We start from the raw sequence: 45,757 nt of genomic DNA, 5'->3' as shown, positions 1-45,757 counted from the left end.
ACGCTTGAAATCTTCACTGAAATTTGGCTTCCCCATAACGGCCTCCTTGCCTCAAAATTAGGGAAGAAAGCGTCTACAATACTAGGGGCTATTCAACAATTGGCCACGCGGGCGCACGTTCAGCTAATGAAATTGCCGCGAAAGAAAAACTTGATAGTGCGCTCAGTGAATTAGATGAGGCGCGCAAAGATCGTTCCCATGCTGTCTTTAAAGCAGAAAGGCTTCAGGAAGCAGTAAAAGATGCTGAGCTAAATGCCTCGCGCGAGAAATACAGGCATGAGAACCACATCAAGAGTTTGAGGTCACTTATTGCGCCTGAGGCACTTGATAAACATGACCGAATTCAGCGTGAAAAGGCCGCTACGGGTCCAAGAACTTTCTACAGCTGAGCAACACTCCCATAGCGCCTCAAAAACGCTCCTTTTTGGAACAGCCACAGACCACCTCGTTTGGCTCTCTCATGATGGCGAACATCTGTGCGCCCTGCAGCATCGTTCCATATGGACACATACCGGGCATTTCCTACCCAATGCATCGATCCCCCAAAGGAACACCCGACGGTAAGAAACTTCACCGTCGGTGTCCAGTTGCATGGAATGGCACCCTAGCGTTCACGCCGCCTTTGCCGTTTCAAGCTGGCTCAATAGGGCATCGGGTTGGCTTTATGCACCGTGTTCAACTCGCTTAACACCTCGTCTGACAGCGCAACATCCACCGATCCCAGTGCCAGATCAAGCTGTTCCATCGTGGTTGCCCCAAAGATCGCGGTGCCCATAAAGGGCCGCGTTCGGCACCAAGCCAGCGCCATGTGCACAGGGTTCAGCCCGTGTTTTTCCGCGACCGCCAGATATTCAGCCACAATCGGCAGCGTGCGCGGTGTCATTCGCCCGCCAAGGTCTTTGACATAGCTGCGCCGCGATTTTTCTGGCGTCACGTCGCCCTGATATTTCCCGCTTAGCAAGCCTGCTGCTAGCGGCGAAAATGACAGCAGATCCACCTTTTCATGATGGGCCATTTCCGCCATATCCGTGTCAAACATCCGGCACATCAGGGAATATTCGTTCTGCACGGATACCACCCGCGGCAGCCCCATATCATCGGCCATCCGCACCCAACGCGTGCAGCCCCAAGCACTTTCGTTCGACAGGCCAAAGTGTCTGATTTTACCGGATTTTACCAATTCTCCGATGGTTTCCAGAACCTCTGCCATATGGCGTTCCACCTCGGCGCTGTCTTGGCCTGTGGGATCATATTCCCAGTTCTGGCGGAACATATACGACCCGCGATTGGGCCAGTGTAGTTGGTAAATATCCACGTAATCCGTCTGCATGCTGGATAAAGATTTTTCCAGCGCCGTGTGGATCGTTTCACGGCTGATCGGCGCCCCGTCGCGCACGTTTTTATAACCGCTGCCAGACACTTTGGCGGCCAGCACAAAATCCCCGCGCCGCGCCTTGTTTTTGCCAATCCAGCTGCCGATCACCCGTTCTGTGTCGCCTTGGGTTTCTTTGGACAGCGGGTTGGTGGGGTACATTTCGGCGGTGTCGATGATGTTGACGCCCCGCTCAAGCGCACGGTCGATCTGGGCGTGACCCTCGGCTTCGGTATTTTGCGTGCCCCATGTCATTGAGCCAAGGGCAAGTTCGCTGATTTTAAGGTCGGTGGTGCTAAGCTGGCGATAGCGCATAAGCTGCTGTCCTGTCGGTTATGTAAAGTTACGCGAAACATGGGCGGTTTTCCCCTGCTGTCAACGGCGAAATCGCCAGAAAGAGCTTGAGAACAAATCAGGAACACGCTAGCATCGCCTCATGACCACATTGTCCCGACGCCCCCATAAACCCGAAACGGCCCATCAGATCGCGGCGGATATCAGCCTGCCGTTCAACCGCGCCCATGAATTGTGCGGCCCCGCGCGGCGCACGCTGGCCCTGATGATCGCCAGCGCCACGGATGCCCCGATCCTGTGGATCAAACCCCAGTGGCATCCAGACGGGCTGAACCCGCAGGGGATTTTGCGATTCATTGATCCGGGTCGCCTGACCTTTGTGCGCCCCAGACGGGCCGAAGACATCTTGTGGTGCATGGAGGAATCCCTGCGCGCGGGCTGCATCCCGCTGGTGATTGCGGAATGTGATGCCCCCCCGCCCCTGACCCCGATCCGCCGCCTGCACCTTGCGGCTGAAACGGGGGCGGACATGGGCAAGATCAAAATCCTCCCCCTGTTGCTAACCCCCGAGGATGGCGGCGCACAGGGGGTTGAAACCCGCTGGCACATGGCCCCCCGTCATGCAGGGGAGGAAAGCCGCTGGCTGTTGCAACGCCGCCGCGCCCGCATGGCCCCGCCTGCTGCATGGGCACTGGGCTGGCACAAGAAACAGGCGCAGGTCCACGCCGACCCAGCGCCTAACACCGTACCAAGCACCGGACCAAGCACCGCAGCGAACACCACAGTGAACATCGCCGCCCAATAGTCGCAGCTTGCAGGTCCGCCTTGACAGCGCAGACCCAGCGGGCAAGGTCGCATCATGAACATCCGTCCCGCCACACCTGCCGACGCCGCGCAAATCTGCGCCATCTGGAACCCGATCATCCGCGACACAGTGATTACCTTTACCACCCTTGAAAAGTCCCGCGACATGATTGTGCAGATGCTAGAGACCCACCGCGAAAACGGATGGCCGTTTTTGGTGGCCGTTCTGGATCAGACCATCCTCGGGTTTGCTTGTTACGGACCGTTTCGCAGTGGGCCGGGTTATGCGCAGACCATGGAACATTCGATCAATCTGGCGCCACAAGCACGGGGGCACGGCACCGGAACAACCCTGATGCAAGCCCTTGAAACCCATGCGAAAACCGCACAGGTTCATTCATTAATCGCAGGGGTCAGCGCCGCCAATCCTGCCGCAATCACCTTTCACATCAAACGCGGTTTCACCCGAATTGCCACATTGCCGCAGGTTGGACGTAAATTCGACCAATGGCTTGATCTGGTTTTGTTACAAAAACTGCTGTAACCAGCCCCCAAGCGCACACAAAAGGACGGCCCATGTCAATCTGGACCCGAATTGCCGAGGCTTTGTCGGCATTGACCAAAGGCGAAAGCCTTGCCCATGTTTTCGAGCGGCTAAAAACCCCGCCAGAACGGTCGGTTGCCTTTACCATTGCCGTGATCGCGCTTGGCGCAAAGATGGCCAAGGCCGACGGGCTGGTCACCAAAGACGAGGTCGCCGCCTTTCGTCAGGTGTTTCAAATCCACAAACGGGACGAGTTGCAGGCCGCCCGTGTCTATAACCTCGCCCGTCAGGATGTTGCAGGGTATGAAGTTTATGCAGGCACCATCGCCAAAATGTTCCGCCACGACAGCGCCACGCTGGAAAACCTGATCGAGGGGCTGTTTTACATCGCAATGGCTGACGGGCAGTACCACCCGTCGGAAAACGACTTCATCCATTCCGTGGCCACTATTTTTGGCATAAGCGAACGCAGCTTTCACAGTCTGCGCGCCCAATTTGTGCCCGATGCCACACCGGATGCCTATGACGTGCTGGGCGTCACCCCCGACACCCCGTTTGAAGACATCCGCAAAGCCTGGCGCGCAAAAATCCGCGACACCCATCCCGATCGCCTGTTGGCCCGCGGCCTGCCCGAAGAGGCTATAAGCCTTGCCACCAAACACATGATCGCCGTTAATCTGGCCTGGGAAACCCTGTCGGAAAAACACGCGCCAGACTAAACAGACTGAAACGGACACAAAAATGCGCATTGCCACATATAACGTCGAATGGTTTGCCAGCCTGTTTGATCAGCACAACGCACTGATCAACGACGCCAGTTGGTCAGGACGCTACAATGTGACCAAGGCCGAACAGCTCGCCGCACTGGGCATCGTGTTCCAGACCCTTGATGCCGACGGGATCATGGTGATCGAGGCACCGGATTCCGGTGGCACCCAATCCAGCAAACTGGCCCTTGAAGCCTTTGCCGCCCATTTCAACCTACGCCAGAACACCGCGATCACCGGCTTTGAAAACGATACACAGCAGGAAATATCCTTTCTCTATGATCCCCGCAAAATAGACGTACACCACGACCCGCAAGGGTTGGAAAGCAGCCCCGACGGATCACCAAAAGCCCCCCGTTTCGACGGTGTTTTCAAAATTGATCTGGACGTAGACAACCAACCCGACACGGTGATTTTCTCTAAACCGCCGCTGGAACTGGCGTTTCAGCCCAAAGGCGGCCCGCCGTTTCGCATCATCGGGGTGCATACCAAATCTAAAGCCCCCCACGGCGCGCGCAATCACACCCAAGAGGTGCGCATTTCCATCGACAACCGGCGCAAACAACTGGCCCAGTGCATCTGGCTACGCCAACGGATCGACGACCATCTGGCCGCAGGCGATGACTTGCTGGTGATGGGGGATTTCAACGATGGGCCGGGGCTTGATGAATACGAGCGTCTGTTTGGCCAATCGGGAATAGAGGTGGTCTTGGGCGTCAACAAGCCGCCCGAGCAAACCCTGTTTGACCCCCATGCCAACAGGAAACTGACCCCACGCACCGCAACCCCGACCACGGCGCGATTTTACAATCACACCACCAAAACCTACTTGAATGCGCTGTTGGATTACATCATGATTTCCCCTGAATTGCGCCGTAAAACCAACCCGCAGTGGAAAATATGGCACCCGTTCGACCACCCCCAGTGTTTTGCCGATAAACCTTTTTGCGACGCGCTTCTGACTGCCTCGGATCATTTTCCCGTGACGATTGATCTGGATTTTTCAATGAAGGGCTGAAATCCCTTACAAGGAAGACTATATTGGACCTTATGAAACACATCGTCCCCCTTGCCCCCCTTCTGATCGCGCTGACCTTGGCCGCACCTGTCGCGGCGCAGGACGCGCCACAGGACAACACGCAAAACAACACCATGTCCGACTTCAAAAAACGGTTTGGAAAACTGTCAGACAATGCGCAGACCTTGCTGGAAGGCTGGAAGGATGAAATCGGCCCCAAGCTGGACGAAATCGGCCCCGCATTGGGGGATTTGATTGATCGTCTTGGCGATATGTCCGCCTTTCACGCGCCTGAAGTGCTGGAAAACGGTGACATTCTGATCCGCCGCAAACAGCCCCTTCCACCCGAGCCTGCACCTGTGCCCGAGCGAACGCCAGATCCAGAGGCGATCCAGCCCGACAAACCGATCATTGATCTGTAACCGCCCCCTGAAACCTGCCCTTTCCCTTTCGTGCCCGACGTCCTAAGTCTTGGCATCAAAACCTACACCGGAGCCTTATTCATGTTCAGACCCACCGCCCCCGACCTGCCCCGCGACCACCGCGATTCCACATCAGGCGCTTCATTGGGGGATTTGCCGGAATGGGATCTGTCCCATCTTTATCCTGCGCAAGACAGCCCTGAATTGCTGCGGGATATGGACTGGCTGAAAGGCGAATGTTCTGGCTTTGCAGCGGATTACGAAGGCAAACTGGCAGGGCTATCCGCCGCTGAAATGTTGAACTGCATCACGCGTTATGAAAAGATCCAGTCGATTTCTGGTCGCATCATGTCTTATGCGGGCCTACGGTATTACCAGATCACCACCGATCCCGAACGCGCCAAATTCATCAGCGATATGCAGGGGCAGATCACTGACTTTTCAACCCCTCTGGTGTTCTTTTCATTGGAAATGAACCGGATTGAAGATGCTGTTCTGGATGGTATGCTGGACGCCAACACCGATCTGGCGCGCTATAAACCTGTGCTGGACCGCATGCGGGCGATGAAGCCCTATCAACTGTCCGACGAGCTGGAAAAATTCCTGCATGATCAATCTGTTATCGGCGCAACTGCATGGAATCGCCTGTTTGACGAGACCTGCGCCGCGCTGGAATTTGACGTGGACGGTGAATTTCTTAGCCTTGAATCCACCGCCAACCTGCTGTCCGATCCGGACCGCGACACCCGTAAAACAGCGGCTGAGGCTTTTGCCACAACGCTGGGCGAAAACATCACCTTGTTTGCACGGATCACCAACACGCTGGCCAAAGAAAAAGAGATCGAAGACCGCTGGCGCAAGCTGCCAACCCCGCAATCGGGCCGCCATCTGGCCAATGATGTGGAACCCGAAGTGGTGCAGGCCCTGCGCGATGCGGTTGTGGCCGCCTACCCCAAACTCTCGCACCGCTATTACGCGCTGAAAGCCAAATGGATGGGGCTGGAAAAAATGGAAGTGTGGGACCGCAACGCCCCGCTTCCCGGCAGTGACGAAGCGACGATCCACTGGGATGATGCGCGCAAAACCGTATCCGAAGCCTATGCTGACTTCTCGCCTAAAATGGCCGAGATTGCCGAGCCGTTTTTCACCCAAGGTTGGATAGATGCTGCTGTAAAACCGGGTAAGGCGCCGGGCGCTTTTGCCCATCCCACGGTGACCGATGTGCACCCCTATGTGATGCTAAACTATCTTGGCAAACAGCGCGATGTGATGACACTGGCCCATGAACTGGGTCACGGAGTGCATCAGGTTCTGGCAGCGGATCAGGGGGAAATGTTATCCTCTACGCCGCTGACACTGGCCGAAACGGCATCTGTCTTTGGCGAAATGCTCACCTTCCGCAAACTGCTGGATTCAGCCCCCGACAAAGCCGCCCGCAAACGTCTGCTGGCGGGCAAGGTCGAGGATATGATCAACACCGTCGTGCGCCAGATCGCGTTTTACGACTTTGAATGCAAACTGCACGCCGCCCGCGCCCAAGGCGAGCTGACACCGGATCAAATCAACGAAATCTGGATGTCCGTGCAGGGCGAAAGCCTTGGCCCTGTGTTCAATTTCATGGACGGCTATGAAACCTTCTGGTCCTATATCCCCCACTTCATCCACTCGCCCTTCTACGTCTATGCCTATGCCTTTGGCGACGGGTTGGTGAATGCGCTTTACGCGGTTTACGAAGAAGGCAATCCGGATTTCCAAGACAAATACTTTGAAATGCTGCGGGCTGGCGGATCAAAACACCACTCGGAACTCCTCGCGCCTTTCGGGCTTGATGCAAGTGACCCGAAGTTCTGGGATAAAGGCCTGTCGTTGATCAGCTCGATGATTGACGAACTGGAAGCCATGGAAGACTAAAAATTCCAAGCGCAGCGCTATCACTCTCGGCGCTGCGCCTCCCCCCCTTGAATCACCAAAAGCTAGTGGCCGCTTTTCCAAGTGACAGCCCCGAAATATTTGAAGTTTTCGGTATAGCTACTTCATTATTTGCATATCTTTACTATCCAAACGGGTCAATTCGCCACAATCTCGCCGCAATCCGCCCGATTTTATCCATAATCCAGTAACAATTCAGCCTTTAAAGCGGGGTTGTTTCCCGTTGGGATAGGCAACTGCGACCGAAATGTCGCGTCTACCTTCACAAATAAGGTCATTTCACGGCATCGTGATTTCGCAAAAAATTCTCTGCTAGATTTACCGCAATTCGGCTGTTGTCACTTATCAGATCAGGGTCGAAGCAAACAATTTTGTGAACATTAGGACGAGGAATACACAAATGGCGAATACGATCAACGGTACGGCTGGCGACGATATTATCACAGGCACATCGGCAGATGACGTAGTTTTCGGGCTGGAAGGCGTCGACTACATTGAGGGTGATGACGGCAGCGACGAAATTTACGGTGGTGATGACAACGATCTTCTTTACGGCGGCGATGCCGTAGATTCCCTTTATGGTGGTGCAAATTCCGATATTCTTGATGGTGGCGCTAAAGCTGACATTTTGGACGGCGGGGACGGCAACGACTTTTTGTACGGCGGGCTTGGTGCCGACTCTTTGAGCGGTGATGTAGGGTCGGATTATCTGGAAGGCGGCGTTGGCGATGACGTGCTGGACGGCGGCAACGGCGAAGACACCTTTTTGGACGGTGAGGGAGATGACATTTCCTACGGCGGTGCTGGCAATGACGTATTCCTGGGTAGTGACGGCAACGACAGCTACGAAGGTGGCGATGATGACGACGTGTTTTATTTCGGCGCAGGCGCAGACGCATATGATGGCGGCAACGGCTATGATATCGTCGACTATTCAAGCGCAGAAGGTCGTGTGGTTCTAAGCCTCTTCGCCAGCTCGGGCACATCAACAGGGGCCGGCGCGGGCGACACTTTTAAAGGCATCGAAGCCGTGATCGCCACAGATTTTGCCGATGACATCATCGGGTCCAAAGGCAACGACACCTTTTATGGCGGCAACGGCCGCGATAAAATCGCAGGGATCGACGGCGACGATTTGATCTATGGCGGTGCTGGCAATGACGGCCTGTCGGGCGATCTGGGCAATGACGTCATCTACGGTGGCGGCGGTCGCGACAATATCCAGGACAACTGGGGGAATGACTCATACTACGGTGGCTTCGGCAACGACCAGATCCGCCTATATCGCGGCGAAAATGTTGCCGAAGGTGGTGGTGGTCGTGATAAATTCGACATTCTGGCCGGCTCACACACAGCCACTGGCGACGAAGGGAAAGACCAGTTTATTTTCCACAGCGACAACTACGACATCACAATCACTGACTTTACCCACGGTGATGACAAGATGAAGTTCTACGACGTGTTTGGCCGGTTCTCTGAAGTGAAAGATGCCATGACACAAATTGGCGACGATGTTCAAATCGAGCTGGATGATGCATTGGTTCTGGTTCAGGACACATTGATCGAAGACTTCACATTCCGTGATTTCAAGTTCTTCGGGTAAACCGAATTCTTACAATACTTTGTCGGGCGGCTTAGATCGCCCGACAGCCCTCCCCGAACTTGATCGACAAGCCGCAGTCCGCGGCATTTTTTATGCCGTTTTCCAATTGCGCCATCCGACGCGATTGGAAAAAGGGAAATAAATTACGTCCAGCAGGTCTTTAAAATTCCCACGATCTTCTTGTTCACACATCCCATAAAGGCGAAATGCTTTTTCAAGCACCGCCCAGAGATGGCTGAAATCGGATACAGAATTGTTAAATAACGGATCAATACGTCAGGGGCAGCGTTAAGCCACCCCTTTCATCATCCCCTTTTCAATGGCCAGATCGCGCATTTTTTCTTGCAGCTTTTCGAAAGCCCGCACTTCAATCTGACGAATCCGTTCACGGCTAACGTCATATTCGCTGCTCAGGTCTTCCAAAGTGGTCGGACGGTCCTGCAATTTACGCTGCATCAGGATGTCTTTTTCACGATCGTTCAGCACATCCATCGCCTCTACCATCAAGGCACGGCGGGCTTTCAGCTCATCGCTTTCGGCATAAGTATGGGCCTGATCCGCAGTTTCATCCTGCAACCAGTCCTGCCATTCCGCAGCCCCTTCGCCATCATCGCCCCCAACACGCGCATTCAACGAGGCATCGCCCCCCGACATGCGGCGATTCATGGAAATCACCTCATCCTCGGTCACGTTCAGATCATTTGCGATGCGCTGCACGTTTTCGGGGCGTAAATCGCCCTCTTCCAACGCGCCAATGCGGTTTTTGGCTTTGCGCAGATTGAAGAACAATTTCTTTTGCGCACTTGTGGTGCCCATTTTCACCAGCGACCAACTGCGCAGGATGTATTCCTGAATACTGGCGCGAATCCACCACATGGCGTAGGTCGCCAAACGAAACCCTTTGTCAGGCTCGAACCGTTTCACTGCCTGCATCAAGCCCACATTCGCCTCGGAAATCACCTCGGACGTGGGCAGGCCATAACCGCGATAGCCCATGGCGATTTTAGCAGCCAAACGCAGATGGCTTGTCACCAGTTTATGGGCGGCTTCTGTATCTTCGTGGTCGATCCAGGCTTTGCCCAGCATATATTCTTCATCCGGTTCCAGCATCGGAAACTTGCGGATGTCCTGCATATAACGGTTCAATCCCTGCTCAGGACTGGGGGCTGGAAGATTGGTATAGCTCATGAACACAGCTCCTTTTCGACCCAATTCGCTAATAATTAGTTAGGAATTCAGTCAAGATTTTTCAAGATAACGCAGAGCCGAATAAAAAGTTCCGTACCATTTGAATAAAATCAACGGACAGACGATTCACTTCATATTGCGCAATGCCGCATCCAACGCCTTCAAATCATTCGGCAAATCGGCTTCAAACTCAACATATTCCTCGGTCACGGGATGCACAAACCCCAGTTTTGCCGCATGCAAGGCCTGGCGCGGAAAGGCGCTGATATAATCCGCATCCTCAGGATCAAGCCCTGCCGTCTTCACACGGCGACGGGTTCCGTAAACAGGATCGCCGATCAACCCATGCCCGATATGGGACATATGAACCCTGATCTGATGGGTCCGGCCAGTTTCCAGCCAGCATTCCACTTTGGCCGCACGATCGGCGAAATTCTCAAGCACTTGCACGCGGGTGATCGCATGTTTGCCTGAATTCGACGCCACCGCCATTCGTTTGCGGTCCGTCTTGTGACGTTCGATATTGGTGGCAACCCGTAAAACGGCCCCCGTTTCAAACCCTACCCCCGGTAAACCCAACAACCGCGGGTCGGCGGCTGAAGGCGCGCCAATAGAATAAGCCACATAGCGGCGGTTGATCGAATGATCGGCAAATTGCGCCGCCAACCCCTGATGGGCCGCATCGGTCTTGGCCACCACCAACACTCCGCTGGTATCCTTATCAATACGATGAACAATTCCGGGCCGTTTTGCACCACCAATGCCTGACAGGCTGTCAGCGCAATGAAACAACAAAGCGTTCACCAAAGTCCCATCCTCGGACCCGGGGGCAGGATGCACCACCATACCTGCGGGCTTGTTCACCACGATCAACTCGGCATCTTCATACAGCACTTCAATGGGAATATCCTGCGCCACGGCTTCCAAAGTTGTGGCAACCGGAATATCCACCCGCCATTCTTCGCCTTCAACCCCTTGGGTTTTAAGCACCACCACCGGATCGCCACCGGCAACCCGCGTTACAGCGCCTGCTTCAATCAATTTCCCAATACGCGAGCGGCTCAGGCTTACGCCCTCTGGCACAACTGCGGCCAGTGCCTTATCAAGGCGCGCAGGCGGCGTTTCGCCAAGGATCAAAACAAGGGTTTGAATAGTGTCAGACATGGATCACAACGATTCCCAAATTGCGGAACCAGCAAACCTGCGGTTCCTGCGACGGTTGGTTACGATCTTGACCGCAACCATGATCTTCGGGCTTCTAGCCATCTTCACCTTGCTTGTCATGCGTTTCTCGACAGACAACAGCACGCCCCTCCCCGACAGATTGACGCTGCCAGACGGCACAACCGCCACCGCCTTCACGCAAGGGGACGACTGGTACGCCATTGTCACCACCGACAATACCATACTGATCTTTGATCGCACCACAGGCAACCTGCGCCAAACCATGCAAATCGAACCGCGCCCATGAGCCTCTTTTTGGTCCAAATATCCAAATCGCGCACCTTGCCGCACGCCCCTTTCGACAGCATATTAAAGCCATGAGCCTGCCAGACGGATTTATCGAAGAATTACGCACCCGCCTGTCCATCGCACAGGTCGCGGGCCGCAAAGTCACATGGGACACTCGCAAATCCAACATCGGCAAGGGCGATTATTGGGCACCCTGCCCGTTCCACCAAGAAAAATCCGCGTCTTTTCATGTAGATGACCGTAAAGGCTTTTACTATTGCTTTGGCTGCCATGCCAAAGGCGACGCTTTGACTTTTGTGCGCGAAACCGAAAATGTCGGCTTTATGGAAGCGGTCGAAATTCTCGCCCGCGAGGCAGGCATGCCGGTGCCTAAACAAGACCCCGTGGCGCAGAAAAAGGCAGACAGACGCACAATTCTTGCGGACATCATGGAACAAGCGCTGCAATTCTATCGGATGCAGTTGAAAACCAATCTGGCCACAACCGCACGGGAATACCTTGAAAAACGCGGCATGCCCCTGGATATTCAGGACCGGTTTGAAATCGGCTATGCTGCGGATACACGTGCTGCCCTGTTTCAACATCTGACAGGCAAAGGCATTTCTGCCGCTGATCTGGATGAAGCTGGCCTTTGCGTCAAACCGGATGACGGCGGTTCGCCGTTTGACCGTTTCCGTGGCCGCATCATTTTTCCGATCCGTGACGCACGCGGCCGCTGCATCGCCTTTGGCGGCCGCGCGATGGACCCGAATGCACGGGCCAAATACCTTAACAGCCCCGAAACGCCCCTGTTTGACAAAGGTCGCAGCCTTTACAACCACGGCCCCGCCCGCGAAGCCGCAGGAAAGACCCAAAGCCTGATCGTGGCCGAGGGCTATATGGACGTGATCGCGCTGGCACAGGCAGGGTTCAATCACGCCGTTGCCCCTCTTGGCACCGCAATCACCGAAAACCAACTGCATCTGATGTGGCGGATCGCGCCCGAACCGATCATCGCCCTTGATGGGGACACCGCTGGCATCCGCGCTGCCCGCCGCCTGATTGATCTGGCCCTGCCCCTAATGGAGGCAGGAAAATCCCTGCGTTTTGTGGTGCTGCCCGAAGGCCAGGACCCCGATGACCTGCTGAAATCTTCTGGACCGCAAGCCATGCAAGACCTGCTGGACGCCGCCCAACCTATGGTCACACTGCTGTGGGAACGGGAAGTAGAGGGTAAGGTTTTTGACAGCCCCGAACGCCGCGCTGCCCTTGATACCAGCCTGCGCGCCGCCCTTTCCACCATCAAAGACCCGTCCCTGCGCACCCACTACACCGCTGCGATCAAAGAATTGCGCGCCGAATTATTCGCCCCGAAAAACCGCCGCGATGCGCCATGGCAGCCGGGCAAAGGCGCATGGGGCAAGAAAACACCCCAAGCTGCGACCAGCGGCACCAAACTTTCAATTCTCGGGCAAACCGCTGTTTCTGATACCTTTCGTCTGCGTGAAGCCCTGATCCTCGCCGCCGCCATCAGAAACCCAAAGGCTGCGCTGGTTCGTGAAACCGCGCTTGAAAAATCCCCCATCGCGGCCCCCGACTTGATTAAAATTCAATCGGCCCTCTTGGCGTCGCTGCATTTGGACCTATCTGGAGAGGATGCGTCGGGGCGGCTTATTTCAGCAATGACAGACAGGCTCGGGTTTAACCCGATGGACCATCTTTTGACGCTGGCCCCCGTGCGCATACACCCGCACCTGAAACCCGATGCGGATCCGGATTTGATTGCACTGACCCTAAGCGAAGAACTGGTAAAACATGCCGCCAACAAAGGTGCCGAGGCAGAGCTGCGCGAAGCAGAGCGAGACATGGAAGGTCTGGCGGACGAAGGACTGACATGGCGCATTCAACAAGCGTCCGAGGCACGGGCCGAGGCGACAAAGGCCAGTGTGAATCCGGGTGGTGAAGGCTCGGAAGATCGGGAAAATTTGTCACAACAGCTACAAAAACTGATCGATGATCAGATTTGGGTAAAGAAAAAGCGGTAGAACCATTGCGAATCAGCGATTCGTTCTATTGATTCGAAACAAGCTACGTGATTCGCCGTATTCGGTTGAACACACTGCCGAAATAGGCCAAAGGCCAACGGCACATGGAGATTTTGGAGGCTAACATGGCAGCGAAAGACAACGACTCGGCAAAAACCGACGATCCTGAAAACGCAGGCCCGATGAACGACATGAGCCAAGCCGCGGTCAAAAAGATGATCTCGGGGGCCCGCGCACGCGGGTACATCACCTACGACGAACTGAATCAGGTGCTGCCACCCGATCAGGTGTCCTCTGAACAAATCGAAGACGTGATGTCGATGTTGTCCGAAATGGGCATCAACATCATCGAAGAAGAAGAACTGGAAGACGACAGCTCCAAAGAAGTGGCCGTTGTCGAAAACAGCGCCAAACAACTGGCGCTGGCGGAAACTGGCAAAGACACGCTGGATCGCACCGACGATCCTGTACGCATGTATCTGCGCGAAATGGGCAGTGTTGAACTGCTGTCGCGCGAAGGCGAAATCGCGATTGCCAAGCGGATCGAAGCTGGCCGCAACACGATGATTGCCGGTCTGTGCGAAAGCCCGCTGACCTTTCAGGCGATCACTATCTGGCGCGAGGAACTTCTTGAAGAAGACATTCTGCTGCGCGATGTGATTGATCTGGAAACCACATTCGGCAATTCCATGGAAGAAGACGGCGTGGAAAGTGTTGTCGCGGGGCTGAAACCCGTGGGCGGCGCCCCTGTTGCCGCTGCACCGGCTGCCGAAAAGCAGCAAGAGGTCGATGCCGACGGCAATCCGATCCGTGTGGATGATGACGACGACGAGGATGAAGACGAAGCGGCCAACATGTCGCTCGCCGCGATGGAAGAAGCGCTAAAGCCGCAAGTTCTGGAAACACTCGAAAAAATCGCCCACGACTACGAAGCCCTTGCTGCCATGCAGGATATTCGGATTTCGGCCACACTGAACGAAGACGAAAGCTATTCCGCCAAAGAAGAGAAAGCATATCAAAAGCTGCGTGCCTCTCTGGTGGAACAAGTGAATGCGATGCACCTGCACAACAACCGGATCGAAGCCTTGATCGACCAGTTGTACGGCATCAACCGCAAGATCATGTCGCTGGACAGTGGCATGGTGAAACTGGCCGACCAATCCCGCATCAACCGCCGCGAATTCATCGAAGCCTACCGTGGCCAGGAACTTGATCCTATGTGGCTGGACAACATCGCAGAACGGGATGGGCGCGGCTGGAGCCAATTCATCGACCGTTTCCGCGACAAAGCCGAAGAAATCCGCTCTGAAATGGCCCAAGTCGGCCAATATGTCGGCGTCGACATCACCGAATTCCGCCGCATTGTGAACCAAGTGCAAAAAGGCGAAAAAGAAGCCCGTCTTGCCAAGAAGGAAATGGTCGAGGCGAACCTGCGTCTGGTTATTTCCATCGCCAAAAAATACACCAACCGTGGCCTGCAATTCCTTGATCTGATTCAGGAAGGCAACATCGGCCTGATGAAGGCGGTGGATAAATTCGAATACCGTCGCGGCTATAAATTCTCGACCTATGCGACCTGGTGGATCCGTCAGGCGATCACCCGCTCTATCGCTGATCAGGCCCGCACGATCCGTATTCCTGTGCATATGATCGAAACGATCAACAAACTGGTGCGCACCGGTCGTCAGATGTTGCACGAAATTGGCCGCGAACCGACCCCCGAGGAATTGGCAGAGAAACTGCAAATGCCTTTGGAAAAAGTTCGCAAAGTGATGAAAATCGCGAAAGAGCCGATCAGCCTTGAAACCCCGATCGGGGATGAGGAAGACAGCCAGCTTGGCGATTTCATCGAAGACAAAAACGCGATCCTGCCACTGGATTCCGCGATCCAAGGCAACCTGAAGGAAACAACGACGCGCGTTCTGGCTTCGCTGACTCCTCGGGAAGAACGGGTTCTGCGCATGCGTTTTGGGATTGGTATGAACACCGATCACACACTTGAAGAAGTCGGCCAACAGTTCAGCGTAACCCGCGAACGCATCCGTCAAATCGAGGCGAAAGCACTACGTAAGCTGAAACACCCAAGCCGCAGCCGCAAACTGCGGAGTTTCCTGGATCAATAGGCTGCGTGTCGAACAGCCTATTGGACAAAAAGGCAGCCTGAAATGGATTCAGGCTGCCGTTAACAACTCCCCGTCTCTCATACAGCCTAAAAATTTACCTCAAATCAATTGGCTGTCCCCACTCCTTTCGGACTCCTACGCAGAATACAGGGATGGCGCCTTTCTGGACGTGCTGGGCTTAAGCGCATTAAAACCATCTCTTGCAGATTTCTGGCCGAAACAGGGCCCCCAGTGGGATGCTTTAGGCCAAACCAAAGACGGTCCGGTTCTTGTTGAGGCAAAAGCCCATCTCAGAGAGTTCCAAAGCCCAGCGACAGCGGCATCCAAAGCCTCTCGAAGTAAAATCAATGCAGCAATGGCTCACACACAAAGAGCACTTGGCGCAGCCCCCAGCGCCGATTGGTGCGATGTGTTTTATCAGTATACCAACCGTATTGCGCATTTGAATTGGCTACATGAGAACAGTGTAAAAGCGCATTTGGTTTTTGTGTCTTTTATCGGAGACACCGAAATGAAAGGTCCGGCTTGCCCAGAAACATGGCGAACCGCCTTTCAACTCGCAAACTATGTGCTTGGCATACGCCAAAAGCATCCGCTTCACCGGCATATCCACCATGTAATGCCGGATATTTCCGACCTTAAGGCTTGGTAAGAATTCAAATTAATTCCCGCTACTCTACCGACAAATCCCTTCAATTTTCACGTCTTCCCATCCCACAATGACCTCCCTCACAGGCAGCTTTTCTAGTGGAAAATACCTCTCCAGCATCTTGCGTAAACGCATCGTTCTGGGTGCTTTGGGATCAAGCGTTGCACAACACAGATACTCTTCAACAATCCTTCCTTGCTGTTCATAGCCATAGGACAGGAAATCCCCGCCCGTATCTGGATCAATCAAATAGGGATCCGCTTTTGACTGATGTTCGCGTGCGGCTTTGATCGGGTGATAGCCCGTGATTTTGCGGTTCTGCCACTGCCAGGCATGGGTCAGTTCATGGGCCAGAAACATTGCCTGATAAAGATGTAACCTTTCCGGATATTGCGGCGTGTAGTTTTCCAAATAGTAATCCGGATTTACAAATATTCGGTTAAACAGCGCCACAGCGGATGGCGCCCCCGTCACGATCTCTGTCTTCGGAGGGGGATAGACCCGTTCGGTACAGGCAATACGCGGGCGCTTGGGGGCCTTTAACGTATAAGACCGCACCGGCGCATTATCGATCAGACGAACCTTGGTTACATCCAACCCTGCACCGTGAAATTTGGACGCAAAAGCCACCTCGCTGTCGGTCATCGGGCGGCCACAAGCGGTCAGGCATAAAAAGAGCAGAAGCATTCGCATCAGAACACGATGCGGGCGAAAGGTCTGAAAATCAACGGGATTCAACGCCATTGGTTGTTGATTTTGATTTGCAGTCGTTCGGCTAACCTCGCTTTAACCATTTCACGGGTAAAAGACGTCAGGAGGATATTTTTTGCGCTGCTTACGCCTTACATTTTTGTTGTGGGTCTGCCTGACTTGGGCGGCTATCGCCCAACCGCAAGAGCATAACAACCTGTGGGTCATGTGGGAACGTGTGGTTAACGGCCAGCGCCAATCCCAGTTCCGCAGTCACTTGTTGCTGGACGTCCCGCCAGCAGAAGCACAAACGTTTTTCAATAACTTAACCCCCTCTGCGCAGACCTACGGTGCCGCAAATGTAAGGCATGAAACCTCTCCTTTGTGCCTGTCACAGCCGCCCCCTGCGGAATTGACGTCAATTGACACGACGCCGCTTACCCTTGCGGATAAAGTGGCGACCTTAGGCGGGTTAAACGGCGTATTCGTCGATTTTCGCGCAGTGCGCGGCCCCCGAACGTTTACGGGAAATTTCGGGGAAACCGTCCATTCCTTTGTGGTGAACCAACTGCAACAAGCTGGCATCCCCTTGCTAACAAAAGAAGAGATTGAGGCCACACCGGGCCAGCCAACATTGACACTGCGCTATTCTGTGGAGGTTGTGGGCTGCAAACCTTGGTCTATCTCTTTGGGTCTGACACAGCTTGTTGTTTTAACCCGCGACACGTCATTAATGCTTAACACCACCACATGGAGTGGAAGCGCACGCCAAAGCGAATCCGACATCGAATACGGCGCGATGGAAGCCCTGAGAGATGTCGTCGCCTCATTCACGGAAGACTATGCCAAAGCAAATTCAATTATCGGCGGTAACGCTGTGACACAAATCGAACCGGCAAATTGATGCTGTTTTACCTGATCTTATCTACCCGTCATGTATTCTACATCGTGTTACTTCTGCTGCCTTCCCTCTCATTGCATTTGGATTAACTGATAATACCAGGGCGCAACCCCATCATCTCCATAATCAAAAGATAGGCGATTCCAATCACATACCACAGACGCGCCCTCTTAGTATGTTCATCTGTAATCGCAAATCCAAGGATCAGATTCATCGACAGAAACACATTTTCATTCCGCGTCGAATAAATAATCAACACAAACAGCAACACGGCATAGTGGGTCCAAATACCAAGCCGCTTTCGGAACAAGATAAACAGCTCAATCAATGTCTGCGACGCAAGTGCGGCATAGGTTAAGACAACCGCCAGCAGCTGAACCCAAAAAGGGATCGTCAATGCAACCGTGGCGCCGCCCCCTGGTCGTTGGGCCAACAACATTTTTTGCGCATCAAGGTTCTGCTTAACCACTTCTGGCCAATCTGAATAAAACAACGAAATCAGCGTCTTGAACATATATCCGTTCGCCAGATACCCCCCCAACAAAGCCCCGCTCATGTAATGGGTAGACACACCTTTCTGGATCAAGGCCAAGCCCATTAAGATACTGATTAACAACACGGCAGCCCGCGACATAACCGCAGGCGCGGTGTCACCAGATGCACAGGCAATCATTAAGGCAAGGCCAATAAATGTGATCATAAATCCATGGTTCGCGACCACATAATAATTCATTCCCACATTCAAGGCCAAGCCTAGCACAATCCAAAACAGTAAAACCGCACGCTGGCGCATCTCGGCAGCGGTCATCAGCAGTATCAATAGAAACGGCATAAAAAATCGGGCTATAAATGGAATGTATTCTTTTGATGTGAAGAAAACGAATACAATTGCCGAAAACAAAATAAGTAACGTGCGGATGTATTCGTCACTCACAAACCGTGTGATGGGAGAAATGAGAGTGCGGTTTCGAAATGTGGCCATCATTCCGCCCTCACGCCAGAATATTTGAACACGCTTTCACGCGTCACCGTATTACTTTCAAGATCGAACCGATTTTCATAAACTTCAAGTGTCAGGCGATCCGGCTTGAACACTGAATCGCTTTCAGGAGTAACTTGCCCGATCAGCGCCTCTGGCCAGCGCACGCGGGACAGTTGGTTAATCAGTCGGGCAGCCTGCACATCACGGGGATAGAACCGAAACCGTTCGGCATTTTTCGTCAGTGCAGCCAGATAAGCGCCCCCACTGACACGCGCAGCTTCACGCCATTCTACAAATGCAGGTGTCTCGGGCCACAGTTGAACGAAGGCCGTCCCGTCCTTGCCTTCCAAATGAAGCCAAACTGCGCGATCCTCCGCATGGGGTTCGGTATACATGCCAAAGCCACCACCCTTCCACGCCAACAGAGGTGTGGTTTTATGCAGATAAACCTGAAAAGGCACATTAACGGCCACCAAGACCGCCAAAATAGTCACAAACAGATTTGCCCGCAGACCAATCCAGTCCAGCGATTTTCTCAGCATTTCATTCCCCAGCAAAACAATCGGATTTAGATTATCAATTTCCCGTCTCATCCGTCAACCAAAGCAACACAAGATGCCGAATAGCACACAGTATCTAGGGTTTAGCGATTTCTTCTACCCAAATGCTGTAAGATTGGTATAGTTGAGAAAAATAAGAACAAAATTTGAGGTACAGGCCCATGAGATGCCCATTTTGTGGTAACACAGACACCCAAGTGAAAGACAGCCGACCGGCAGAAGACCATGTCGCCATTCGTCGGCGGCGGTTCTGCCCTTCCTGTGGCGGACGGTTTACAACCTATGAACGTGTGCAGTTGCGTGATCTGGTCGTCGTTAAAAAGAACGGTAAAAGAGAAGACTTTGACCGCGACAAGCTGGAACGCTCGATCCGTATGGCCATGCAAAAACGCCCGATTGATCCCGAACGGGTGGATCAAATGATTTCAGGCATCGTTCGTCGGCTGGAAAGCATGGGTGAAAGCGATGTTGCCTCGGACAAAATCGGCGAGATCGTGATGGATACGTTGGCACGGATTGACACAGTGGCCTATGTTCGTTTTGCCAGTGTTTACAAGAACTTCCAAGCCGCCGACGACTTCGAAGATTTCGTACATGAACTGCGCCCGCCAACCGCGGGTGAAGAGGAAAAGTGACACTAACAGCAGTGGATGAAAGGTGGATGCGTTTGGCCCTGACCTTGGGCAAACGCGGATTGGGCAATGTTTGGCCCAATCCCGCGGTGGGCTGTGTGCTTGTCAAAAACGGGCGTGTAGTTGGCCGTGGCTGGACCCAACCAGGGGGCCGTCCACACGCCGAAGTCCACGCCCTGTCCCATGCAGGAAAGGCCGCGAAAGGCGCTACGGCCTATGTCACGCTAGAACCTTGCGCCCATCAAGGACAAACAGGCCCCTGCGCCAACGCACTGATCACAGCAGGTATAACCCGCGTGGTCAGCGCCACGCAGGATCCTGACACCCGAGTATCGGGAAAAGGTTACGAAATCCTGAAATCCGCAGGCATTTTCCTGACACAAGACATCCTAAAAACCCAAGCTGATGCCGCACATGCTGGATTTTTCAGCCGCATTCAGAAAAACCGCCCCTTTGTCACCCTGAAACTTGCCAGCAGTCTGGACGGGCGGATTGCTACAAAAACGGGTGACAGCCGCTGGATTACTGGCCCGATGTCCCGACGCGCCGTACACCTGATGCGCGCGCAACATGATGCCATACTTGTGGGGCGCAATACGGTCGCGCAAGACGATCCAGACCTGACTGTGCGCGACATGGGTTTATCCCACCGCTCCCCTATCCGCGTGGTGCTGGACAGTGGTTTGAACCTGCCGGCCACGGGTCGGTTGGCCAACAGTGCAACGCAAATTCCTCTGTGGATTTGCCATTCAGAACACGCCAAAACCACAGAAAAATGGCATCAGATCGGCGCTATTCCACTGGCCTGTCCCCCCGATCAGCAAGGCCGGATCGACATCAACAACGTCCTCGCCACTTTGGCCGAACGCGGCATCACGCGCCTGTTCGTTGAAGGCGGTGGCCAGGTCGCAGCCTCGCTCTTGCGCGCAGGGGCTGTGGATCAACTGGCCCTGTTCACCGCTGGCGTTGCAATTGGTTCAGACGGGCTGGCCAACCTCGCCAGTCTTGGCACCGATGCGCTTGCGGATGCGCCAAGATTCACACGCAAATCCGTCACCCCACTTGGGCCAGACGTGCTATCCATCTGGACCCCAAGCCAGTAATAACCCTCACACCTATCGGCTTCTTTAGAGCGTAAATACCTATTCTACGCCCAAATCCAAAGTCAGCGCCACAAATGCGCGTAACTGGCAAAAACGCCTTGCACCTTGGCCAAGGCCTTGATCGCAATCCGTTTCCTGCCCGCCACTTGCCCCGATGCGAAACGCGCTAACACGGTTTCCACCCCACAGGGCCACCCGGAAACAGGGTCCCAATACAACGGGTAATCCACCAAGGCAGCATGGATCAGCCCCTCCAGTGATACCTGCGCAGTCCGCCGATCAGGTACATCGCCCAAGTCTTCGGTCAGCCCCCAGCCCGCGTAAAAGGGTGCCCCGTAACAAACGACGGATTTACCACGCAGCAACGCCTCAAATCCGGTGAGCGAGGTCATGGTGGCCACACAATCCACCCGATCCAACAGCGCTGAAATATCCGCCTGTTCCACCACCATATCTGAAATCTGCGCAATTTCCCCCATGGCCTGCCCGCCATCGCGCAACCCCGCCAAGACGTCAGGATGAGGTTTATAAAGGATAAAACTATCGGGAAATCGCAGACGCGCCTGTCGCAGCAACGCCAGATTGGTGGCCACCGTCGTCGTGCCTTTCAGGATGGATTGATCATCCTCCACCTGCCCTGGCACCAGAACCAGATGGCGGCCTTTTGGCAATTCAACCTGCCTTGTTGTTTTCAGATTATACTTTGACAAACCAAGCGCGGTTATTGCCTGACGCAATGCTTCAGCCCGCGCGCGTTTGCGATCTGATAAGCCTGCATTCTGCGCAATCAGCCTTTCCAAGCGGCTTTCACGGGTTGGGTCATAGTAAATCCCCAAGTCATCCAGCGCCAAAGACACCGGCGCGACAAGTGCTGCGCCCAACCCTGCCGAGCGTAAAAATCCATCCTCGACACGCACCAACGGAACGTCCGCCGCCGCGCAGGCCTTTGCCAATGCTTCGGTTTCCTTGCCAGACCAGACATAGACGCCGCCCTGTTTTTTCTTTGCTGCCTTTGCCGCCTGCTCTGGGGTTTCAATGAACTGCGGCGCGCCACTGCCTTGATCAAAAAAGCCGCGTAAAAAGCCGCGCTTCCACAAGCGCATCCCGACAAAGATTTTTGGTTTGGAATGGGCCCGCCTGAAGGCCGCCATAGCTGCCAAAGAATGGGCCGTTGCGATGAAATCGGACGGGCTTCGGGTGTGGGGATCAACCCAAGTGCAATAGTCAACATAGGCCGCGTGGAACAGTTGCTCCACGCTTCGGGAACCCAGTTGCGTGACCGCCGGATGGCGATCTTCGGTCAGGTCCAAACCGCAATAAAACGCATTGCCAAAAACCACGGGGCGATGGCCCGCGAATATTGCTTCCATCCCCATTTGCGAAGATACACAATACACCGCGCGGGCGCGATCCAGCAAAATCCACGGCGACACAGGTTCGGTGAACAGAACAACCCGTTCGGATTGATCGCCAATGTCAAAATAGCCCCGACGTTTTTGGGCCAGCGTTTCCGGGTGGGTCTTGATCAGGATTGTCCCGTCCGGATGCTCGGCCAATGCGGCATCCAGCATATGTTGAAACATCCCTGCATCCGCCCCTGCCCCCGTGATTGAAGCATCGCCAAAGGTTTGATCCACCACCAGCACAAACCGGTCTGGCAGGTCGGGCACAGCCAGATCAAAATCATTGTATTTGGATAGGTGCGCGTCCCGCAGAAGGGCAATTCCATCAGTTGCTGCTTGGGTTTGTGGTGCGTCCAGCGCAGGCCCAGCCCGCAAAATATCACGTAGATCATTCGGACGGTCAGGTTCGAAATAGATGCCCTGACGATCCTGAATGAGGGAGAGTGGCGCATCACCTTGACGGCCGGTTCGCACAGACCGCAGGAAACCATCCTCTGCCGTGATAAGGCTGGCACCTGTTGCGTTGGCAATGCGAATACCACGTTTGGATATGGGTTTTCGCCCCCAAATCAGGATGTTATCCCCAGAACGCGGCCAGCCAAATCGCGGCTTCAATCCCGCAGATTTTAAAGCCGTTCGCAACGGTTTGTTGAAAAAGAAACTTAATGAAAAGCCAAAGACCCGCGTGCTGTTTTCAGGCAAGTGCGCGGGTCTTTTTTGTTTCATCGGTTCGGGCGGGCGGCCTTAGCCACCCGTCGCTGCAACAAGTGAATTTGCAGCACCGGTACTGGATGTCAGGACCGACAGTGTTTTGGTCCATTGCACATAAGGTGCCTCGGTCACGTAAATCGTGTCGCCGTCGCGGATTTCAAAATCACGCCCCAAAAACACGCCCGTGGGTTCTGTCAGATCCAGAACATAAGCGAACCGTTTCGAGGTGGTGAAATCGTTCCGACCCAGCACGCGGTTCGCGTAGTCGGGGGATTCATCGCGGAAGATAAAAATGCCCGTCGGGTCCGCCAGATTACTGTTCAAACCGCCCATAAAGGCAATCGCTTCGATGGCATTCATGGTGGGTTGGGGGAATTCCACCAAAGACTGCCCGCCCATGGCACCAAGTGCGGTAAAGCGGCGGGTGTCTTCCTGAATCAGGATACGATCACCAGGGCGCAGGGCGATGTCTTGTTCATTGCTGGCAAACAGGTCTTCCAGCCAGACCGTGCCTTTATGGGATCCACGGATCACACTAACGCGGGTATTTTCTGGATCGGTGGTTACACCGCCTGCCGCTGCAATCATAGTTGACAGCGTGCTGGTCGAAGCCTCGATCGGGAAAACGCCCTGACCACCTGCGCCAACGATGGAAACGGTTGATCCGTCCCCCGCCGCGCGGGCGACGATGAACTGTGGATCAGGAGTTTGAGCATCAAGTTTGCGCGTGATGATCTGGCGCAAAGCCTCGGGCGTGTTGCCCGCAGCGCGAATACGGCCAGCGTAAGGGATAAAAATGTGCCCCGTCTGGTCCACTTGCAATTCTGTCAGGGTCGAGGGCGCGCCAGCGGTGCCAAACAGCCCTTCTTCGACGTTTTCATAGACCGTCAGCAGCAGTTTATCACCGCGCCGGATTGTATCCGCGCCGATGTTACCCGCTTTCAGGAATTCTGCGTCAAAACCGGCATTCGGCGCATCGGCCGTTGCCTGAACCACGCGGTCATTAACGGAAACGATGTAGGCATTGCCCTGTTGCTGGACGCTACCAGCAAAGATTTCCCGTTTATTGGGCCCTGGACGCGGCAACCCACAGGATGACACGGCGAACGCCATAACGAAAAGAGCCAATAACCCGGCTTTAGGTGTGTTAACTTTTGACAAAGTTTCTGCCCCTTTTGTCAAAACTGCCTCAGTTTTTTCTTTTAGGGTGGCACATAGCGTAAGGAAATCAAAGCCTTTTGATTCGCGGCGCTATTTCACAACCTGAAACTGTTGCAATGGAGACGCGTTTGCGGCCTCCAAAGCTTCATAGGGGTCTTGTTCTGACAAAACCATATCCACCACCTGCCGCACAAGGCGCACACGTCCCCTGCGGGAATAAAACCCGCCGGTGATCTGGGATGTCATCAACAAAAACTGGCGATAGTCGCGATAGGCCGTCAGGTCCGGTTTCTTTGGCGCCGCAAAAAACGCATCAAGCGGCTGTTCCGAGGTAAATTCAGGCTTGCAAAACACCCCCGCCCCCAGCGCCTTGACCGGCAATCCACGCCAAAGGGCTTGTTGTGCGGCGGTGGAATTGATGGTGACAACCGAGCGGGCATAATCCAGCAATTCGGCCAGTTTTCCGCCGCGCACAAAATGGATACGCCCTATCAGGTCAAACTCTTTCGCCAGTTGTTCGGCCACCAAAGACAAGGGCTGGCGGTCGTCCTCTAGCGGGTGGGATTTGAAAACCAGATGGTGGTGTTTCGGGGCTTTACGGGCAAAAGCCTCTACGCAAATGCGCATGAATTCAGCCATTCCAGTAAACTGCGAATGGCTGCGGATAGAGGCATCGTGGCTTAATTGCAGCAGGCTTAGATGATAGACAAACCCGTTGCGCTTGATTGACTGAGTCGCCCGCCAGCGCCGGTAGGCATGGGCGGGACGTGTGATCAAGCGCTTGAAATGCAACCAGAATTCATGGCTTACAGGGCTGTCCCTGTGGGTTTTATAATTGATGAAGCGCCGATTTCGGAACAGAATATGCCAGTGATAAATCGCCCCCAAAAGAATGTGCTGGCGCATATCCCCCCAGCGGGCCGGAGCCTCTGGCTGGTCATTATCCACATGGCTCAACGCTTCGCGCATGGTGGCAACGCTAAGATCCATCAGACGGGAAAATCCGTTCACCCCGCCCCGCTCGTAGGTGACCCAATAGGGCCGCAGATAGCCTTCTTCAAAGCAATGCACCCGAATGCCCAGACTTTTGGCCACCTCAACGGCGGTTTTGTGTAAAGGACGGGTATCGCCATAGATCACAAGGTCGGTAATGCCTGTTTTCAGAAAATCTTCGAGATATTGCGGCCATTGTTCATAGGGTTTGGTAAAGGCCACAAATGTACTGCGATTGCGCCAGAAAAACCGGTCCCCCTCATTAAAGCCGATCTTGGTCACATCCGCGCCAGACTGGGCAATTGCTTTGCTCAGCTCATAGAAAAACGGGCCGTGTGGACCCTGCAAAAACAAAAACGACTTCTTATCTTGGCGCAACTCTAGCATACCGTTGATTTTTTGGCCCAACGCCCCTACCTGCGTGATATATTGCGAATTCGATATAATGGCCACGCATAATCCCATCGTGTGACTGTGCAACCACAGTTTTCAATCAGATAAGTGCCGATTTGCATCACCAAATTTTGCAAGAGCCCCCCGTCAGACCCGCAGAAAATCATAGTTGGACTTGCTCAATTTGTACACAAGAGCTAGGTGCAAAGGAGCAAAAAACAGGTGAAAAACATGTTCACAGGTATCATTACCGACATTGGCAAGGTTGCCGAACTGGAACAGCGCGGCGATCTGCGTGCGCGCATTACAACGCAATATGACCCGAGCACCATTGATCTGGGCGCTTCTATTGCTTGCGAAGGCGTGTGCCTGACCGTGATCGAGTCCGGCACCACCCAGAACGCCAACTGGTTTGATGTGGAAATTTCCGCCGAAACCGTGTCCAAAACCAACCTTGGCACTTGGGCCGCCAATCGCCCGATCAATCTGGAACGCGCCTTAAAGGTCGGGGATGAACTGGGCGGGCATATTGTGTCGGGCCATGTGGACGGTCTGGCCGAGGTGATTGAAATTCACGATGAAGGCGATAGCACCCGCGTCACCCTGCGTGCCCCTGTGGCGCTGGCAAAATTCATCGCGTCCAAAGGGTCAGTGGCGCTGAACGGCACGTCTTTGACGGTAAACGGGGTGAACAACACGGATTTTGACATCAATTTCATCCCCCACACCAAACAGCACACCACTTGGGGCAATGTTTCGCTGGGCGATCAAATCAATCTGGAAATCGACACGCTGGCGCGCTATGTGGCCCGTCTTGCCGAAATGACCAACGCTTAGGGCCTGCTATTATGACCGACGACTCCTTTCACGACATGATTTCCCCGATCGAGGACATCATCGCCGATGCCAAAGCGGGCAAGATGTTCATTCTGGTGGATCATGAAGACCGCGAAAACGAAGGCGATCTGGTTATTCCTGCTGAAATGGCCACGCCAGAGGCGATTAACTTTATGGCAACTCACGGGCGCGGGCTGATCTGTCTGTCCCTTGAATCCGAACGCCTGAACGCACTTGGCCTGCCGATGATGGCCACGGCCAATTCCTCGCGCCATGAAACAGCCTTTACCGTGTCGATCGAAGCCCGCGAAGGGGTGACAACTGGTATTTCTGCCCATGACCGCGCCAAAACCATCGCAGTGGCCATTGATGGCACCAGCGGCGCACAAGATATCGCGACCCCCGGCCATGTATTCCCGCTGCGCGCCCGCGAAGGCGGCGTTCTGGTGCGCGCCGGCCACACCGAAGCCGCGGTGGACGTGTCTCGGCTGGCGGGGTTGAACCCGTCCGGTGTGATCTGTGAAATCATGAACGACGACGGCACCATGGCCCGTCTGCCCGATCTGATTGGCTATGCCCAATTGCACGGGCTTAAGATCGGCACGATTTCCGATCTGATTGCCTATCGCCTGCGCTATGACAATCTGGTGCATGAAACCGCCAGCCGGACAGTTACATCCAGCTATGGCGGCGATTGGAACCTGCGGATTTTCACCGATAAGACCAATGAAACCGAACATGTGGTTCTGGTCAAAGGGGACATCACCACCCCTGCCCCCGTTCTTGTACGCACTCATGCGCTGAACCCGCTCGAAGATCTGCTGGGCCTTGGCCCTGCACCTGCTGGCGAGTTGGCCCATGCAATGGAAACCATCGCCGCAGAGGGGCGCGGCGTTGTGATCCTGTTTCGCGATCTGAATGCCAAATTGCAACTGGACGAAGGCTCGACCCCGCGGCAATTGCGGTATACAGGTCTGGGATCACAGATCATGTCGTCTTTGGGCTTGCGGGATTTTATCCTGCTGACGGATTCTCCGATGCCCAAAATCATCGGGCTTGAAGCCTATGACCTGAACATCGTGGGCACCCGCCCCATCACGAAAGCGTAACCCATGGCCGGTTCTGAAACCCATTACGTGCTGCCCAGCCCCACATTCGACGACGCGGATGCACCGCATCTGTTGATTGTGGTCTCGCCTTATTACAAAGACATCGCGGATAATCTGGTTGCAGGCGCAAAAGCCGCGATCACAGCCGCAGGCGCAACCTGCGACTTGATCGAAGTTCCAGGCGCATTAGAAATCCCGACAGCGATCCGGCTGGCCAGCCGGTCTAACGATTTTGACGGTTTTGTCGCCCTTGGCTGCGTTATTCGCGGTGAAACAACCCATTACGAAACCGTCTGCAATGACAGCAGCCACGCGCTGAGCCGTTTGGGAATCGAAGGGTTCTGCCTTGGTAATGGCATCTTAACCGTCGAAAACCGCACCCAAGCAGAGGTGCGCGCCGCATCAGACGGCCAGAACAAAGGCGGCGGCGCAGCCCAAGCCGCGCTCCACCTGATCGCCATTTCACGGCGTTTTATGAACACAACCAAAAGCATCGGGTTCAAACCCGCGTCCGAGCACATCTTGATGGCGGGCGATATCAAGGACGATAAAACAGCATGAAACCGGCGGACAAACGACAAATCAAATCCGCCACGCGGTTGTATCTGGTTCAGGCCCTGTTCCAGATGGAGGCCTCTGATTCAGACGTAGAAACAGTGACCGAAGAGTTTCTGACCCACCGTTTTGGCGCACAAGAAGAAGAGCATGACTGGCTGGAAGGCAACGCAAATTTCTTTGAACGCCTTTTGACAGCAGCGGTCAGCAATCAGGCCAAGGTTGACCAACACACTGATCAAGCGCTGGTTGAAAAATGGCCCCTGAAACGGATCGACCCCACATTGCGCGCCCTGTTCCGCGCGGCTGGCGCAGAGTTGGTAAGCGAGCCGACACCGCCAAAAGTTGTTATTTCTGAATATGTTGATGTGGCCAAAGCGTTTTTTCCGGACGGGCGTGAGCCCAAGTTCGTTAACGCAGTGCTCGATCATATGGCGCGCGCGTTGCAGCCCCAAAATTTTTGAACGGGTTGGGGCTGTGCCGCCCCAGTCGTTTAGCGTCGCAGCCAACTTAGATTTGCCAATCCCCAAAAACGGCATGGGACTGTCGTAAAACTAACAGGTTTTACGACAGCGCTGCGCCAAGGTGGCAGACATACACAGTTGAAAGCCTCCGATGCGTTTGTTGATTTCCTTTGCCGCCCTCTTTCTATCCATCACGTTTTTGCAATTGTCCTCGGGTGCTATCGGGCCATTGGATGCTTTGTCGGGGCTGAAACTGGGATTTTCCCAAACACAGATCGGTCTGCTGGGATCGGCGCATTTTCTGGGCTTCTTTGTAGGATGCTGGTGGTCACCGCGTTTGATGGGGTCCGTGGGGCACACCCGCGCCTTTGCCGCTTTTGCTGCCTTTGGGGCCATTGGTGCGATTGCCCATCCAATGATGGTGGATCCCACCGCTTGGGCCATCATGCGGATCATGACGGGCCTCTGTGTAGCTGGCTGTTACACGGTGGTAGAATCCTGGATGCAGGCCAAACTGACCAACCAGACCCGAGGCCGCGTGATGGGCACCTACCGCGTGGTGGATATTGGAGCGTCTTCCATGGCGCAGCTGATGATCGGGGTGTTGGAACCCGGTTCTTACATGTCTTACAACCTGTTGGCGATTTTCTGTTGTGCCTGCCTGTTTCCCCTGACCCTGTCAAAGTCTGAGCAACCCAAAACCCCTGCCGCCCCGCGGCTGCACCCGATCCGCACCGCATTGCTATCCCCGTTGGGGGCGGCAGGTGTGATGGTTGCGGGCACAACATCAGCTGCCTTTCGGATGGTTTCCCCCATCTACGGACAGGAAGTCGGTCTGAGCGCGCAGCAAATCGGCTATTTTCTGGCCACCGTTCTGGTAGGCGGCGCGGTGGCGCAGTTTCCCGTCGGCTGGCTGGCGGATAAATACGACCGCCGCCATGTTCTGATCGGTCTGTCCGTGACCTCTATCATTGTTTGCGTCGGGTTTTCCTTTGTCGGCCCTGCCAATTTTGGCGGCGTGTTTGTCATGGCCGCCTTATTTGGCATCACCACCTTCCCGATATTTTCAGTCTCTGCCGCCCATGCCAACGACTTTGCCAACCCGGAAAACATCGTCGAAGTGAACGCATCCCTGATGTTTCTCTATGCCATCGGTGCAATCTTTAGCCCGATCATAGCCGCTGCCCTGATCGGCAGTTTCGGCCCTTCTGCCCTGTTCCTGTTCATCTCTGCCGCCCATGTGTTTTTGGTCATCTTCGGTCTGGCCCGCATGACCGCCCGCCCCACCAGCGGCACAAAAACCCGTTATAATTACGTGCCGCGCACGTCTTATCTGGTGGGCCGCTTGCTGCGTCGGAAACGGTAAAGGTTTGCCCCAAATCCGCCCCAGCGCGAATAATCAACCACTCTGGTCAACTCGCCTGACCAGTTTTCGCGTTTCCCCACTTGAGAACCCCATCCCCTTGCCCCTATTCTGACCGAGAATTTGAACAAGAGGTCTGGGCATGGCACCAATAACCAACATCTACGATTTGAAAGCACTCCACAAACGACGCACACCGCGGATGTTTTATGACTATGCCGAAAGCGGATCCTGGAGCGAGCAGACCTTTCGCGACAATGTAGATGATTTCTCGCGCCTGCGTCTGCGCCAGAAAGTTGCGGTGGATATGACCAACCGCACCACTAAAATGCCGCTGCTGGGGCAGGAATACGCGATGCCTGTGTCCTTGGCTCCCATTGGTTTGTTGGGAATGCAGCACCCTGACGGCGAAATCCTTGCCGCCCAAGCCGCCGAGGAATTCGGCGTGCCCTTCACTCTGTCCACTATGTCCATATGTTCGATCGAGGATGTGGCCGAAAACACCACAAAACCCTTTTGGTTCCAGTTGTATGTGATGCGGGATCGCGACTTTATTAACAGGTTAATTGATCGCGCAAAGGCGGCAAAATGTTCTGCCTTGGTGCTGACTTATGACCTGCAAATTCTGGGGCAGCGTCATAAAGACATCAAAAACGGCCTGACTGCGCCGCCACGCCTGACCCTTCCGAATATCCTGAACATCGCGACCAAGCCCAAATGGGCCTATAATATGCTGAACACCAAACGCCGCGAATTCCGCAATATTGTGGGGCATGTGAAAGGCGTCACGGATATGGCAAACCTTGGCGCTTGGACGGCTGAACAGTTTGATCCCGCGTTGAACTGGGGCGATGTGGCGTGGATCAAAGAACGCTGGGGTGGCCCGCTGATCATCAAGGGCATCCTGGACGTCGAAGACGCCAAACGCGCTGTCGAGGTTGGCGCGGATGCGTTGATCGTGTCCAACCACGGCGGACGGCAGTTGGATGGGGCCATTTCCTCAATCCGGATGCTGCCTGATATTGTCGATGCGGTTGGCGACCAGATCGAGGTCCATGTGGACGGTGGTATCCGTTCAGGCCAAGACGTACTGAAGGCAATTTCCCTTGGGGCCAAAGGCACAATGATCGGGCGCTCTTTCGTGCATGGTCTGGGCGCTATGGGCCGCGAAGGGGTGAAAACCGCGCTTCAAGTGATCCAGAAAGAGCTCGATACCACTATGGCCCTGTGCGGAGAGCGGGATCTGAACAATATGGGACGCAATAACCTGCTGATCCCAAAAGATTTTCGCGGAGAATGGGAGTAATCCGCTTCCCCAGCGCCTAGTCCCGATGGCCACCCGCTTATAAATGCAGCGGGTGGTTCAACCTGCCCTTACAGGCGCAAATGCCAGCCCTGTTGCCTTTTCCTCAGCAAAAACTGGTATTTTCCACCTTGCCCTTTTGCCATTTCTGCCCTAATGCAGCGCTTCACGCGGCACTTACACCCTTGGAGGATTGCCGCCATTTGCACATTGGAGAATATCATGGCCGAGATGCCAAACATCAACGCCACACCACGTACGGGGACCGGCAAGGGGGCCGCCCGTCAAGCCCGTCGCGACGGACTAGTACCAGGTGTGGTTTACGGCGGTGGCGAAGAGCCTATCGCGATCAACGTAAAATTTAACGAACTGCTCAAACAGCTGAAAGCTGGCCGTTTCTTGTCCACCCTGTTCAACCTGAAGGTTGAAGGCCAAGAAGACGTGCGCGTGATCTGCCGCAACGTACAACGGGACGTTGTCAAAGACCTTCCTGTTCACCTCGACCTGATGCGCCTGCGTCGGACGTCCCGTGTGAACCTGTTTGTGCCTGTTGAATTCATCAACGAAGAAACATCCGTTGGCCTGAAACGCGGCGGTGTTCTGACTGCTGTACGTAACGAGATCGAACTGAAAGTGACTGCGGGCAATATCCCTGACGCGATCCAAATCGATCTGGCTGATCTGGATGTGGGCGATATCGTTCACATTTCCGACGTCACCCTGCCAGAAGGCTCGCGCCCGATGATTACAGACCGTGACTTCGTGATTGCAAACATCTCTGCACCGTCCAGCCTGAAATCTTCGGATGCTGACGACGAAGCAGAAGATGAAGTCGCAGAAGACGCAACAGAAGAATAAATCTGTCGCGTTTGGAAAATTGAAACCCCGCGAGTTCATCGGAACACGCGGGGTTTTTCTTTGCGTTTTTGGCATCCCGCACAGATACCCGTTATAAAGCCATCGAATCGACCTCTCGGCAATAGGACCAGACCCCATGCAAATCTTTGTCGGCCTTGGAAACCCGGGCGCGAAATACGCCAACAACCGCCACAACATCGGCTTTATGGCCCTTGATCGCATCGCCGAAGATCACGGCTTTGCCCCGTGGCGCAGTAAATTTCAGGGCAAAGTATCCGAAGGCCGCTTGGGCAGCGAAAAGGTTATCCTGATCAAGCCCGAAACCTTTATGAACCTGTCCGGCCAATCCGTGGGCGAGGCCATGCGGTTTTACAAAGCCACCCCTGACGACATCACCGTTTTTCACGACGAACTAGACCTTGCCCCCGGCAAATGCCGCGTCAAACAGGGCGGCGGCCATGCGGGCCACAACGGGTTGCGCTCCATTCACCAACACATCGGCGAAACCTACGCCCGCGTGCGGATCGGCATTGGCCACCCTGGCCGCAAAGAGGCGGTTGCGGGATACGTCCTGCATGATTTTTCAAAAGCGGATGAGGTTTGGATCGACGATCTGTTGCGCGGTATTTCGGACGGAGCCAAGGATCTTGCGTCAGGCGACAGCGGTCGGTTCATGAATGCCGTCGCGCTGCGTGTGGTGCCGCCGCGCCCGTCCAAACCTGCGCCAAAGGCCGCAAAACCGGCAGAGCCAGCCACGCCCGAACCCGACACCCGCAGCCCGATGCAACGTTTAATGGATAAGTTTTCATAAAGCTGGACAGATAAAATGCCTGATTTTGCTGAACTAGGCGATACCGCCAAAATTCTAAGCCGCTTGCTTTTTCGGCTTGATTTCAAAGGGATACAGCGCGTTGCAAAAGTGGGTACACTGTTTGATCCAAAGAACATCACCGAAAATTTCACCGACATGCGCGCGTTGTTTTTCAACCAAGACGCACAGGTCACCCCACAAACTGTCAGCCCACTCCCCGCAGCGCCACGCAATATTGAACGCAGCTTCACTCATCAAGGGCGGCGCTTTGATCTGGACACTTGGCAAGCCGAGCGCAACATCAGTGCGCTGGTCGTTCTTAAAAACGGCACCATTGCCCATGAAACCTACCTGAACGGCACCACAGCACAGGACCGGCGCATTTCGTGGTCCATGTCCAAAAGCATCCTTTCAGCCACCTTTGGCGTGATGGTGGATCGCGGTATGATGCCGGATTTTGACACAAAAATCGGCGATCTGGTGCCGCTGTTGCAAGGGTCTGCCTATAACACCGCCACCATCCGCAATGTTTTGAACATGGCCAGCGGCGTCGCCTTTAACGAGGATTATCTGGATTATCATTCTGATATCAACCGCATGGGTCGCATTTTGGCCATCGGCGGATCAATGGATGCTTTTGCGGCAGGGCTGCGCGAACAGCAATGGCCTGCAGGCACCTACAACCACTATGTGTCCATCGACACCCATGTGATCGGCATGGTGATGCGGGCGGTTTCAGGGCGCGGCACCAACGCATTGGTGTCCGAGTTGATTTTCCAACCCATGGGGCTGGAACAAACGCCCTACTTCCTGACCGATAGTCTGGGCGAGCCTTTTGTTCTGGGCGGCCTGAACATGACCACACGGGATTATGCCCGTTTTGGTCTGATGTTTGCGCAACAAGGGCAGCTGAACGGACAACAGATTGTGTCTGCGGATTGGGTCAAAGCCTCCACCGCGCAATCCGCACCGCCCCCAGACCCGCAAAACGCCACCACACCTGAGGGCGCACATGGCTATGGCTATCAATGGTGGCGTCCCCACAATGCCGCCGAGGGTGAATTTTTTGCCATCGGCATTTACGGCCAGTACATATATGTAAACAGCCAACGTCAGGTGGTGATCGCCGTGAACGCAGGCGACACCCGTTTTCGTGAAGGCGACGGCGCTGTCTCGCAAATGAATATCGAGGTTTTCCGCCAGATCGCCGCATCTTTAGAATAATTCTAAATCTTGACAGAGCGCCGATCCAAGCGCATATCTAGGGCAACCTTCCAAAAGGATGTATGAGACATGTTTATTCAAACCGAAAGCACGCCGAACCCGGCCACATTGAAATTCTTGCCCGGTCAGGCGGTTCTGGCAACAGGCACCGCTGATTTCCCAACCGAAGACGCCGCCCAAGCCTCGCCTCTGGCGCAGATGATCTTTCGGGTATCCGGCGTCACTGGGGTTTTCTTTGGCCCTGATTTTGTGACCGTCACAAAGCAGGAAAACATTGAATGGAACCACATCAAACCCGCGATTCTGGGTGTGATCATGGAACATTACCAATCCGGCCAGCCTGTCATGGGCGCGGATGCGGAAAACACAGGTCACAAAGAACACACAGGCGAAGACGGCGAGATCGTTCAGCAAATCAAAGACTTGCTGGATACACGGGTGCGCCCTGCGGTGGCCCAAGATGGCGGCGACATCACCTTTCACGGCTTTGATCGCGGCATTGTCTACCTGCACATGCAGGGTGCCTGCGCGGGCTGCCCATCATCGACCATCACGTTGAAAATGGGCATCGAAAACCTGCTGCGCCACTATATCCCCGAAGTGACCGAGGTGCGCCCCGTTGCCGCCTGAACCACTTATTCTGGCCTTTGATACAGCAGCCGCGCATTGCGCGGCTGTCCTGTTTCAGGGGGATACCGTTCTGGCAAGCGCGATTGAACCAATGAATAAAGGACAGGCTGAACAGCTGTTCCCGATCCTTGACCGCGTTCTGTCTGAAGCTGGCCATGACTGGCCCGACCTATCCGCTATTGCTGTTGGCATTGGTCCGGGAAACTTTACGGGCATCCGTATTTCCGTGGCTGCGGCACGGGGGCTTTCCCTGTCTTTGGGCTTTCCCGCAATTGGCATTTCTCGTTTAGAAGCAATTGCCTACGGCACAGAATCAAAGCAAATCGCGGTTGTCGACGCCCGTCAAAATCGGATGTACCACCAGCGTTTTGACGCAGGCACCCCGCAAACAGACGTGGCCCTGTCCGACGTCGCAGATTTCCCAACAGACCTGCCATTTGTGTCAGATGCCCCCATAGACCTGCCCCGACTAACCCAAATCACACCCGAACATCTGTTGCAGAATATGGCTATTCTGGCGTCCCAGCGTTTTGGCACCGACCAACCGCGCCCTGCACCGCTTTATGTGCGCGCGCCGGATGCGGCCCTCCCGTCTGAACAGCCGCCGTTGATTCTGCCATGAACCCTGCGGAAATGGCTGCAATCCACGCCGCCTGTTTCACACAGCCCCGCCCGTGGTCCGAAGCGGAATTCGCCGAATTGTCAGCCTCTCCGCAGTGTATCATTCAGACCGCCAAGCTGGGCTTTGCAATCATCCGCCTTGCAGGCCCCGAGGCCGAATTGCTGACCATCGCTGTCCACCCCGAGGCACGCCGCCAAGGGCTGGCACGCAGCCTGCTAAATGCCCTGATAACAGACCTCAATTCCCGCAACTGCGAAGAAATCTTCCTCGAAGTTGTGGATGATAACACCCCGGCGATCCAGTTGTACCAAAGCGCAGGGTTCGAAAACCGCGCCATCCGCAAGGATTATTACAACGGCCCTAATGGGCAAAAATCTTCGGCACTTGTGATGCGCAAACTGCTTTAGCCGCGCCCGACAAACGGCATATCCGTGGCCATCACTGTCATGAACAAGACATTCGCATCCAGCGGCAGGCTTGCCATATGCAGCACCGCATCCGCCACATGCTGCACATCCATAGTCGATTCCGGTCGCATGGACCCATCCGCCTGCTGAATACCCGCAATCATTGGCGCAACCATTTCGGTATGGGCATTGCCAATGTCGATCTGTCCGCAAGCAATATTCACGGCACGACCGTCCAGCGCCAAAGTTTTGGTCAGCCCGCTAATGGCATGTTTTGTCGCCGTATAAGCCGCCGTTCCCGGCCGCGGCGTCGTGGCAGAAATCGACCCGTTGTTCACAATCCGCCCGCCTTGCGGTGATTGCCCACGCATAATCCGCCATGCGGCACGCGCGCATAAAAAACTACCCGTCAGGTTGATATCCACACAGTTGCGCCAGGCTGCCACGTCCATTTCATCAATGCTTGATCCCGCCACGCCCGTGCCTGCATTGTTAAACAGCGCATCCACGCGGCCAAAATGCGCTGCAACGGTATCAAAAGCCGCTTCTACCTGTGTTTCATCCGTAACATCACACGGCAAAGCCAGTGCTGCCGAACGACCAGCCGCCACCTGTTCCAAAGGTGCTGCACGGCGGCCGATCAAACCCACATTCCAGCCCGCATTTAAAAACGTTTCAGCCGTAGCAGCGCCAATACCGCTGCCCGCCCCTGTGATCACAATTGTCTGTGCCATAGCCCGATTGCCCCAAGATATTTACTTGCGAAAACCTAACCTGACTCCTGCGGTCATGCAAACGTGCAGTGTATCCCCATAAGTCCAAACACAGAGCCTGAATAATACCAACTGGCTGGTTGCCCGACACGCCTAGCCCGCGTATACAAATAAAGACCTGAACGACAAGAGGTTAAGGCCCCGTGGACCCAATAACACTAACCCCCGATATGATCGTTGTACTGGCCCTTTTGGGGTTCACAGTGGTGTTATTCGTATCCGAAGTCGTGCGCGTCGATGTGGCCGCAATCATCGTGATGGTCATGCTTGGCGCGCTAAGTTATTTGCCTGGCCTTGGCAGTCTGATCGAAATCAACCACCTGTTCGATGGCTTTGCCTCTAATGCGGTGATTTCCATTATTGCCGTTATGATTTTGGGCGCGGGTCTGGATAAAACGGGGCTGATGTCTAGCGTCGCTTCGGCCATTTTGAAATATGGCGGTACCAGCGAGGGTCGGATTATTCCGATCATCTCGGCCACAGTCGGGTTTATTTCAAGTTTTATGCAGAATGTGGGCGCTGCCGCCCTGTTCCTGCCAGTCGTGTCGCGCATTTCATCGCGCACCAATATTTCCATGTCCCGCCTGCTGATGCCCATGGGCTTTTGCGCAATCCTTGGCGGCACCATGACTATGGTCGGGTCTTCGCCGCTGATCCTGCTGAATGATCTGATCGAAACCGCCAATAAAGACCTGCCTGCCAATGCCCAGATGGACGCCTTTTCGCTGTTTTCCGTGGCGCCGGTTGGCATCGCACTGGTGCTAACGGGCATCTGTTATTTTACCTTTTTCGGTCGCTGGGTTCTGCCCGGCAGCACAGCCAAAGGTGACGGCGCATCAGGTCAGTCGATGAACGCCTACCTAAAACGGCTCTACGGCCTAAAAGCCGATATTGTTGAGGTCGAAATCCCCGAAGGCAACATCCTGCTCGGCCAAACCTTCAACGATCTGATGGAAGTTCACCACTGCTATATCATCGGCAGCTATTTCCAAGGCCACCGCTGGGTTGCCCCCGTGGTCAGCACCGAAATCACCACTCCCTGTCGCCTTGCCATCCTTGGACGGCGCAAAGTGATTGAGGAAATGGCCGATATCTATGGATTGGAAATCAAGCCAAACCTAGACATCTTTGCCGAAGAATTCGCCCCGACCAAATCAGGCGTTGCGGAAATTGTTGTGCCGCCAGACAGCCAAGTCATCGGCAAAACTGCCCAAGAACTGGCCCTGCGCAAAACCTATGGCATGTCCATGCTGGCGATCCACCGCGGCGATGACACCATGAGCCACGTTGAGCACGAAGACCACGAAGCCACTCGCATTGGCAGCGTCCCGCTGCGTGCTGGCGACACACTGGTGGTGCATATCTTATGGGAAAACCTGACCCGCATCAAAAAGGGCCGCGACTTCGTCGTCGTCACAACCGACTTCCCCCAAGAAGAACTACGCCCGCAAAAAGTCGGCTGGGCCGTGTTGTTTTTCGTCGTCGCGCTAAGCCTGATCCTGTTCACCGATATGCGCCTGTCGCTGTGCCTGCTGACGGGTGCGGCTGGCATGATCGTCACTCGTGTGATTGACATTGACGACGCCTATAATGCAGTGGGCTGGAATACAGTGTTCCTGCTCGCCTCCTTGATCCCGCTTGGCCAAGCTGTGCAAATGACTGGCACGGCGGAATGGATCGCCCAAGGCGTTTTGACCGTACTTGACGGATGGCCAATTTGGTCGCTTCAAGCGGGCGTTGCGATCCTTGCGACCATCTTTACATTGGTCATGTCGAACGTGGGCGCAACCGTTCTGCTGGTCCCCCTCGCAGTCTCGATCGCAGTGGCATCGGGCGGTGATCCGGCAATCTTTGCCATGACCGTGGCAATTTCCACATCTAACTCGTTCCTGATCCCCACCCATCAGGTCAACGCGCTTATCATGGGGCCTGCAGGCTACCGCGTGGTGGATTTCTTGCGCACGGGTGGCATTATGACAGTCCTGTTCCTGATCGTCTCCATGGTCATGATGAACCTCGTATTTTAGAAAACGGATGCCCCAAAACCTCGCCACCCCGCTTCTTCTTTCTAAAAATATCCCGGGGTCTTAGGGGCAGCGCCCCTAAATTCACGCCTATTCAGCCTCAGGCGCTGCCAGTTCCAAAACAGGCGCCGCCACCGTGCGCAGGTCATCAACTCCCAACGCCTCGGTTGGTTTGGCCAACATGTATCGCGTCACCCAGAACAAGCGATGCTCGGCGCGTGTGATCGCCACATAGGCCAATCGCTTCCACAGGGCGATCCCCGCCTCGGTGCGCCCCGCCCGACTGGCGGCATAAATATCAGGCGCAAACACCTGAACATCCGACCATTGCGAACCCTGCGCCTTATGGATCGTACAGGCTGCGCCATGCACAAAGGCCGCCCCCATCCGCGCCGCAGAGGGGATAAACGGCTCCTCCTGATCCGGCAATTCAATCTTGATAATCGTCGCGGCCGACACCTGCGGATCCTCTGCGCCAATCACATGTAAGCGGGAAAACCCCGGCTTGCGCCCTTCCCCCAAATACACCGCTTGTGCGCCTTTGATCAGCCCGCGGGCTTCTAGATCAATGCGTTTTTTGCGGTGTTTCATCGGCAATTCCAACCCGTCGCAAATCAACGGCTCGCCCGGTAATAACATTTCTGCTGGCGCACCAAAAGCGTTGCGAAAGGCGTGGATCAGGCGGATGCGGGTGGCATTGCGCCACACCAGAACCGGCGCGCGCGCCATTGCGCTGGCATCCACACGCGGGGTCACAATTACCCGCTCGTCTTTGCGTGCGGCTTCTTCGATCATCCGCTCGAAATCATGAAATTGCAGCGCGGGGTCCGCCAGCGCATGGGCCAGATCAAGGATCGGATTGTCCTGCGCCTGCCGATGTACGCGGCTCAGAAACAGCTTTCGCGGCTCTGGCAGCCCGTCAAACGCCATACTGCCTGACTGTCCCACTGGGGCCAGCTGTGCTGGATCGCCAAACAGGATCAAGGTTGAAAAAATCTCTTGCAAATCAGCCAGTTGTTTGTCGTCCAACATAGAGGATTCATCCACAAACCCCACATCCAGCGGGTCTTCGCGGCGCTTCCATCCGGTGATGAAATCAGAGCCGCGCAACCCCGCAACGGCCAAAGCGCCAGGGATAGATTTATTGGTTTGATAAAACACCATCGCCCGATCCAGCGCGATATCGGTTAATCCTTCGATTTCCGGCTTTTCGGCATTACCTGCCAGCCATTCGGCAATCTTTTCATATTCGGGATCATACATCGGCGTGTATAAAATCCGGTGAATCGTCGTGGCCGCCACGCCGCGATTGCGCAGTACACTGGCGGCTTTGTTGGTGGGGGCCAGAATAGCCAGTGTGCGGCGTTCCTTGCGGGCACGACCCTCGTAATCTCCGCTGATGGTATCCACACCCGCATCTGTCAACGCATCGGCAATTTTGGCCAGCAGCATGGTTTTGCCCGACCCCGCCTTGCCTAAAACCGCCAAAGTCTGCTGTTTTCCGGTGGTTTCAGGGATCAGCATCCCGTTTTCCAAATCCACACCCGAGGCTTTCAGCACATCGGACACAGCATCATAAGCGCTGGCTTGATCTTCGGAAAACTGCATGGCCTCGGGTCCGGTCTTGTTTCGCACCAACATAGCGCAACCCTGTGCCAATCTGAACGGCTTTCTGCCCCTGAAATTGCGAAACTTAAACCCTTTGCGGCGCTTGCCGTAACACGGATGCTGGCCCGAAGCAGTCTTCAAACCACCCCGTAGACTGGGCTGGCGTCACCTGTGCCGCCTGACACAGGGTTCGGCGAATGCCTTCTGAAAATTCCCACAGCCCCACAGAAACACGGCCTCGCCCCACGCCCTTGCTGCCCAAAACTTCTGGTGACCAGCCAAGACGGCGATAAATCCGCACCATGCGGGGATCGAACACGCCGACAGCGTGACGCAGCCCGAAGTTCAAGCCAATTTCACAGCCCGCCAGCATGATTGCCGCCGAAATCTGCCCCGCAGCTGAATCCACCCGCGGCGACAGGCAGAACCGTGTGCTTTCCCAGATCAGCGGACTGGTGATCGGCCCGCCCGTAATATCCCCAAAATGGTCATTTGTCATACAAGGCCCCGTGGTCGGCAGCGCCCGCATTGACCCGCCATGGCTGCCATCAGGCAGTTGCCAGATCGCATAAAGCGGATTTATGGTGTCATATTCATCCCGCTCGTGGCCTGCGGCATCAATTGCTACCTCCCAGCCAAGCCGATCATGGAACTGTACCTTGCGGTCTTTAAACATAGTTTCTTGCAACAAGGGAAAGGCGGCAATTTCGTCGGCGTAGATATAGGATAGCATGCAGGCGGCTCCGTGCGCTGGATCGCCTGATTGCTGGGGGTTTTAGGCGTCACAGCACAGGCAATCTCTGTTTCAAGATTAACTGCGCCGAGCCTTTGCGGGCCGTGGTTAACAAATTATGACCGCACCATGGGGTGAGGATTCATTAAGGATTATGAATTCATCGCAACATTCTGTTTTTAAATACTTATCAACCCCTGCGCCATTGCTTTTGCAACTGCGTGCGTGGTGTTGGAAGCGCCCAATTTAAACCGTGCCGATTCAATATAAACCCGCAACGTATGCTCTGAAATCTGCAGAAACTCTGCGGCATTGCCCCGATTCATCCCCGTCCCAAGTAAACGTAGCGCATCCGTTTCACGGGGTGACAAAGCCACGTAATTTGCCGGTTCGTTGAGATTTTCCAAGGCACGGATGCTGGCGTGGATGTAATGGCCGATCAGCAGAAGGTTGGGCATTTGTTGGGACAAAAATCGGGTCCAAACCTCATCCGAGCAGACATGACTGACGGAAAATAAGGCGAATTCTCCGTGGGGGCCGCGAATGGGAACCGAGACCCCTTGGTTCCCGACACCGCCGTCTAATGCCTCTTTAAAAAACCGCCGCGCAGGCTTTTTTTCCCAACTTAGAGATTTCCAATTATAGGGATGAAACCGTTGAAAAGCGCCCAGCACTACCGGATCAATCCGGTACAATTCCTCGTTTTCGTAATGAGCCGCCCAATCCTCTGCATAGGTCGCCAAAGCGTAGGGTTCGCCTAAACTGTTAACCGAATGATACACAACATGGTTAACCTGAAAAATATTGCGTAACTCACTGACCACCTCATTCAACGCGACCAGCGTCTTACATTGCTCTACGCGTTCCAGAAACGCTTCGATTTGACTTTGCATTGCCCTCCGTCGCCGCAATTATGCGGGCCTTTGCTGTTGTCTCTGCCACAGCAACATGGATGGTGTCGTCCAGATGTTCCGCCAGTTTATCGAGCTGGTTCTGGTTTGCAAAATTCCGAAGATCCTGAAGTACGTTAACAATCCATTCTTGTGACATAAGCACTCTCGTTTACAAAGGTTAACAGATTATTAATACAACTATACCACGAGTATCATGGCACGAAACACTCGCCTGAGTAAACTAGCCATAAATAGGGAGTTCCGAAAATGGACCCTATTGAATTTACAAGATTTTTGGATTTTTTTAGGCCCTTAGGCCTATGGGTTAGCGTGCAATTTCTGCGGAAATTGCACGCTAAAGTTTTTCATTTTTAACCTTAGAACTTGGCCTTACTCGCCTCTAGGGTATCCTCAAAGGTGCGCAGACCTGTTTGTGTCGCGCTGACCAACACAGCCATATTGCCCGGCTTATGCTCGTTTTTACGCATTTTCACGTGGGCGGCAGGGATTTGCTCCCATGGGAAAACCTCTGACATGCAGGGGTCAAGACGGCGTTCCATCATCAGTTTGTTGGCTGCGGCGGCTTGTTTCAGGTGGGCAAAGTGGCTGCCTTGAACACGTTTCTGGTGCATCCAGATATAACGCGCGTCCATGGTCAGGTTATACCCTGTGGTGCCTGCACAAATCACAACCATACCGCCTTTTTTACACACAAAGGTGGACACAGGGAACGTGGCTTGGCCGGGGTGTTCAAACACCATATCCACATTGTTGCCCTTACCGGTGATGTCCCAGATGGCTTTGCCGAATTTGCGGGTTTCTGCGAACCAAGCTTTATATTCGTCGGTGTTCACCTCGGGCAATTGACCCCAGCAGTTGAAATCCTTGCGGTTGATCACGCCTTTGGCACCCAAAGACATCACGAATTCCCGCTTGTCTTCTTCGGAAATCACCCCGATGGCATTGGCCCCTGCGGTGTTGATCAACTGGATCGCAAACGATCCCAGACCACCCGAAGCGCCCCAAACCAGCACGTTTTGACCCGGCTTCAGCGTATGGGGGCGATGGCCGAACAACATACGATAGGCCGTGGCCAGTGTCAGCGTGTAACACGCACTTTCTTCCCATGTCAGGTGCTGCGGGCGTGGCATCAATTGCTGTGCCTGCACGCGCGTGAACTGCCCGAATGACCCATCTGGCGTTTCATATCCCCAGATCCGCTGACTGTCCGAGAACATCGGATCGCCGCCGTTACATTCTTCGTCGTCACCGTCGTCTTGGTTACAGTGGATCACCACTTCATCGCCGACTTTCCAGCGTTTCACCTTATCCCCAACAGCCCAGATGATGCCCGAGGCATCGGACCCGGCGATATGGTAATCAGCCTTGTGTACATCAAACGGAGAAATCGGAATGCCCAAACCGGCCCAAACCCCGTTATAGTTCACACCCGCAGCCATCACGAAAACCAGAACCTCGTTGCTGTCGAGCGTCGGCGTATCCACCACTTCAACTTGAAACGACTTATCAGGTTCGCCGTGACGATCCCGGCGGATCGCCCATGCGTACATTTGTTTGGGCACGTGACCCATTGGAGGTATTTCCCCGACCTCATAAAGATCTTTCTCGGGGGCTTCATATCCGGCGTCGAGTGGGGCCATGATTTATTCTCCTGCGTTAGGCAATACGAGTAGCGAGTCAGCTAATCGCTACGTTCGCACTTTAAATGCCGCAACGCAGCAAAAATCGCAATAGCAATAATCATAAAAAATGCACCTCTGTGACGAAATTTAATTGCGTGATGGATTTTCGCCACCCCTCCCCTCTACGAAGCCCGCCGATTGATCTGAAAGCCTAAAACGTCAAATCCGCCATTTTTGCATAAAAAAAGGGAGGCAAACCGCCTCCCTTTCGATAATTTTCTGTCTTGGCGTTGTTACACGGCCAATTGCGGGATGATTTGCTTTTTACGGCTGACAACCCCGGGTAACACAACAGTGTCGCCGGAAACGGTGGCCCCGAAAGATTTTTCAGCAACGGTTTTCACCAAATCATTGGCCACCAGCAGGGTTGATTCTTCGTTCAAAATGTCCACCACGAACAAGAGAACCTGATCGACACCGTCTTCTGTGGCGACTGTTTTCATTGTGTCCATCAAGCTGGCTTTGCGATCCAGAACGATGGCTGGTGTTGTTGTTTCCAGAACCGACACGCGGAAGTTCTTGCCGCCCACTTCGTATTGTTTGGAATCCATCCGCAGCAGTTCCGCATCGGAAAACGCCGAAACATCGGATTTTGCAGCAAACATTTCAGCCGCATATTCGGCAATGTCCACGCCCAGTTCAGTGGCCAGCGCCTTGGCGCGCGCCACATCCACTTCTGTTGTGGTGGGCGAGCGGAATTCCAGCGTGTCGGAAATAATGCACGACAGCATCACACCTTTGATCGCATCAGGGGCTTTGGCAAGATCGTCGCCCATCAGGTCGGCCATAATGGTCGCAGTACAGGCCAGCGGGCGTACAGTAATATTGATCGGGCCTTTGGTTTTCAAACCACCTACCAGCATGTGGTGGTCGATGATTTCCACAACATTCGCATCATTGATCGAGGGCGGCAATTCCGCAGGGTTGTTGGTGTCAACGATTACAACGTCATCGCCTGCAGCCACATCGGCAATAATTTCTGGCTGATCAAAGCCCCAACGGGTCAAAACGAAAGCAGCCTCGGTGTTTGGCGTGCCCAACAATTTTGGCGCGGCCGCCTGACCTTTGACTTCGTTCAGATACCAAGACCACACAATAGCGGAGCCGGTTGCGTCTGTATCGGGGGCCAAATGGCCAAAAACTTGGATCATTTTCGTCTTTTCCATGCAATTTAAGGTGTTCGCGGCGCTTATAGCGGGGGGATTCGCACCTGTCACTAGCGTGCAGTGCAATGCTCGTCTGCGTTCAGCGCAAATGGGCGATGGCGTTGGCGTAATATTGGATCAACTGCAACTGATCGGGTTTAAAATGATACACCCCGTCCCTAAGAACCAATGCACGGCGCAGGATCAGCATGCGCAGACCGATTTCCACCGCATAATCCAGATTCTTGCGCGGAATGTGAATATGCGCCCCTTTGGCCAGCAACCTGTCCAGTTCTTCGCGCGCAAGGGTTTGCACCTGTTCTTTACCCAGCGGGGTTTCGCCATGATCCAACAACACGGTCGAGATCAGCGAAACCGGCAGCACCGGCACCACCTGCCCTACTTGCTGCATCAATTCGCGCCCCAGATTGGCGGTCATCCGTTCATGGGACATGGCGTCCTGACCAGATAGAAATCCTTTTAGGGAAATCGGCACCCCGAAACTGACGCTGGCATAGCCAAATTTATAGAACCGCCGCGTCATGCGCAGCCACAAATGACGCACCATAAAATGCAAAAACGTCCACAGCTTGAACCAAAGGCCGGTCTTTTCCCCGCGATGGGCCGCCAGCAACACACGGTCCTCTAGCACGCGGTCATAGTTCACGCCCACAGGCACAAACACCACGTCCCTGTCCTGTGCGGGATCAAAATCGGACACGATGTAATTCAGCAGCCCCAGCTTGGCGGGTTTCAGGGCGCCATCCCGTGACAGGCTGCCTTCGGGGAACACAGCCTGCGTGACCCCTGCCGCCGTAGCCATCTGCACATAGCGTGATAACACACGCCGGTACAGCGGGTTACGGGACTTACGTCGAATGAAATACGCCCCTGTCGAGCGGATCAACTGCTTTAACGGCCAAACCCGCGCCCATTCCCCCACCGCATAAGACAGG

At 54.6% G+C, this 45,757-nt stretch carries 43 protein-coding genes (1 of these 43 only partly in view); 27 read left to right on the top strand and 16 right to left on the bottom strand.

What is annotated here, in order from left to right:
- Positions 1-640 precede the first annotated feature (640 nt).
- Positions 641-1,687, bottom strand: a complete 1,047-nt coding sequence (locus GGE09_RS11220) for an aldo/keto reductase (protein ID WP_309746214.1) — start codon at positions 1,685-1,687, stop codon at positions 641-643.
- A 121-nt stretch (positions 1,688-1,808) separates the two neighbouring features.
- On the opposite strand from GGE09_RS11220, the gene GGE09_RS11215 reads away from it, so the two are divergent.
- The 7 genes from GGE09_RS11215 (at position 1,809) to GGE09_RS11185 (ending at position 8,753) form a co-directional block, all read left to right on the top strand.
- A complete protein-coding gene (locus GGE09_RS11215) occupies positions 1,809-2,471 on the top strand; it encodes a hypothetical protein (RefSeq protein ID WP_309746213.1) in 663 nt (220 codons plus the stop codon).
- A gap of 54 nt (positions 2,472-2,525) precedes the next feature.
- Positions 2,526-3,014: an N-acetyltransferase family protein gene (locus GGE09_RS11210; RefSeq protein ID WP_309746212.1), complete on the top strand. Its 489-nt coding sequence runs from the start codon at positions 2,526-2,528 to the stop codon at positions 3,012-3,014.
- Between the two features lie 32 nt (positions 3,015-3,046).
- On the top strand, positions 3,047-3,733 hold the full coding sequence (locus GGE09_RS11205) for a molecular chaperone DjiA (RefSeq protein ID WP_309746211.1): 687 nt from the start codon (positions 3,047-3,049) through the stop codon (positions 3,731-3,733).
- Positions 3,734-3,755: 22 nt separating this feature from the next.
- Positions 3,756-4,799: an endonuclease/exonuclease/phosphatase family protein gene (locus tag GGE09_RS11200; protein ID WP_309746210.1), complete on the top strand. Its 1,044-nt coding sequence runs from the start codon at positions 3,756-3,758 to the stop codon at positions 4,797-4,799.
- A 23-nt stretch (positions 4,800-4,822) separates the two neighbouring features.
- On the top strand, positions 4,823-5,221 hold the full coding sequence (locus GGE09_RS11195) for a hypothetical protein (RefSeq protein ID WP_309746209.1): 399 nt from the start codon (positions 4,823-4,825) through the stop codon (positions 5,219-5,221).
- A gap of 81 nt (positions 5,222-5,302) precedes the next feature.
- Complete coding sequence (locus GGE09_RS11190) at positions 5,303-7,132, top strand: M3 family oligoendopeptidase (protein ID WP_309746208.1); 1,830 nt, start codon at positions 5,303-5,305, stop codon at positions 7,130-7,132.
- 418 nt (positions 7,133-7,550) lie between these two features.
- Positions 7,551-8,753: a calcium-binding protein gene (locus GGE09_RS11185; protein WP_309746207.1), complete on the top strand. Its 1,203-nt coding sequence runs from the start codon at positions 7,551-7,553 to the stop codon at positions 8,751-8,753.
- A 288-nt stretch (positions 8,754-9,041) separates the two neighbouring features.
- Here the strand turns inward: GGE09_RS11185 and rpoH are convergent, their stop codons facing one another.
- Positions 9,042-9,941 carry an RNA polymerase sigma factor RpoH gene (gene rpoH, locus GGE09_RS11180; RefSeq protein ID WP_309746206.1) on the bottom strand — a complete coding sequence of 300 codons (900 nt, stop codon included), beginning with the start codon at positions 9,939-9,941 and terminating at the stop codon, positions 9,042-9,044.
- A gap of 126 nt (positions 9,942-10,067) precedes the next feature.
- Positions 10,068-11,105 carry a pseudouridine synthase gene (locus tag GGE09_RS11175; protein WP_309746205.1) on the bottom strand — a complete coding sequence of 346 codons (1,038 nt, stop codon included), beginning with the start codon at positions 11,103-11,105 and terminating at the stop codon, positions 10,068-10,070.
- Between GGE09_RS11175 and GGE09_RS11170 the strand changes: the two genes are divergently transcribed.
- The 4 genes from GGE09_RS11170 (at position 11,104) to GGE09_RS11155 (ending at position 16,213) form a co-directional block, all read left to right on the top strand.
- Positions 11,104-11,412, top strand: coding sequence for a DUF6476 family protein (locus GGE09_RS11170; RefSeq protein ID WP_309746204.1), 309 nt, complete (start codon positions 11,104-11,106; stop codon positions 11,410-11,412). The two genes, GGE09_RS11175 and GGE09_RS11170, sit on opposite strands and share 2 nt — an antisense overlap.
- Positions 11,413-11,482: 70 nt before the next feature.
- Positions 11,483-13,438, top strand: a complete 1,956-nt coding sequence (dnaG, locus tag GGE09_RS11165; RefSeq protein WP_309746203.1) for a DNA primase — start codon at positions 11,483-11,485, stop codon at positions 13,436-13,438.
- A gap of 125 nt (positions 13,439-13,563) precedes the next feature.
- Complete coding sequence (gene rpoD / locus GGE09_RS11160; RefSeq protein ID WP_309746202.1) at positions 13,564-15,561, top strand: RNA polymerase sigma factor RpoD; 1,998 nt, start codon at positions 13,564-13,566, stop codon at positions 15,559-15,561.
- 169 nt (positions 15,562-15,730) lie between these two features.
- Complete coding sequence (locus GGE09_RS11155; RefSeq protein ID WP_309746201.1) at positions 15,731-16,213, top strand: hypothetical protein; 483 nt, start codon at positions 15,731-15,733, stop codon at positions 16,211-16,213.
- 24 nt (positions 16,214-16,237) lie between these two features.
- On the opposite strand, the gene GGE09_RS11150 is transcribed toward GGE09_RS11155, so the two are convergent.
- Positions 16,238-16,855 (bottom strand): hypothetical protein, encoded by a 618-nt coding sequence (locus GGE09_RS11150; RefSeq protein ID WP_309746200.1) that lies wholly within the window; start codon positions 16,853-16,855, stop codon positions 16,238-16,240.
- 181 nt (positions 16,856-17,036) lie between these two features.
- Here GGE09_RS11150 and GGE09_RS11145 point away from each other — a divergent pair, with 181 nt between their 5' ends.
- Positions 17,037-17,804 carry a hypothetical protein gene (locus GGE09_RS11145; protein WP_309746199.1) on the top strand — a complete coding sequence of 256 codons (768 nt, stop codon included), beginning with the start codon at positions 17,037-17,039 and terminating at the stop codon, positions 17,802-17,804.
- Between the two features lie 82 nt (positions 17,805-17,886).
- On the opposite strand, the gene GGE09_RS11140 is transcribed toward GGE09_RS11145, so the two are convergent.
- Entirely contained in the window at positions 17,887-18,783 is an 897-nt protein-coding gene (locus GGE09_RS11140) for a hypothetical protein (protein WP_309746198.1), read from the bottom strand.
- Complete coding sequence (locus GGE09_RS11135) at positions 18,783-19,325, bottom strand: hypothetical protein (protein ID WP_309746197.1); 543 nt, start codon at positions 19,323-19,325, stop codon at positions 18,783-18,785. The genes GGE09_RS11140 and GGE09_RS11135 overlap by 1 nt, the downstream gene beginning before the upstream one ends.
- A gap of 179 nt (positions 19,326-19,504) precedes the next feature.
- Here GGE09_RS11135 and nrdR point away from each other — a divergent pair, with 179 nt between their 5' ends.
- Positions 19,505-19,978 carry a transcriptional regulator NrdR gene (gene nrdR / locus GGE09_RS11130; RefSeq protein ID WP_309746196.1) on the top strand — a complete coding sequence of 158 codons (474 nt, stop codon included), beginning with the start codon at positions 19,505-19,507 and terminating at the stop codon, positions 19,976-19,978.
- 26 nt (positions 19,979-20,004) lie between these two features.
- A complete protein-coding gene (gene ribD / locus GGE09_RS11125; RefSeq protein ID WP_309746224.1) occupies positions 20,005-21,078 on the top strand; it encodes a bifunctional diaminohydroxyphosphoribosylaminopyrimidine deaminase/5-amino-6-(5-phosphoribosylamino)uracil reductase RibD in 1,074 nt (357 codons plus the stop codon).
- Positions 21,079-21,140: 62 nt separating this feature from the next.
- Here ribD and GGE09_RS11120 read toward each other — a convergent pair whose 3' ends face one another.
- The 3 genes from GGE09_RS11120 to GGE09_RS11110 form a co-directional block, all read right to left on the bottom strand.
- Positions 21,141-23,183, bottom strand: a complete 2,043-nt coding sequence (locus GGE09_RS11120; protein WP_309746195.1) for a capsular polysaccharide biosynthesis protein — start codon at positions 23,181-23,183, stop codon at positions 21,141-21,143.
- A gap of 42 nt (positions 23,184-23,225) precedes the next feature.
- Positions 23,226-24,320: a polysaccharide biosynthesis/export family protein gene (locus GGE09_RS11115; RefSeq protein WP_309746194.1), complete on the bottom strand. Its 1,095-nt coding sequence runs from the start codon at positions 24,318-24,320 to the stop codon at positions 23,226-23,228.
- A 123-nt stretch (positions 24,321-24,443) separates the two neighbouring features.
- Positions 24,444-25,799 (bottom strand): capsule biosynthesis protein CapA, encoded by a 1,356-nt coding sequence (locus tag GGE09_RS11110; protein WP_309746193.1) that lies wholly within the window; start codon positions 25,797-25,799, stop codon positions 24,444-24,446.
- A 171-nt stretch (positions 25,800-25,970) separates the two neighbouring features.
- On the opposite strand from GGE09_RS11110, the gene GGE09_RS11105 reads away from it, so the two are divergent.
- The 12 genes from GGE09_RS11105 (at position 25,971) to rimI (ending at position 35,922) form a co-directional block, all read left to right on the top strand.
- A complete protein-coding gene (locus GGE09_RS11105) occupies positions 25,971-26,576 on the top strand; it encodes a riboflavin synthase (RefSeq protein ID WP_309746223.1) in 606 nt (201 codons plus the stop codon).
- Positions 26,577-26,587: 11 nt separating this feature from the next.
- Positions 26,588-27,685 (top strand): 3,4-dihydroxy-2-butanone-4-phosphate synthase, encoded by a 1,098-nt coding sequence (gene ribB, locus GGE09_RS11100; protein WP_309746192.1) that lies wholly within the window; start codon positions 26,588-26,590, stop codon positions 27,683-27,685.
- Between the two features lie 3 nt (positions 27,686-27,688).
- Positions 27,689-28,246 (top strand): 6,7-dimethyl-8-ribityllumazine synthase, encoded by a 558-nt coding sequence (locus GGE09_RS11095; RefSeq protein WP_309746191.1) that lies wholly within the window; start codon positions 27,689-27,691, stop codon positions 28,244-28,246.
- Entirely contained in the window at positions 28,243-28,704 is a 462-nt protein-coding gene (gene nusB, locus GGE09_RS11090) for a transcription antitermination factor NusB (protein ID WP_309746190.1), read from the top strand. The genes GGE09_RS11095 and nusB overlap by 4 nt, the downstream gene beginning before the upstream one ends.
- A gap of 151 nt (positions 28,705-28,855) precedes the next feature.
- Complete coding sequence (locus tag GGE09_RS11085) at positions 28,856-30,070, top strand: MFS transporter (RefSeq protein WP_309746189.1); 1,215 nt, start codon at positions 28,856-28,858, stop codon at positions 30,068-30,070.
- Positions 30,071-30,209: 139 nt separating this feature from the next.
- On the top strand, positions 30,210-31,373 hold the full coding sequence (locus GGE09_RS11080) for an alpha-hydroxy acid oxidase (protein ID WP_309746188.1): 1,164 nt from the start codon (positions 30,210-30,212) through the stop codon (positions 31,371-31,373).
- 219 nt (positions 31,374-31,592) lie between these two features.
- Entirely contained in the window at positions 31,593-32,228 is a 636-nt protein-coding gene (locus GGE09_RS11075) for a 50S ribosomal protein L25/general stress protein Ctc (protein ID WP_405048543.1), read from the top strand.
- Between the two features lie 136 nt (positions 32,229-32,364).
- The gene (gene pth, locus GGE09_RS11070; RefSeq protein ID WP_309746187.1) at positions 32,365-33,039 is read left to right on the top strand and encodes an aminoacyl-tRNA hydrolase; all 675 of its coding nucleotides are present in this window, start codon (positions 32,365-32,367) and stop codon (positions 33,037-33,039) included.
- Between the two features lie 15 nt (positions 33,040-33,054).
- Complete coding sequence (locus GGE09_RS11065; RefSeq protein ID WP_309746186.1) at positions 33,055-34,263, top strand: serine hydrolase; 1,209 nt, start codon at positions 33,055-33,057, stop codon at positions 34,261-34,263.
- Between the two features lie 69 nt (positions 34,264-34,332).
- Positions 34,333-34,893, top strand: a complete 561-nt coding sequence (locus GGE09_RS11060; RefSeq protein WP_309746185.1) for a NifU family protein — start codon at positions 34,333-34,335, stop codon at positions 34,891-34,893.
- A complete protein-coding gene (gene tsaB / locus GGE09_RS11055; RefSeq protein ID WP_309746184.1) occupies positions 34,883-35,515 on the top strand; it encodes a tRNA (adenosine(37)-N6)-threonylcarbamoyltransferase complex dimerization subunit type 1 TsaB in 633 nt (210 codons plus the stop codon). The genes GGE09_RS11060 and tsaB overlap by 11 nt, the downstream gene beginning before the upstream one ends.
- Positions 35,512-35,922, top strand: a complete 411-nt coding sequence (rimI, locus tag GGE09_RS11050) for a ribosomal protein S18-alanine N-acetyltransferase (protein ID WP_309746183.1) — start codon at positions 35,512-35,514, stop codon at positions 35,920-35,922. The genes tsaB and rimI overlap by 4 nt, the downstream gene beginning before the upstream one ends.
- Here the strand turns inward: rimI and GGE09_RS11045 are convergent.
- Complete coding sequence (locus tag GGE09_RS11045) at positions 35,919-36,656, bottom strand: SDR family oxidoreductase (RefSeq protein ID WP_309746182.1); 738 nt, start codon at positions 36,654-36,656, stop codon at positions 35,919-35,921. The two genes, rimI and GGE09_RS11045, sit on opposite strands and share 4 nt — an antisense overlap.
- 209 nt (positions 36,657-36,865) lie before the next feature.
- Between GGE09_RS11045 and GGE09_RS11040 the strand changes: the two genes are divergently transcribed.
- A complete protein-coding gene (locus tag GGE09_RS11040) occupies positions 36,866-38,722 on the top strand; it encodes an SLC13 family permease (RefSeq protein WP_405048546.1) in 1,857 nt (618 codons plus the stop codon).
- Between the two features lie 87 nt (positions 38,723-38,809).
- On the opposite strand, the gene GGE09_RS11035 is transcribed toward GGE09_RS11040, so the two are convergent.
- The 6 genes from GGE09_RS11035 to GGE09_RS11010 form a co-directional block, all read right to left on the bottom strand.
- On the bottom strand, positions 38,810-40,360 hold the full coding sequence (locus GGE09_RS11035; protein ID WP_309746180.1) for an AAA family ATPase: 1,551 nt from the start codon (positions 40,358-40,360) through the stop codon (positions 38,810-38,812).
- 52 nt (positions 40,361-40,412) lie between these two features.
- Positions 40,413-41,060: an acyl-homoserine-lactone synthase gene (locus GGE09_RS11030; protein ID WP_309746179.1), complete on the bottom strand. Its 648-nt coding sequence runs from the start codon at positions 41,058-41,060 to the stop codon at positions 40,413-40,415.
- Positions 41,061-41,239: 179 nt separating this feature from the next.
- Positions 41,240-41,953 carry an autoinducer binding domain-containing protein gene (locus tag GGE09_RS11025; protein ID WP_309746178.1) on the bottom strand — a complete coding sequence of 238 codons (714 nt, stop codon included), beginning with the start codon at positions 41,951-41,953 and terminating at the stop codon, positions 41,240-41,242.
- Between the two features lie 377 nt (positions 41,954-42,330).
- Entirely contained in the window at positions 42,331-43,614 is a 1,284-nt protein-coding gene (gene ccrA / locus GGE09_RS11020) for a crotonyl-CoA carboxylase/reductase (RefSeq protein ID WP_309746177.1), read from the bottom strand.
- Between the two features lie 275 nt (positions 43,615-43,889).
- The gene (locus GGE09_RS11015; RefSeq protein ID WP_309746176.1) at positions 43,890-44,807 is read right to left on the bottom strand and encodes a manganese-dependent inorganic pyrophosphatase; all 918 of its coding nucleotides are present in this window, start codon (positions 44,805-44,807) and stop codon (positions 43,890-43,892) included.
- 94 nt (positions 44,808-44,901) lie between these two features.
- Positions 44,902-45,757: the 3' portion of a 1-acyl-sn-glycerol-3-phosphate acyltransferase gene (locus tag GGE09_RS11010; protein WP_309746175.1), read on the bottom strand. Its footprint extends 524 nt past the window's final position; 856 of the gene's 1,380 nt are visible here — the last part of the coding sequence; its start codon lies off the right edge, out of view; it ends in the stop codon at positions 44,902-44,904.

This window comes from Roseobacter sp. N2S (assembly GCF_031454055.1).
Lineage (GTDB): Bacteria > Pseudomonadota > Alphaproteobacteria > Rhodobacterales > Rhodobacteraceae > Amylibacter.
The sequence above is the reverse complement of the archived record's forward strand: the minus strand, read 5'-3'. Positions and strand labels throughout refer to the sequence as shown.

Excerpts from the sequence above, each read along its gene's own strand:
- GGE09_RS11220 (WP_309746214.1), bottom strand. The coding sequence starts at position 1,687 with ATGCGCTATCGCCAGCTTAGCACCACCGACCTTAAAATCAGCGAACTT.
- GGE09_RS11215 (WP_309746213.1), top strand. The coding sequence starts at position 1,809 with ATGACCACATTGTCCCGACGCCCCCATAAACCCGAAACGGCCCATCAG.
- GGE09_RS11210 (WP_309746212.1), top strand. The coding sequence starts at position 2,526 with ATGAACATCCGTCCCGCCACACCTGCCGACGCCGCGCAAATCTGCGCC.
- GGE09_RS11205 (WP_309746211.1), top strand. The coding sequence starts at position 3,047 with ATGTCAATCTGGACCCGAATTGCCGAGGCTTTGTCGGCATTGACCAAA.
- GGE09_RS11200 (WP_309746210.1), top strand. The coding sequence starts at position 3,756 with ATGCGCATTGCCACATATAACGTCGAATGGTTTGCCAGCCTGTTTGAT.
- GGE09_RS11190 (WP_309746208.1), top strand. The coding sequence starts at position 5,303 with ATGTTCAGACCCACCGCCCCCGACCTGCCCCGCGACCACCGCGATTCC.
- GGE09_RS11185 (WP_309746207.1), top strand. The coding sequence starts at position 7,551 with ATGGCGAATACGATCAACGGTACGGCTGGCGACGATATTATCACAGGC.
- rpoH (WP_309746206.1), bottom strand. The coding sequence starts at position 9,941 with ATGAGCTATACCAATCTTCCAGCCCCCAGTCCTGAGCAGGGATTGAAC.
- GGE09_RS11170 (WP_309746204.1), top strand. The coding sequence starts at position 11,104 with ATGGATCACAACGATTCCCAAATTGCGGAACCAGCAAACCTGCGGTTC.
- GGE09_RS11175 (WP_309746205.1), bottom strand. The coding sequence starts at position 11,105 with ATGTCTGACACTATTCAAACCCTTGTTTTGATCCTTGGCGAAACGCCG.
- dnaG (WP_309746203.1), top strand. The coding sequence starts at position 11,483 with ATGAGCCTGCCAGACGGATTTATCGAAGAATTACGCACCCGCCTGTCC.
- rpoD (WP_309746202.1), top strand. The coding sequence starts at position 13,564 with ATGGCAGCGAAAGACAACGACTCGGCAAAAACCGACGATCCTGAAAAC.
- GGE09_RS11150 (WP_309746200.1), bottom strand. The coding sequence starts at position 16,855 with ATGACCGACAGCGAGGTGGCTTTTGCGTCCAAATTTCACGGTGCAGGG.
- GGE09_RS11140 (WP_309746198.1), bottom strand. The coding sequence starts at position 18,783 with ATGGCCACATTTCGAAACCGCACTCTCATTTCTCCCATCACACGGTTT.
- GGE09_RS11135 (WP_309746197.1), bottom strand. The coding sequence starts at position 19,325 with ATGCTGAGAAAATCGCTGGACTGGATTGGTCTGCGGGCAAATCTGTTT.
- nrdR (WP_309746196.1), top strand. The coding sequence starts at position 19,505 with ATGAGATGCCCATTTTGTGGTAACACAGACACCCAAGTGAAAGACAGC.
- ribD (WP_309746224.1), top strand. The coding sequence starts at position 20,005 with ATGCGTTTGGCCCTGACCTTGGGCAAACGCGGATTGGGCAATGTTTGG.
- GGE09_RS11105 (WP_309746223.1), top strand. The coding sequence starts at position 25,971 with ATGTTCACAGGTATCATTACCGACATTGGCAAGGTTGCCGAACTGGAA.
- ribB (WP_309746192.1), top strand. The coding sequence starts at position 26,588 with ATGACCGACGACTCCTTTCACGACATGATTTCCCCGATCGAGGACATC.
- GGE09_RS11095 (WP_309746191.1), top strand. The coding sequence starts at position 27,689 with ATGGCCGGTTCTGAAACCCATTACGTGCTGCCCAGCCCCACATTCGAC.
- nusB (WP_309746190.1), top strand. The coding sequence starts at position 28,243 with ATGAAACCGGCGGACAAACGACAAATCAAATCCGCCACGCGGTTGTAT.
- GGE09_RS11085 (WP_309746189.1), top strand. The coding sequence starts at position 28,856 with ATGCGTTTGTTGATTTCCTTTGCCGCCCTCTTTCTATCCATCACGTTT.
- GGE09_RS11080 (WP_309746188.1), top strand. The coding sequence starts at position 30,210 with ATGGCACCAATAACCAACATCTACGATTTGAAAGCACTCCACAAACGA.
- GGE09_RS11075 (WP_405048543.1), top strand. The coding sequence starts at position 31,593 with ATGGCCGAGATGCCAAACATCAACGCCACACCACGTACGGGGACCGGC.
- pth (WP_309746187.1), top strand. The coding sequence starts at position 32,365 with ATGCAAATCTTTGTCGGCCTTGGAAACCCGGGCGCGAAATACGCCAAC.
- GGE09_RS11065 (WP_309746186.1), top strand. The coding sequence starts at position 33,055 with ATGCCTGATTTTGCTGAACTAGGCGATACCGCCAAAATTCTAAGCCGC.
- GGE09_RS11060 (WP_309746185.1), top strand. The coding sequence starts at position 34,333 with ATGTTTATTCAAACCGAAAGCACGCCGAACCCGGCCACATTGAAATTC.
- rimI (WP_309746183.1), top strand. The coding sequence starts at position 35,512 with ATGAACCCTGCGGAAATGGCTGCAATCCACGCCGCCTGTTTCACACAG.
- GGE09_RS11045 (WP_309746182.1), bottom strand. The coding sequence starts at position 36,656 with ATGGCACAGACAATTGTGATCACAGGGGCGGGCAGCGGTATTGGCGCT.
- GGE09_RS11040 (WP_405048546.1), top strand. The coding sequence starts at position 36,866 with ATGATCGTTGTACTGGCCCTTTTGGGGTTCACAGTGGTGTTATTCGTA.
- GGE09_RS11035 (WP_309746180.1), bottom strand. The coding sequence starts at position 40,360 with ATGTTGGTGCGAAACAAGACCGGACCCGAGGCCATGCAGTTTTCCGAA.
- GGE09_RS11030 (WP_309746179.1), bottom strand. The coding sequence starts at position 41,060 with ATGCTATCCTATATCTACGCCGACGAAATTGCCGCCTTTCCCTTGTTG.
- GGE09_RS11025 (WP_309746178.1), bottom strand. The coding sequence starts at position 41,953 with ATGCAAAGTCAAATCGAAGCGTTTCTGGAACGCGTAGAGCAATGTAAG.
- ccrA (WP_309746177.1), bottom strand. The coding sequence starts at position 43,614 with ATGGCCCCACTCGACGCCGGATATGAAGCCCCCGAGAAAGATCTTTAT.
- GGE09_RS11015 (WP_309746176.1), bottom strand. The coding sequence starts at position 44,807 with ATGATCCAAGTTTTTGGCCATTTGGCCCCCGATACAGACGCAACCGGC.